This is a genomic window from Microcoleus sp. FACHB-672, from assembly GCF_014695725.1.
Lineage (GTDB): Bacteria > Cyanobacteriota > Cyanobacteriia > Cyanobacteriales > Oscillatoriaceae > FACHB-68.
Genome location: NZ_JACJOU010000007.1, coordinates 173015 through 230685, shown reverse-complemented (window position 1 = coordinate 230685; position 57671 = coordinate 173015). Strand labels below are relative to the sequence as shown.

49 protein-coding genes and 3 pseudogenes (2 of these 52 running past the window's edge) are annotated in these 57671 nt (G+C 47.5%); 28 read left to right on the top strand and 24 right to left on the bottom strand.

Annotated features, from left to right (window positions below):
- Positions 1-456, top strand: the 3' portion of a protein-coding gene (gene larC, locus H6F56_RS04645) for a nickel pincer cofactor biosynthesis protein LarC (protein ID WP_190665674.1). Its footprint begins 1002 nt before the window's first position; the window shows 456 of its 1458 coding nt (coding positions 1003-1458); the start codon falls outside the window, past its left edge; its stop codon occupies positions 454-456.
- 148 nt (positions 457-604) lie between these two features.
- Here larC and H6F56_RS04640 read toward each other — a convergent pair whose 3' ends face one another.
- Both H6F56_RS04640 and H6F56_RS04635 read right to left on the bottom strand, forming a co-directional pair.
- Positions 605-973 carry a hypothetical protein gene (locus H6F56_RS04640; RefSeq protein WP_190665673.1) on the bottom strand — a complete coding sequence of 123 codons (369 nt, stop codon included), beginning with the start codon at positions 971-973 and terminating at the stop codon, positions 605-607.
- 489 nt (positions 974-1462) lie between these two features.
- Positions 1463-2119 carry a hypothetical protein gene (locus tag H6F56_RS04635; protein ID WP_190665672.1) on the bottom strand — a complete coding sequence of 219 codons (657 nt, stop codon included), beginning with the start codon at positions 2117-2119 and terminating at the stop codon, positions 1463-1465.
- Between the two features lie 138 nt (positions 2120-2257).
- On the opposite strand from H6F56_RS04635, the gene H6F56_RS04630 reads away from it, so the two are divergent.
- Positions 2258-2467 carry a hypothetical protein gene (locus tag H6F56_RS04630; RefSeq protein WP_190665671.1) on the top strand — a complete coding sequence of 70 codons (210 nt, stop codon included), beginning with the start codon at positions 2258-2260 and terminating at the stop codon, positions 2465-2467.
- A 91-nt stretch (positions 2468-2558) separates the two neighbouring features.
- Here the strand turns inward: H6F56_RS04630 and H6F56_RS04625 are convergent, their stop codons facing one another.
- From H6F56_RS04625 to cobM, 5 genes are all read right to left on the bottom strand, one after another.
- Complete coding sequence (locus tag H6F56_RS04625) at positions 2559-3617, bottom strand: DUF6658 family protein (RefSeq protein WP_190665670.1); 1059 nt, start codon at positions 3615-3617, stop codon at positions 2559-2561.
- Positions 3618-4140: 523 nt separating this feature from the next.
- On the bottom strand, positions 4141-4494 hold the full coding sequence (locus tag H6F56_RS04620) for a phenylpyruvate tautomerase MIF-related protein (protein ID WP_190665669.1): 354 nt from the start codon (positions 4492-4494) through the stop codon (positions 4141-4143).
- A gap of 120 nt (positions 4495-4614) precedes the next feature.
- Positions 4615-5097 carry a flavin reductase family protein gene (locus H6F56_RS04615; protein ID WP_190665668.1) on the bottom strand — a complete coding sequence of 161 codons (483 nt, stop codon included), beginning with the start codon at positions 5095-5097 and terminating at the stop codon, positions 4615-4617.
- 161 nt (positions 5098-5258) lie between these two features.
- Entirely contained in the window at positions 5259-5642 is a 384-nt protein-coding gene (locus H6F56_RS04610) for a zf-TFIIB domain-containing protein (protein ID WP_190665667.1), read from the bottom strand.
- 33 nt (positions 5643-5675) lie between these two features.
- Positions 5676-6521, bottom strand: coding sequence for a precorrin-4 C(11)-methyltransferase (cobM, locus tag H6F56_RS04605; RefSeq protein ID WP_199312577.1), 846 nt, complete (start codon positions 6519-6521; stop codon positions 5676-5678).
- A gap of 434 nt (positions 6522-6955) precedes the next feature.
- Here cobM and H6F56_RS04600 point away from each other — a divergent pair, with 434 nt between their 5' ends.
- Positions 6956-8038 (top strand): Gfo/Idh/MocA family oxidoreductase, encoded by a 1083-nt coding sequence (locus H6F56_RS04600; protein WP_416360982.1) that lies wholly within the window; start codon positions 6956-6958, stop codon positions 8036-8038.
- A 42-nt stretch (positions 8039-8080) separates the two neighbouring features.
- On the opposite strand, the gene H6F56_RS04595 is transcribed toward H6F56_RS04600, so the two are convergent.
- The gene (locus tag H6F56_RS04595; protein ID WP_190665666.1) at positions 8081-9040 is read right to left on the bottom strand and encodes an SGNH/GDSL hydrolase family protein; all 960 of its coding nucleotides are present in this window, start codon (positions 9038-9040) and stop codon (positions 8081-8083) included.
- Between the two features lie 329 nt (positions 9041-9369).
- On the opposite strand from H6F56_RS04595, the gene btpA reads away from it, so the two are divergent.
- The 7 genes and pseudogenes from btpA (at position 9370) to H6F56_RS04560 (ending at position 17286) form a co-directional block, all read left to right on the top strand.
- On the top strand, positions 9370-10215 hold the full coding sequence (gene btpA, locus H6F56_RS04590; RefSeq protein WP_190665665.1) for a photosystem I biogenesis protein BtpA: 846 nt from the start codon (positions 9370-9372) through the stop codon (positions 10213-10215).
- Positions 10216-10292: 77 nt separating this feature from the next.
- Positions 10293-11249 (top strand): vitamin K epoxide reductase family protein, encoded by a 957-nt coding sequence (locus H6F56_RS04585; RefSeq protein ID WP_190665664.1) that lies wholly within the window; start codon positions 10293-10295, stop codon positions 11247-11249.
- A gap of 82 nt (positions 11250-11331) precedes the next feature.
- Positions 11332-11643, top strand: coding sequence for a DUF3181 family protein (locus tag H6F56_RS04580; protein ID WP_190665663.1), 312 nt, complete (start codon positions 11332-11334; stop codon positions 11641-11643).
- Positions 11644-11920: 277 nt separating this feature from the next.
- Positions 11921-13870 (top strand): tetratricopeptide repeat protein, encoded by a 1950-nt coding sequence (locus H6F56_RS04575; RefSeq protein ID WP_190665662.1) that lies wholly within the window; start codon positions 11921-11923, stop codon positions 13868-13870.
- A 454-nt stretch (positions 13871-14324) separates the two neighbouring features.
- On the top strand, positions 14325-15119 hold the full coding sequence (locus H6F56_RS04570; RefSeq protein ID WP_190665661.1) for a DUF2993 domain-containing protein: 795 nt from the start codon (positions 14325-14327) through the stop codon (positions 15117-15119).
- Positions 15120-15456: 337 nt separating this feature from the next.
- A pseudogene (locus tag H6F56_RS27180) lies at positions 15457-15834 on the top strand (MotA/TolQ/ExbB proton channel family protein).
- A gap of 648 nt (positions 15835-16482) precedes the next feature.
- The gene (locus tag H6F56_RS04560) at positions 16483-17286 is read left to right on the top strand and encodes a pentapeptide repeat-containing protein (RefSeq protein WP_190665660.1); all 804 of its coding nucleotides are present in this window, start codon (positions 16483-16485) and stop codon (positions 17284-17286) included.
- 113 nt (positions 17287-17399) lie between these two features.
- Here the strand turns inward: H6F56_RS04560 and H6F56_RS04555 are convergent, their stop codons facing one another.
- Entirely contained in the window at positions 17400-18677 is a 1278-nt protein-coding gene (locus H6F56_RS04555; RefSeq protein ID WP_190665659.1) for an aspartate aminotransferase family protein, read from the bottom strand.
- Positions 18678-19006: 329 nt separating this feature from the next.
- Here H6F56_RS04555 and H6F56_RS04550 point away from each other — a divergent pair, with 329 nt between their 5' ends.
- Complete coding sequence (locus H6F56_RS04550; RefSeq protein WP_190665658.1) at positions 19007-20077, top strand: potassium channel family protein; 1071 nt, start codon at positions 19007-19009, stop codon at positions 20075-20077.
- A 97-nt stretch (positions 20078-20174) separates the two neighbouring features.
- Here the strand turns inward: H6F56_RS04550 and H6F56_RS04545 are convergent, their stop codons facing one another.
- The 5 genes and pseudogenes from H6F56_RS04545 to H6F56_RS04530 form a co-directional block, all read right to left on the bottom strand.
- Complete coding sequence (locus H6F56_RS04545) at positions 20175-20381, bottom strand: glycogen debranching protein (protein WP_190665657.1); 207 nt, start codon at positions 20379-20381, stop codon at positions 20175-20177.
- A 495-nt stretch (positions 20382-20876) separates the two neighbouring features.
- Positions 20877-22010 carry a redoxin domain-containing protein gene (locus H6F56_RS04540; protein ID WP_190665656.1) on the bottom strand — a complete coding sequence of 378 codons (1134 nt, stop codon included), beginning with the start codon at positions 22008-22010 and terminating at the stop codon, positions 20877-20879.
- Positions 22011-22188: 178 nt separating this feature from the next.
- Entirely contained in the window at positions 22189-22686 is a 498-nt protein-coding gene (locus tag H6F56_RS26105; RefSeq protein ID WP_242031868.1) for a GNAT family N-acetyltransferase, read from the bottom strand.
- Positions 22678-23157 (bottom strand): annotated as a pseudogene (locus tag H6F56_RS26100) (GNAT family N-acetyltransferase); the annotation flags it as partial. The gene H6F56_RS26105 and the pseudogene H6F56_RS26100, both read right to left, overlap by 9 nt.
- Before the next feature lie 77 nt (positions 23158-23234).
- Positions 23235-24224: an RNA polymerase sigma factor, RpoD/SigA family gene (locus H6F56_RS04530; protein ID WP_190665832.1), complete on the bottom strand. Its 990-nt coding sequence runs from the start codon at positions 24222-24224 to the stop codon at positions 23235-23237.
- Between the two features lie 324 nt (positions 24225-24548).
- Here H6F56_RS04530 and priA point away from each other — a divergent pair, with 324 nt between their 5' ends.
- Complete coding sequence (gene priA, locus H6F56_RS04525) at positions 24549-27131, top strand: primosomal protein N' (RefSeq protein ID WP_190665654.1); 2583 nt, start codon at positions 24549-24551, stop codon at positions 27129-27131.
- 85 nt (positions 27132-27216) lie between these two features.
- On the opposite strand, the gene H6F56_RS04520 is transcribed toward priA, so the two are convergent.
- Positions 27217-27399 (bottom strand): hypothetical protein, encoded by a 183-nt coding sequence (locus tag H6F56_RS04520; protein ID WP_190665653.1) that lies wholly within the window; start codon positions 27397-27399, stop codon positions 27217-27219.
- 188 nt (positions 27400-27587) lie between these two features.
- Entirely contained in the window at positions 27588-27845 is a 258-nt protein-coding gene (locus H6F56_RS04515) for a hypothetical protein (protein ID WP_190665652.1), read from the bottom strand.
- Positions 27846-28204: 359 nt separating this feature from the next.
- Between H6F56_RS04515 and H6F56_RS04510 the strand changes: the two genes are divergently transcribed.
- Entirely contained in the window at positions 28205-28765 is a 561-nt protein-coding gene (locus H6F56_RS04510) for a DUF2854 domain-containing protein (protein WP_190665651.1), read from the top strand.
- 213 nt (positions 28766-28978) lie between these two features.
- Here H6F56_RS04510 and H6F56_RS04505 read toward each other — a convergent pair whose 3' ends face one another.
- Positions 28979-29236 (bottom strand): chlororespiratory reduction protein 7, encoded by a 258-nt coding sequence (locus tag H6F56_RS04505; RefSeq protein WP_190665650.1) that lies wholly within the window; start codon positions 29234-29236, stop codon positions 28979-28981.
- Positions 29237-29624: 388 nt separating this feature from the next.
- Between H6F56_RS04505 and H6F56_RS04500 the strand changes: the two genes are divergently transcribed.
- Positions 29625-35501 (top strand): PAS domain S-box protein, encoded by a 5877-nt coding sequence (locus H6F56_RS04500; RefSeq protein ID WP_190665649.1) that lies wholly within the window; start codon positions 29625-29627, stop codon positions 35499-35501.
- A 182-nt stretch (positions 35502-35683) separates the two neighbouring features.
- Positions 35684-36649: a response regulator gene (locus H6F56_RS04495; RefSeq protein WP_190665648.1), complete on the top strand. Its 966-nt coding sequence runs from the start codon at positions 35684-35686 to the stop codon at positions 36647-36649.
- Positions 36650-36677: 28 nt separating this feature from the next.
- Here the strand turns inward: H6F56_RS04495 and H6F56_RS04490 are convergent, their stop codons facing one another.
- From H6F56_RS04490 to H6F56_RS04475, 4 genes are all read right to left on the bottom strand, one after another.
- Complete coding sequence (locus H6F56_RS04490; RefSeq protein ID WP_190665647.1) at positions 36678-39965, bottom strand: EAL domain-containing protein; 3288 nt, start codon at positions 39963-39965, stop codon at positions 36678-36680.
- An 803-nt stretch (positions 39966-40768) separates the two neighbouring features.
- Positions 40769-42355, bottom strand: coding sequence for a type II CAAX endopeptidase family protein (locus tag H6F56_RS04485; protein ID WP_190665646.1), 1587 nt, complete (start codon positions 42353-42355; stop codon positions 40769-40771).
- Between the two features lie 231 nt (positions 42356-42586).
- Positions 42587-43165 (bottom strand): hypothetical protein, encoded by a 579-nt coding sequence (locus H6F56_RS04480; protein WP_190665645.1) that lies wholly within the window; start codon positions 43163-43165, stop codon positions 42587-42589.
- A gap of 168 nt (positions 43166-43333) precedes the next feature.
- Positions 43334-43612, bottom strand: a complete 279-nt coding sequence (locus H6F56_RS04475) for a hypothetical protein (RefSeq protein WP_190665644.1) — start codon at positions 43610-43612, stop codon at positions 43334-43336.
- A 55-nt stretch (positions 43613-43667) separates the two neighbouring features.
- On the opposite strand from H6F56_RS04475, the gene H6F56_RS04470 reads away from it, so the two are divergent.
- From H6F56_RS04470 to H6F56_RS04425, 10 genes are all read left to right on the top strand, one after another.
- Complete coding sequence (locus H6F56_RS04470) at positions 43668-44021, top strand: hypothetical protein (protein ID WP_190665643.1); 354 nt, start codon at positions 43668-43670, stop codon at positions 44019-44021.
- A gap of 262 nt (positions 44022-44283) precedes the next feature.
- Positions 44284-45816 carry a photosystem II chlorophyll-binding protein CP47 gene (psbB, locus tag H6F56_RS04465; RefSeq protein WP_190665642.1) on the top strand — a complete coding sequence of 511 codons (1533 nt, stop codon included), beginning with the start codon at positions 44284-44286 and terminating at the stop codon, positions 45814-45816.
- Positions 45817-45940: 124 nt separating this feature from the next.
- Entirely contained in the window at positions 45941-46048 is a 108-nt protein-coding gene (locus tag H6F56_RS04460) for a photosystem II reaction center protein T (RefSeq protein ID WP_190665641.1), read from the top strand.
- A 132-nt stretch (positions 46049-46180) separates the two neighbouring features.
- Entirely contained in the window at positions 46181-46747 is a 567-nt protein-coding gene (gene nrdR, locus H6F56_RS04455) for a transcriptional regulator NrdR (protein ID WP_190665640.1), read from the top strand.
- Positions 46748-47013: 266 nt separating this feature from the next.
- A complete protein-coding gene (locus tag H6F56_RS04450) occupies positions 47014-48141 on the top strand; it encodes a 30S ribosomal protein S1 (protein WP_190665639.1) in 1128 nt (375 codons plus the stop codon).
- Between the two features lie 119 nt (positions 48142-48260).
- Positions 48261-48998, top strand: coding sequence for an HAD family hydrolase (locus tag H6F56_RS04445; protein WP_190665831.1), 738 nt, complete (start codon positions 48261-48263; stop codon positions 48996-48998).
- Between the two features lie 79 nt (positions 48999-49077).
- On the top strand, positions 49078-50340 hold the full coding sequence (gene metK / locus H6F56_RS04440; protein ID WP_190665638.1) for a methionine adenosyltransferase: 1263 nt from the start codon (positions 49078-49080) through the stop codon (positions 50338-50340).
- Positions 50341-50726: 386 nt separating this feature from the next.
- The gene (locus H6F56_RS04435) at positions 50727-51017 is read left to right on the top strand and encodes a hypothetical protein (protein WP_190665637.1); all 291 of its coding nucleotides are present in this window, start codon (positions 50727-50729) and stop codon (positions 51015-51017) included.
- A 463-nt stretch (positions 51018-51480) separates the two neighbouring features.
- Positions 51481-51918: a DUF4278 domain-containing protein gene (locus tag H6F56_RS04430; protein WP_190665636.1), complete on the top strand. Its 438-nt coding sequence runs from the start codon at positions 51481-51483 to the stop codon at positions 51916-51918.
- Positions 51919-51998: 80 nt separating this feature from the next.
- Positions 51999-52382, top strand: coding sequence for a YkvA family protein (locus H6F56_RS04425; RefSeq protein ID WP_190665635.1), 384 nt, complete (start codon positions 51999-52001; stop codon positions 52380-52382).
- Positions 52383-52404: 22 nt separating this feature from the next.
- On the opposite strand, the gene H6F56_RS04420 is transcribed toward H6F56_RS04425, so the two are convergent.
- Positions 52405-53169, bottom strand: coding sequence for an SIMPL domain-containing protein (locus H6F56_RS04420; RefSeq protein ID WP_190665634.1), 765 nt, complete (start codon positions 53167-53169; stop codon positions 52405-52407).
- A gap of 410 nt (positions 53170-53579) precedes the next feature.
- Between H6F56_RS04420 and H6F56_RS04415 the strand changes: the two are divergent.
- The 3 genes and pseudogenes from H6F56_RS04415 to H6F56_RS04410 all read left to right on the top strand — a co-directional run.
- A pseudogene (locus tag H6F56_RS04415) lies at positions 53580-54824 on the top strand (sensor histidine kinase); the annotation flags it as partial.
- Between the two features lie 162 nt (positions 54825-54986).
- The gene (locus tag H6F56_RS27265) at positions 54987-55337 is read left to right on the top strand and encodes an ATP-binding protein (RefSeq protein ID WP_416360983.1); all 351 of its coding nucleotides are present in this window, start codon (positions 54987-54989) and stop codon (positions 55335-55337) included.
- 254 nt (positions 55338-55591) lie between these two features.
- Positions 55592-57073, top strand: coding sequence for a YcjF family protein (locus H6F56_RS04410; protein ID WP_416360981.1), 1482 nt, complete (start codon positions 55592-55594; stop codon positions 57071-57073).
- Between the two features lie 185 nt (positions 57074-57258).
- On the opposite strand, the gene H6F56_RS04405 is transcribed toward H6F56_RS04410, so the two are convergent.
- Positions 57259-57645 (bottom strand): hypothetical protein, encoded by a 387-nt coding sequence (locus H6F56_RS04405; RefSeq protein ID WP_190665632.1) that lies wholly within the window; start codon positions 57643-57645, stop codon positions 57259-57261.
- 17 nt (positions 57646-57662) lie between these two features.
- Positions 57663-57671 carry the final stretch of a hypothetical protein gene (locus H6F56_RS04400; protein ID WP_190665631.1) on the bottom strand. The gene runs 915 nt beyond the window's last position, so only the last 9 of its 924 coding nucleotides appear in the window; its start codon lies off the right edge, out of view; its stop codon occupies positions 57663-57665.

Sequence of the window (57671 nt, the reverse complement as noted above, 5' to 3'; positions counted from 1 at the left end):
ACAAATGAGAGCCAAATTGTTTCGGTACTGGAAACACAAATAGACGATCTGAGTCCGCAAGCGATTGGTTATGTCTTTGATGCCTTATTTGATGCCGGCGCGTTAGATGTGTTCACCCAATCAATCGGGATGAAAAAATGCCGACCTGGGATTTTGCTGACAGTAATTTGTCTGCCGGCAAATCAGGCTGCTTGTGAGGCGACGATTTTTCGGGAAACAACAACCTTAGGTATTCGCCGGCTGACTCAGGAACGAGCAATTTTGCAGCGAGAAATAGAGCCGGTGCAGACACCTTTAGGAGAGGTGCGCGTCAAGGTTGCCAAGTCTGGGGATACCATTACTAACGTGCAACCTGAATACGAAGATTGCGCTCAATTGGCAAAACAGCACAATCTCAGTTGGCGTGAAGTGCATCGCATCGTTTTACAAACTTGGTATAGCCAAAGTCAGCAGTAAAACGCAAAAGTTATCTAGACAGAAACAACTCCGCCCTTCTTAGCAAGAGCGGAGTTTTTTGTCTCCCTGTCTTTCAGTCAAGCTTCAGTTGTTAGAGAATCTCCCGACAACCATTGCTCAAGAAACTAAATTTTTATCGCTTCCGGATTTACTTTCGGTCGGACTTGGTAGGAGTTCTTGTGCCAGGAGCGCTGGGGTTATCAGGATTCAGCGTTTCTTCAGCATTCTGCTTGATCACTTTGGGGATATTCTTGCCTAAATTCTTAAGGTTTTTCAAGCCGGTGTCACCGATCTTGTCACTATTGATATCTTCAGCCTTGTCTTGAATTCTCTTGATAGTAGCGCTGTCTACTTGCTCAGCCGAAGCATCGGTACGATTGAGTATTTGAACAGCTTGAGCTTGAAGCTCGTTGCCGTTGCCAAAAGCAGAACTCACAAAAATTGTAATGGCTGCCATAACAACCGTAACAACTTGACGCAAGCGAATGCTTTGTAGCAAAGAAATTAATCGATTCATGAGGTTTCTCCTAATAAGGTTTTTTGAATGTAGAGAGAAGGATTTTTGACTCAACTCAACTCTTTTTTTCTTCTTTCATTTAAGCATAATTTTAAAACAATTGCATCTTTAATTAGAAATTTTATAGGAATAAAATTTTGTGTTTTATCTAATTAATTTCTAACTTAACCTACTAAAAAGATAACCGTTTACAACGGATTTTTGTGGGGTTATTTATCTTTAGATTAATATTTAAGAATCTTGAAAGCTACAATTTATTATTTAGCAACTTTTTATTTATAAAACTTTTTTTCAAGTTTTTTGCTTACTGGGTTATGCCGGCCTTCTTTTTTTTATCTGATATTAACTGAAAAGAATCAGCAACTTTAAGTTTTTCCAACCAGGCGAAACAATGTTAAAAAAATCTCAGGCAAGTTTGGATAATCAATAGGCAAACTTGCCTGTTCCGGAAAGAGATTTTTTATGGCGCTCGTTAATTAATCGAGTTAATTAATCGAGATTTTTAGCAGCTTTGTCTACGGCTTGCTTGGTATTAGAAACGTCTTCGCTGACTTTAGATTTAACACCACCAGCAGCCTTGTCTAAAGCTTGCTTGGTATTAGAAACGTCTTCGCTGACTTTAGATTTGACACCGCTAGCAGCCTTGTCAGTGGCTTCCTTGCTTCCATCAAGGGCGTCTTGAGTATTTTCTTTTAAATTCTCGGTACCCTTTTGAGTTCTGTCGGCAAAACTTTCGGCATTACGCTGAACTCTATTAACCGCCTTGTCAGCGCCTTCCTTTACATTGTCGGCTGCCTCTGGTGCATCATTAATCGCACGCTTGATTGCTTCTGCGGGATTGCCGGTTCTGTTCTTGATATTCTGCTGAGCGTTGTCAATTAAACCTTTGGCTTTGGCGTCGGCTGCGGAGGGATCTCTTCTGGGATCAGTGTCGCGGTACTCGTTCATACCACCTTGGTATTCATTGCCCATGACCTCTTTAGGAACTTCTTCCCTGATTTGGTCGGAAGTCTTGCCACTGTCCCCAAAGCCGAAGATTCCCGCGTTAGCGGCAGGCATGGTGAAAAATACCATCAGGCCGGCTAAAAATAGACTAAAAATGTGGCTTAGTCGCAGGTTTTTTACGAATGCAATCACTTTCTTCATAGACATACTCCGTTGTTGAGGTTGATCGAATCAAACCGCTTTAGAATCATCTCTGTCGCGGTATTATTTACTAACTTTGTACTAATTTTGTGGTAAAAGGCTATCTGTCCCTTACACCTCTCAAGCATAATATTGCGAGTGTGTGCGCTGCCTCTATCGGAAGTCACATTCTTGCCGGCGAGTCGATTTAGCTTTGGTGTGACGCTAAAAAGCACTGAAGATGCACACCCCAGTTTTATGCCAAATTTAGCTTGGGGAGCAGCGCATTTGTGCGCGGCGCAGAGTACACCTCTAACACCGGCACGTTCCCCGTCTTATGTCCACATCAAGCATTCACCAAGAAATTGACCGGAAAAAATCAACAGTAGAAGAACCCGTTTTGTAACAAAACGGGTTCCTCAAATTCACCTTCGGTTGCTGAGATCAAGAAACAAGAGAATTACCTTGCCGGTGATTTATATTCCTTTTCCTTGGGCGCTGATTTGGTTGAATTGCTGGAATGAGATGTGCTGGAATTACCCGTAGAAGTATCTGCCGGTGATTTATATTCCTTGGGCGCTGATTTGGTTGGCGTGCTGGAATTACCCGTCAAATTCTCTATCGCACTCATTACGGGCGATTTGGGTTGCATTTCCGCGCCGCTAGAGGATTCTTCAACACCTTCTGTAATGAATTGAGAGGCATCTTTAAACACTGCACCAGCTCTTTCTAAAAGCTTGGCATCTGGATTAGTGCGGTTAAAGACTGGTTGAGACTTTGCCGGAATCTGAGGAGCTTGTAGTAGCGAGCTATCTCCGCCCAATTCTTTGTCAAACTTATCCGTTTCAAGGGGTTCAGAACCTGGATAGAGTAACCTTGAGCTATTTGAGATTGAGTTTTTTGAAGCGTTTGAACTGGATGTATTTTTGGAATTCCCAGTCAGTTTTTCTAAACCACCCATTATCGGTGATTTGGGTTGCATTTCCGCGCCGCTAGAGGATTCTTCAACACCTTCTGTGATGAATTGAGAGGCATCTTTAAACACTGCACCGGCTCTTTCTAAAAGCTTGGCATCTGGATCAGTGCGGTTGAAGACTGGTTGAGACTTTGCCGGAACTTGAGGGGCTTTTAGCAGCGATTGATCTCCGCCCAGTTCTTTATCAAACTTATCGGTTTCAAGGGGTTCAGAGCCAGGGTAAATTAACCTAGAGGCGTTGCTCTCACTGTTGCTGACAGCAATCAGTCGATCCAGTTGAGGCAGATCGGCACGATCCCGATCAGATTTGACTGGAGCATTCACTTTCGGGTCAGTGGACATCTTGAAGTTGCTAGAATTATCTCCAGCACCCTTGTGCGGGTTATTTTGGCCACCCGCTTGAACCGGCGGATTGATTGGACGAGCGCCTGTGGCGTCGCCGGCGTTACAAGCGGTGCTAGTCAACATTAGCACCCCTGCTAAAAATGCGGTTAAAATTTGAACCACCCGCAGTTTTTTAAAAAAATCAGTTAACTTTCTCACAAAATACTTCCCAATTGCTCTCAACAATTGTCAATCATATAGATATGAGCACTATCATTTCCTCTAGCCCAAGTCACATTTTGATTGTTAGTTATTATTAAAGCTGTCTAACCTTAGAGAGATTTAAATAAGCAACCAAGTTCATCAATAAAATTGCGCCACACCCGAAACTTTCTACTATTTTTGATTTTAATTTTGGATTTTAAATTAGAAATTTACCTATATAAATAAAGACTTCCGCTGTTTGTCAAATCGGCAAATTTTTCGCAAAATGCTATAGCATTGTTTTTCTAATAACAACATATAAAGATATAAAGATATAAAGATATTAATGTAATTACATTCGCAAGCGGCTCTAAGCAAAAAGGCTAAGTTTAAAAGATGAGCTTGCTTATTTTCAATTCAGCCTCAACAAAAGAGGGTTTGTTGACACCGGCATCGCACGGGTTGCTTTTAAAAGCAGATGCCGGTGAGCTTTTGACTATGAAGCGTTTCGCCTCGTGCCGGTGAAACTCGCACACTTCTAGCCGAAGGTTGAGCTATTCCAACCCCACATCGAACCCTTGGCATCCGCAAATTCAATGTAGATACGATTGGAAGGCACACCAAGCGTTTGGTTGATCTCTTGGCAAAAATCCTGGCTCATAGACTTGGTTTGAGCTGGGTTCATACTGCCAACACTTTTAATTTCGATATAGCAAACAGGCTCAACAGTGCCGGCAAATGTCATCGCCACATCCGGTTCAAAAGCCGTCATCACATAAGATTCTGGTTTGCCGGTATGCTTAGCCAATTTAGCAGAAAGGCTTTTGAGCAATCCCTGCACCGCAGACTTTTCAGGGGCAGAAATGGAGGTTTGAACTTTGATTAAAGGCATAATATTTTCGCTCTCAAGGGTTTGTGCGGGCGAGTGTCGTAAACTCGCCCGCACAATGCAAAGCTAACAAAAGGTTAATTACAAAGCCGCATCTAGCAGATGGCAGATGAGACTTCGCAATTAGCCACCATATTGCCAGCCGGTGCTTTCGAGCAAGAGGGGTTCACCCTCGCGATGGATGCCGGCACCAACCACTTCACCGACATAAACGGTGTGATCGCCATGTTCCACCGATCCCACAACTCTGCACTCTACATAACCCAAGGAGTCTGAAATGATGGGGCAGCCGGTTTCTTCTCCCGGATAAAATTCCACATCCTCAAACTTATTGCCAACACGGCGTTGTGGCTTAAAGAATTTTTGAGCGAGTTCTTTTTGTCCCGCCTCCAAAAAGCTGAGCGCAAAGACACCACTCGCCTTAATCATGGCGTGAGATTTAGAATCCTGCTTCACACAATTCACAACCAGCGGGGGTTGAAAAGAAGCTTGCATCACCCAACTGGCGGTGAAGCCGTTAACATCTTCGCCATCCTTAACGCCGCACACATAGAGTCCGTGGGGAATCTTGCGTAGAATTGTTTTTTTCGCTTGTTCGTCCAGCAAAGGTCTACACGCCGATACTACACCGATCAGTGTATCAATGTGCTGCCGGCAAACTCAAGTCCACTTCAAGCCTGATGAGAATGATTGGCTTGCCCTCACCTAAGTTACACCGGCAAGTATGTTCCCCTCAAACCGCCGCAACCGAGGCTGCCGACTCCGACTTACCGTCTTTCCTTGCCAAACAGCCCTTTGACTGCATCCATAAAATTTTCTTCCTTGTAATCCTTAAACTCACCTGCATCAAACCAGATGCCATAGCACACCGGGCATTTTTCATACCAAATGTGAGGCTGGTTGAGTTCCACCATCTTCGTCATTTTTGTGCGACATTTTGGGCAATTGATATCGCCAACTTCATTAAACTTACTGCCAGTTTCTGGCTCACCGACATCCACTGTTTCAGAGCCTTCTATTTCTTTTAGTTCCTGGGCTTCAAGAGAATCAAACCAAATTCCTTTGCACTCGACACACCGCTCCACTTCAACATTTGCATAAACAACTTGTTGTAAGTCTCCTTGACATTTGGGGCAGTTTAACTCGTTCATTTTTTTGTCCTTTAAATCACAACTATCTTGATTTCATGCAGATGGCGATAGTTTATCAGTTCCGATGCTAGACGGGCGAAACAGGTGAGCGTGTTCTGGATTGTAAAGACGAGAACGCGCTGTTTCTGCTGTTTCTGCCGTTGCTAATGCCGGACTGATGACATAAAGTGTGGTGCGAATTAAGTCTTCCTGCTGGGTGAGTGTTGCCATTTGGTGCAGGGGAACCTGAAAAATTTTCTCATCGGGCCAACCCAGCCGATAACAAATGGCCACCGGCATCTCGGCTGGGTAATGTTCCATTAATTTCTGCTGGGCGTCTTCGACATGGCGGGCGCTGAGGTATAGACATAAGCTAGCTTTATGGGCTGCTAGTGAGGCCAATTCCTCAGATTCTGGGACGCCGGTGCGACCGGCAATGCGAGTTAAGATAATGGTCTGCACCACTCCCGGCACCGTTAGCTCAACTTTTAGCTTGGCTGCTGCGGCTTGAAAAGCGCTAATTCCAGGGATGACTTCAAAAGGAATGCCGGCTTCTGCTAAGGCTTGCATTTGCTCGTGAACAGCACCGTAAAGGCAAGGATCGCCAGAATGCAGCCGCACGACAGACTGCTGCGCTTGCACGCGTGCAATCATCACCGGCAGAATTTCTTCTAGGGTTTTATTGGCAGTTCGGATAATTTCCGCATCAGAACGGACGCCCTGTAAAATTTGTTTGGGCACCAAAGAATCGGCAAACAAAATAACATCGGCTTCAGCCAATATTTTCTGAGCTTTAACCGTCAGTAAATCGGGATCGCCAGGGCCTGCACCCACAATATAAACTGCCGGTGCCAAGGAAACTTTTGAACCTGTGACTTCGTTAGAATTTTGAATCTTCAAGAGTTTGCGATTGGGAATGAGGATATGGCTGGGTTCAAGGCGAGTGAGACTAAAAACATTTTTCCGGTTACGCCCGTTCAGATTTCTAAGTTTCGAGACCCGCACCAGAAGATAGGTTACTAGATCGTGTTCCGAAAAAAATGCCGGCAACCAGCTAGCACCCTAGCTACCCCACAAAACGATAGCCAGAGTCTCAACAGCTTTAAACAAAGCCCTTTAAATTCAGCAGTTTCAGTGCCGGTGAAGTCCTAGCCTTCAGCGTTTTTTGCTGAGCGCTCAACATTTAACCAGAAGTTAATCACACAAGGCGGGAACTGGAAGTGAACTTTGAAATTCTTCACAAATAGAGACCCTGTGATAGTATCTGGATGGTTTGAGGCGGCTAATGGCTGCCCAAAGGCTAAAGCTTTGTGGTGGAGGAGGAGAATCCAGGAGTGCAAGATCGCATATCAGTGGGATGTTCAAACGCTTATGTACCGCGAAATCAACCCGAACCCATCCGAATTGGGGTGATAGGGGTTGGGAACATGGGACAGCATCACACCCGCGTTCTTAGCTTGTTGAAAGACGTAGAGCTAGTGGGTGTGGCCGACATTAGTGTAGAGCGGGGTCTAGACACTGCCAGTAAATATCGGATTCGCTTTTTTGAAGATTATCGTGACCTCCTCCCCCATGTGGAGGCCGTTTGTATTGCCGTTCCAACAAGACTGCATCACTCGGTAGGCATGACTTGTCTCCATGCCGGTGTCCATGTCTTGATTGAAAAGCCGATTGCTGCCAGCATTACGGAGGCTGAATCTCTGGTCAATGCTGCCGCTGAATCAGGCTGCATTCTACAAGTGGGGCATATTGAACGCTTTAACCCAGCCTTCCAAGAACTTAGCAAGGTACTAAAGACAGAAGAATTGCTGGCTTTAGAAGCCCATCGCATGAGTCCTTATTCTCACCGGGCTAACGATGTGTCTGTGGTCTTGGATCTGATGATTCATGACATTGACCTGCTTTTAGAGCTGGCAGAGGCTCCTGTGGTTAAGCTAACGGCTAGTGGCAGTCGCGCTTCTGGTTCTGGATTTTTAGATTATGTGACCGCGACCCTTGGCTTTGCGAATGGGATTGTGGCCACGCTGACGGCGAGCAAAGTGACTCACCGAAAACTGCGGCGAATTGTGGCTCATTGTAAGAATTCGCTAACGGAGGCGGATTTTCTCAATAATGAAATCTTGATTCACCGGCAAACAACTGCCAACTACATGACGGACTATGGCCAAGTGCTTTACCGGCAGGATGGTCTAATTGAAAAAGTCTATACCAGCAATATTGAGCCGCTTCATGCAGAGCTAGAGCATTTTGTCAACTGCGTCCGGGGGGGAAATCAACCTTCTGTCGGCGGGCAGCAAGCTCTCAAAGCTTTGCGTTTAGCCAGTGTGATTGAGCAAATGGCCCTTGACGGTAACGTGTGGTATTCCTCAGATGCGGAGCGCAGTTCCTTACATCCTTCCACCGTTACGGTTATGTGATGGAATCGGCTAGAAGGGAAGCGTGGCTAGTGGCTAGGGGCATTAATCCTCGGCTTCTTGCAGTTTTTGCTGCAATAGCCGGCTCAGTTCCTTGCTGATGAGTTCACAGACTTTTTGGTTGCCGGTGGGACTAAGGTGAATGTGGTCTCGGTAGAGACTTTCTGGCTGCTGGGCTGCATTGAAAATGGGCTGAAAATCAATGTAGGTTATTTGCTCCTTTTGAGTAAAGTCATTGAGACGCAGACGCGCCTTTTTTTCGTAATCCAACGAACCGGGCTGTCCAATTTCACGCAATAAAGGGGTCATGGCCAGTAAAAATTGGCCATCATTTTGGTTGACAATTTCCTTAATTTGTTGGATTGCTTCCAAATTGCGACCGACTCGATCGCCGGTTTCTGCCTGCACGGCTTGTAATTCAGGGGAAACCGGCGGCGAAGGCAAAACGTAACGGTTCAACACTTCCACCAAAGCGAAAGGAGGTTGCCGGCTCGGATAGTTACGATCTTGGCCCACCGGCAGCGAAGTGGGTGCCGTGGCAAATAAATCATCGGTATTAATCAGCAACACTACTGCCTGAGCCTCAAACGTGCCAAAGCGTTGTAAATAAGCCAATTCATTTCTGGGACCCCAAGAATTGGCAGAAGCATTGAGGACTTCAACTGCTCCCTCTTCCCCTCCTAACTCACGAGCCATCATCGCGGAAATCGTCTCCTCGCGATCCGTCCACCATCCGCCATTTGCTACAGAATCTCCCAGCAGTAGCACCCGCAAGGTAGAAGCCGGTCGAGTTAGCGATGCCGGCGCACTTCGCATGGAATACTGATTAATTTCAATTCGGTTGCCAAACCGGCGAGTGCGCTGGTTCGGGGCTAAAAGATAGCCAATTTTCTCATCTGGAATATAAATGAGGGTTCTGCCAAAACCAAATAGCAGGCGCAGGCTCACCTCTAATAGCGTCAAAAGGCCCACGCCAATGGCCAAAATGAGCAGCGCAATTTTCATTTCATATCTGCTGGGAGAATTAATTAAAAAAAGAAAAATATTCTAAGTGCCGGCTCTAGGAAAATTAATCACGGCGAATTAATTGGGTGACAACCAAATCAGACCAGAAGCTGAATACCTAACAGAGCAAGCTGGAAAATTACCAACTTTGGCGGCGGCAAATTCTGCATCAAACTGGTTATAGGGTGCCCGCTCTCAGTTATAGTACAGTACAGGAGACTTGCTCTAAGCTCTACAGCAGAGATGAACGGCAAGCGTGAATCTCATTGCCTGTATTTAGAAATGTATGTGGTTGACTCAATTTACTGCCGAGTCCGAATCGTAAAATTGTGGACTTAAATCAGATATTCAAAACACCAAATCCAATTATTGGGGTGGTACATTTATTGCCGCTACCGACATCTCCCCGGTGGGGTGGCAGCCTTAGAGCTGTGATTGATCGAGCGGAACAAGAAGCAACGGCCTTGGCATCCGGTGGCGTTAACGCGTTGATCGTGGAAAATTTTTTCGACGCGCCGTTTACCAGTGGCCGAGTCGATCCGGCTGTGGTCAGTGCAATGACACTGATCATTGGGCATTTGATGAATTTGGTGACGCTGCCGGTGGGGATCAATGTCTTACGCAACGATGCCCACAGCGCATTGGCCATTGCCTCCAATGTGGGAGCCAAATTTATCCGCGTCAACGTCCTAACCGGCGTCATGGCCACCGATCAAGGGTTAATCGAAGGACAAGCCCATCAACTCCTGCGCTACCGGCGGGAATTGGGCAGTGATGTCAAAATACTGGCAGATGTACTGGTCAAGCACGCTCGGCCTTTGGGTTCTCCCAATCTCACCACAGCCGTACAAGAGACAATAGAACGGGGTTTAGCCGATGGCGTGATTCTCTCCGGTTGGGCAACCGGCAGTCCTCCCAATTTAGAAGACCTAGAACTGGCCACAGCAGCCGCGAAGGGCACGCCGGTTTTCATTGGTAGTGGGGCCAATTGGGAAAATATCCCCACCCTGATGCAAGCAGCAGACGGCGTCATTGTCTCTAGTTCCCTGAAACGACATGGACGCATCGAACAACCCATCGATCCGATTCGGGTCAGCCAATTTGTGGAAGCCACGCGCCGCAGCGTCTCGGAAAAGCCGGCCCCCAAACCCGTTTCGTCTTTTACCGTTCATTAGCGCCCAGGAGGCGATAAAACACAAACGACAAACGACACACTAAAATCTAAAATCTAAATCTAAACTCTAAAGTTGACATGATTCGCCGACGTTCTACTCCTTGGATTCATCGCTGGTCGCGTGTCCTGATCGCGGCGATAGCAGCTGCCGGTGCTTTAGAAACAGCCTTTCTCACAGTTGTCAAATTGACCGGCAATGTTGGTGCCGTCTGCCCTACAAGCGGCTGTAACCAGGTACTCAACAGTCCTTACGCTCAAGTTTTCGGCATACCTTTGACACTGTTAGGTTTTTTGGCCTACACCGCTATGGCGGTAATGGCGGCGGCTCCTTTGGCAGTTAATCCGGCCAATCAGAAGGAACTACGCTCCAAACTGGAAAACCTAACTTGGCCATTGTTATTTGCCGGTGGCATTGCACTGGTGATTTTCAGCGGCTATTTAATGTATCTGCTGATTTTTGTCATTAAAGAATTCTGTTTCTATTGCCTCGCCTCAGCCTTATTTTCACTCGCAATATTTGTGCTGACCCTAATAGGCCGGGAATGGGAAGATATTGGTCAAATCGTTTTCACCGGCATCATTGTTGGGATGGTGACGCTGATTGGGGCATTGGGAATATATGCGAACGCCAACTCACCTGTGGCAACGGACTCTGCTGTTAATTCCTCAGGTTCCGGACAAGTTGGCCCGCCTGTTACAACCACCTCTGGTGAAGCAGAAATTGCTTTAGCACGTCATCTCACCCAAGTTGGTGCCAAGGAATACGGGGCTTTTTGGTGTCCACACTGCCACGATCAAAAGCAACTGTTTGGCAAAGAAGCATTCGCACTAGCGGACTATGTTGAATGTGACCCCGAGGGCCGCAATTCTCGCGCTCAAATGTGTATAGACGCGAAAGTTCAAGGCTACCCAACTTGGGAAGTTAACGGCAAATTTTATCAAGGCGTACAATCCCTAGAGAAACTAGCCGATCTCTCCGGTTACAACGGCCCGCGTAACTTTAAGAACACCATCGCCACGCCCACAGCGCCTTAAAAGTCACTCAAGCTACAAAACCCTAGAATAGAAGCTGAAACTCTGGTGCAGCTAATATTCTGTTGAGGGAGTAGAAGTTACTATGGCTAACCTAAGTACCACACAAGCAATCGAAGAACTCGCGGCTGAGATTGGCGAGAACGTTTACATGGACATCGCCAAGTGGCACCTCCATTTACGTGAAGCTCATCTTCACACCGTTCTTGCTGAACGTCTTTACCCGCTCCTGAGTGGTAGAACTATCGACGAAGACCAGGTTCTACCGATCCTGCAAAATATTCCTGTGAAATTAGGGGGTGGCAAACGGGAAGTTTCTCTGTTGGATTTGCTGCCAATGCAATCTCAAGTTCAGCTCATGGACATCTTAGAAGAGTATCAGCGCAAGATTAGCTAAGTCTGATGAGAAAATGGCAGGGCTATGCGGTTTGACCTCTGGCCGAGGCTGATTAACCGGCAAGCTAAAACCTTGAGGCTAAAACAAAAGCCGCCTTGAATTTGGAAATCAATCAGACAACCCTTAGGGCAAGTTCAGTGTTATGTCTGCTGCTCATTTTGAGCCACTGAACTTGCTCTCGTCATTTATAAGCTTTTTTGTCCATGGCTTGATGAGAGCGCAACCGGCGACTACTGTGATCGCAAGGGACTTTTGCCCAGACGAGGAGCCAAAATGTATGGCAAAAAAGAAAAAACTGCCAATCACCGGCAAAGGGTTCGGTGCCGGCACTCAACAACTCATGGCCGGCTTAGTCAAAGCCGAAAGCTTGATCCGCAACAAAAATTGGCTCCAAGCGTTGGAAATCCTAGAAGCTTTGGAAAAGCGCTATCCCAACGAGCCAGACGTGCTGATCAGCCAAGTGAATCTCTACCTGGAAATTGGTGACATCCAGCACTATCAGCACACTTGCGAGCGCCTGCTTAAAATTGACCCAAATAACAGCGATGGCACCCTAGGGCTAGCCGGCTCCTATCTGGCCAACTTCCGCCCCATGTTGGCCATCAGAACCTTTCGCCAGTTTGTTGAGCGGTGGCCAAACGACCAGCGCGTTGCCGATGTTAACCAGACCATTGCGGAACTGGAACCCAAAATCACTGAAATGGTTGCAGGAATGGGGTTAACCGGCGAAGATGCTGTCGAACTGGCAACTCTTCATGAACAAGCTCAATGCTGCTTAGAACTGGGGAAATATTTGGAATGCCGGCAGCTTGAAGAACAGATATTAGAACGCCGACCCGATTTCACTTCTGCGCTCAACAACATCAGCCAAGCCTACGTGATGGAAGGCCAAATCGAGCCAGCGATTACCACGAGCCAGCGCGTCCTTGAAATTGATCCCAAAAACTATCACGCCCTCTCCAACCTCAGCCGTTACCTGTGCTTGAGTGGCCGGCTTGACGAAGCTAAGCAGCAAGCTGAGCAACTTAAATCCATTGAATCTGATGCCGCAGATATCTGGGTAAAAAAAGCAGAAGCCTTCAGTTTCCTGGGCGACGATCAAAGCGTTCTTGATGCCTTCGCCGGCGCTGAAAAAGCCGGCAGCCTAGAACCTGTCCCCTCTAGTCCCTTTCTTTATCATCTAGCCGCCGTTGCCCACCTACGGCAGGGAAACCAAGAGCGTGCCCGTAAATACTGGCAGCAAGCACTCAAAATCAATGCTGGATTTGAATTAGCCCAATCGAACCTCAACGATCTCAACCAGCCGGTGAGTCAGCGCCATTCTCCCTGGCCCTTTCCTTTTGCCAACTGGGTCAGCCAGCACGCGATTAACGAACTCCTTGAACAGGTAAGGTCTGGGTTTCGCGAAGACGATGAAGAAGCCGCCACACAGACAACCCAACGCTATCTGCAACAGCATCCAGAGATGGTCAGCTTAGTGCCAATGCTCCTTGATCGGGGCGATCCCCCAGGACGCGAGTTTGCCCTGCGCCTTGCGAAAATGGCCAAGACGCCGGAAATGCTGGAAGCGCTCAAAGATTTTGCCTTGAGTAATCGCGGGCCTGATGAAAGCCGGCATGAAGCGTCAACCGTTGTTTCAAGGGCCGGTCTTCTTTCTGCGGCTGAGCCGGTGCGGATGTGGATGCGAGGCAAATGGCAAGAACTAATACTTTTTGGCTTTGAAATTGATACTGAGCCGGTGGGAACGCATGATCCCCAGGTTATGAAATGGCTGGGTGAGGCAATTAAGGCATTAAAACAGCAAAAGCCTGATGAGGCCGAGCGCCTGCTCCAACAATGCCTGGAAATTGAACCCGACGATCCCTCGCTGTTAAATAATCTGGCGACTGCCTATGAACAGCAGAAGCGCAAAAAAGAAGCGTACGCCCTAACGCACCAAATTTACGAGCGCTATCCAGATTATTTGTTCGCTCGTCTCTCTATTGCTTCACAGCATTTAGTTACGGGAGACATTGAGGCTGCTGAAGAATTACTGAACCCGTTGCTGTCCCGCCGGCGCTTTCATGTCAGCGAATTTGCCGCCTTTTGTATGGTTCAGATGGAACTTTCAGTGGCTAAAGGCTCTCCAGAGGCAGCACGTTCGTGGCTGGGAATGTTTGAGCAGACTTATCCAGATCACCCAGCAATCGCTTCTTGGAAAAAGCGGTTAAGCCCACCAAGCCGATGACTAGGGGCTAGGGATTAGCTTTTTGCTCTCTGTCCTTCGCCCTTTTTCCTTAGCTCTCTAAAATCTACGCCAAACAGTATTCCGAAATTTTAACTGTTACATTAGATATTCTGAACAATTAAAAATCCCTAAAACGTAGATGTATGAAGGGTTTTAGCGTAAATTTACTAAAAGATGATATTTTGATTATTCCAATCAGTAAATTAATTTTGCTAGGAATTATTTAATAAATTTATGCTAGTCGAGCATCTTGCTCAACCCTATAATGTTCATACAGATAAGGTTCTAAATCTAGATGCAGCAATGATCCCAACGGCTAATTCCCGCTACCCTGACATTGAGCTTAGCCGGCCACGCCAGTTCCTAGGGCAATTTGGCGAGTTGAACAAGGGATTTGCTGAAATCTTAATACTTTGTTACAAAAGAGCAAGAACTACTGGAAACGAGAAACCTCATGTTTGGGACTCTCATTGGTCAAACAACCCCCCCTGGCACGGATTGGGGAGAGCGTATGCTCAACACCGTCGCCAGCCAATCCATTCGCCACCTGTTCAGTCAGAGTGAGTCCGTGGAGGTGGTTGTGCGCTGCCATCCCTCCAGCAAACTCTTACAAGGCAGTATTGATAGCTTCAAAATGAGCGGTCGGGGTCTGGTCATTCGCCGGGATTTTCCGGTTGAAGAAATGGTATTTGAAACAGACGCTGTTTCCATTGACTTTAGCTCTATTCTTAGCGGCCAAATTCGCCTCAAACAACCCACCCAAGCCATCGCCGACGTTATTCTCTCCGAAGACGGCATTAACCAGGCTTTTAAAGCTGAGCTAGTGAAAAAGCGGCTGCAAAACCTCGATCTGCCAGAATTAAACGAACTGAGCGGTGACGCACCCGTTTCTTTTTCCGAGGTGCAAGTGCAACTGCTGCCTGAAAACCGCCTTCGCATCTTCGCCAAGGCAGATTTAGGAGATCACGGGATCGTGCCCGTTGCCCTGACAGTAACATTAGGCATTGAGCGCCGGCGTCGGATTCTGTTTCAAAATCCCGAAATCGATCTTGATGCTGTACCGGAATCGCTGCAAGAAACCTCTAAAACCCTAGCAATTGCTTTGGGACAGATTTTGGATAATATGGTCGATCTTGATCGCTTTGATCTCGATGGCGTGACAATGCGGCTCAATCGTCTGGAAACCCAAGGCAAACAGCTAATTTTCAGCGGCTACGCTCAAATCGACCACTTCCCGCAGACTAAATAATTGCATCTAGATTTTAGATAGTCGTTTGCTAGGGTTCAGATTGCTGTTGACCCTTAGCAAACGACTTTTAATTAATCGAGATTAAAAATCTAAAATCTAAAATAAGGTGCAAAATTTGTAAAGTTAGCTCCGTGAGAAATCTGTTCGCTGCCGGCGGGATTGTTATGTTGCCACTGCTGGGATTTTCCCTCCTGGCAGTGGCACTAATTTTGGAACGAGCCTTTTTTTGGCTGCGGGTTCTGAACCGGCAAGAGTCTATCGTGCGGCAACCGCTTGCCCTCTACAAGCAAAATCCCAGGCTGTGTTGCCCCTGCTGGTACAAAATGCGGATTTGCCGATGGCACGGATTTTTCTGACAGCATTGGAACTTGATTGCCCCTCTCCAGAGGATTTCCGGTTGGCGCTGGAGAGCGCATCTCAGGATGAGTTGCCGGTGATGCGCCGGTTTAATACGGTATTTGATACGATTATTGCGATTTCGCCGTTGCTGGGTTTATTGGGAACCGTTTTAGGATGAATTCAATCTTTCAGTGCTTTACGAGTGGGTGATGTTGGGGATAGCAATAGTGTTGGCGTTACTGCCGGTATTAGCCAGGCTTTAATTTCTACGGCTGCTGGATTAATTGTTGCTATCTTTACACTTTTATTCGCTAATCTGTTTCGGAGTTTCTATCAGACGCAGGGGGCTTTGATTCAGAAGTATGGGGAAAGTTAGAGTTACTTTACCGCAGCCAGGATAAAAGCTTGTAAGTGCTTAACCAAAGAATTTTCTATAATTTTTTATACTTAAAAACCTAAATTGCTGTTGCCGGTAGCCAACGTTATGCTCATTAGCATCTAATACCCATTTCAGAAAAGAAGAGGACATAATGGTAACTTGGGGAGAGCAACCCGAATCTCAACACCGATAAAAATTTGAGTTGCCGGCCTGATGTCCTAAAGAGTGGACACTCTAGGAAGGCATGGGATCACTTGATCCCACAGCAACTTTTTATACCAAAACCATCTCAGTAACCCCTTTTTACAGCTCTGTTCATTTGACTTCTTGGCAAGAGAAATCAAAAGCACTGTTTAATGAATTCTTCCCCTCACAACTGAGGAAGCGGCAATCAGGACTTAAGCTCGCTCTCCTATGTCGGCTTGGTGAAAGCAAAATTCCTGATCTAGAGCGGATTTAGCAGTATTAAAGAGTGATTCTATTGATTTTTATTTATAGATTGGGGAACTATAGCTGATGGGTATGACCCCTCACCCCCATGAAGGTCATCAGAAACGATGACTGTACAGTTCTGGATTGAGAAACTCCAAGAGCTGAGGTAATAAGGGAGAAATAAGCCAAAAAATAGCGTATAGGTAAAAAAATATGGCCGGAAATAGTGCACACGTCAAACGGTTGCTGCAAACAAAACAATGTCAGGGGGGCGATCTGAGCGAAGCAAACTTGGCTCAATTGAATTTGAGTAGTGCTGACCTCAGCGGTGCTAAGTTAATGTTTGCCAACCTGCATGGGGCCAATCTTAATAGTACGAACTTGAGCGGTGCCGATCTCTGTTTTGCGAACCTCGTAGCAGCCGATCTGACGAATGCCGATCTTAGAGGCATCGATGGCAAAGGACTAAATTTGTTAGATGCCAAACTCCATAGTGCTAACTTTAGCGGTGCTGACTTGGGGTTTTCCACATTTGTTAACAGCAATTTGCACGAAGCCAATCTCAGTGGTGCTGACTTGGATGGTGCCAATATGATTGGAGCCAAACTCAATAGTGCCAACCTCAGCGGTACTGACTTGGGAGGTGCTAATTTAGGTCATGCTGAGCTGATAGGGGCTAATCTATCGAATGCTAACCTGAGTGACGCTCGGTTAGTGGGTGCTGACTTGAGTGATGCGAACTTAAGTGGGGCGAACTTAAGCAGCGCCAACTTGTTGAATGCGAATTTGAGTGGGGCGAATCTGAGTGGGGCGAACTTGAGTGGGGCGAACCTGGCGAACGCTCAGCTAGAGGGTGCGATAGGACTCTACATGGACACTCAAGCTGGGACTCGCCGGCATGACACTCAGAGGTCAGGCACGCCCCAGTCAAGCCCAGCTTACGTTACTTTTTCCCAGCCTGGGGTATATCGCGCAGATTCGTCAGCTTTGGGGTTGCCACATCCGGGATTGCCTTAGGGCATGGGGCATGGGGAATGGGGCATGGGGCATAGGGCTATACCAATTCTGTGTGGATAGCCCGTTGTTAGGTTAGTGTACTGTGGGCCACGAAGAGGCCGGCGGCGTCAGACTCAGGAATCAGAATTCAGGACTTGAGCGAACACTCGTTCAAGGGTTTGCAGGGCGCTGTCTACTTCCTGGGAACTGAGAATCAGTGGGGGGACAAACCGCAGAACTTTGGGACCGGCCGGCACCAGCAGCAAGCCTTCATCCATCGCCGCTTTCACAACTGCAGGAGACGTTAGCTCGATGTCTGCTTTCAGTTCCATGCCGTTAATTAAACCCCAGCCGCGCACCTCAGTAACCAGGTGAGGATATTTCGCGGCTAGCGCCTGTAAGCCGGCTCGTAATTGCTCACCCCGCGCCTCAGCGTTAGCCAGCAGGTTCTCCCGTTCTATTGTCTGGCAGACAGCGAGCGCAACGGCACAAGCGAAAGGATTGCCCCCAAAGGTACTGGCGTGATCTCCAGCTTGGAAGACATCGCAGAAGGACTTGCACAACATTGCACCAATGGGAATACCCCCGCCTAATCCCTTGGCAGAGGTAAAGATATCTGGCTCAATGCCGAGATTTTCGTAACCCCAAAGCTTGCCGGTACGTCCCATTCCGACTTGCACTTCATCTAAAATCAGCAGGATGCCCTTTTCATCGCAAATTTCCCGAATTCGCTGGAAATAAGCAACTTCTCCCGGTCGCACGCCGCCTTCTCCCTGTAAAGCTTCTAGGAGAATCGCCGCAACCCGCCGTTCGCCGCTATCGAGTTCTGCAATTACCGCCTCTAGTGCCTCAATATCGTTGTAAGGCACATACTGAAAACCGGGCATCAAGGGATCAAAGTTTTTCTGATACTTGGGTTGCCCTGTTGCCGTAATGGTTGCCAGTGTCCGTCCGTGGAAACTGGCATGAGCGGTTAATATCACCGGCTCTTTGATATTTAAAACCGTATGCGCGTACTTTCGGGCCAGTTTAATCGCCCCTTCATTCGCTTCCGCGCCGGAGTTACAGAAAAACGCCCGATCCGCACAGGAATGATCGACTAGCCATTGCGCTAGTTGACCTTGCACGGGAATGTAGTAAAGATTGGAAACATGGTGCAGCGTTTGAATCTGCTGGGTTACGGCTTCCACCATTGCTGGGTGGGCGTGTCCCAAGGTACAAGTGGCAATGCCGGCCACAAAGTCGAGATATTCGCGCCCTTGCGTGTCCCAAACCCGACAACCGGCCCCTCGTTCTAAGGCTAGGGAAAATCGGGCGTATGTGGTCATCACATAGCTGTCAAAGCTCTCTGGGCTAAATGGGCTAGACTCTGTCGCTCCAGATGTCTGCTCAATAAGAGTTTCTACGCTCACAACTGGTTCCTCTAATCCTGAATTTTCAAACAGCTGAGTTGAACTAGACTCGATTGTAGGTCAGCCCAGCTGCTATTTTGCCGGCTTTATAGAATCTGCAATTGTATTAAGCACAACAATCTGTCTGGGCCGCTATCAGGTCGCGACTTTAATAAGCTACAACTATTAAGGGCAAAAGACTTTGTATTTTGGATAGAGTTCTAGCCGATTTTGGAAATGCCAAGAAATCAAGACAAAGACAAGTGGATGAGTTTGAGCGTTTGTTTTTTAGCAGTGTTTGAAAAGTTGTCCTGATGCTGAAACTCTATAACTTAAATAATTAAAAGCTGGTGTACACGACTCTCGAACAAAAATATCGACGCATCCAAAAAGAACTGCTTGGGGGGACAATCGCCTTTGCCGGCGTTCTGCTCATCGGCACGTTATGGTACTGGCTGGTCGAAAAATGGCCTTGGCCAGATGCCGCTTACATGACCGTGATCACCTTAGCAACGGTTGGGTTTGGAGAAATTTACCCCCTCGGAGATCGCGGGCGGCTGTTTACCATCGCGTTGATTTTGATGGGGCTGATCAACATCGGCTATATTGTTAACCGATTTACAGAAGCCTTGATTCAAGGCTACTTTCAAGAAGGCATTCGATTAAGGCAAAAAAAACGCTTGATAGACTCTTTATCTGAGCATTACATCCTCTGCGGGTTCGGTCGCACGGGCCGGCAAATTGCCTATGAATTTAAGGCAGAAGGCATTGATTTTGTAACGATTGATTCGGATTCCGAACAGATTTTAGAAGCTCAACAGCTAGGTTACACAGCCTTTCAAGGCGATGCGACGTTAGATGCGACCCTGCTTAAGGTTGGCGTTGAAAAGGCTGTCTGCTTGGTGGCGGCGCTGCCTTCTGATGCGGAAAATCTTTATACCGTTCTGTCTGCAAAAACACTTAATCCTAAAGTTCGGGCGATCGCGCGCGCCAGTACAGAAGAAGCGGTTCAAAAGCTGCAACGTGGCGGTGCGGATGCGGTTGTCTCGCCCTATATCACCGGCGGCAGGCGCATGGCAGCAGCGGCGCTAAGACCCCAAGTTATGGACTTTGTGGATGGAATTATTGCCGGCGCGGATCGGGCCTTTTATTTAGAAGAGTTTTTGATTGACCCGGAAACTTGTCCTTTTGTGGGCCAATCTTTGAGAGAGGCAAAACTTCGCTCTCAGTCTGGGGCATTAGTTCTGGCCATTCGCCGCGCTGATGGTACGCTTATTGGCGGCCCAACTGCCGATACCCATTTAATAGCAGGAGATTTGCTCATCTGTATGGGGACAGCTGAGCAACTACGCGAACTCAATCAAATTCTTGGCCCGATTCGCTCGAAGGCGCTTCGCCGGCCTAAACAGTCACCGTCATGAGGGCCGCCTTAAGTGTGAGGTAAAATTGGGTGGGAATCTGCCTCAGATATTCTCCCCATCTCCCCCTATTCTCGTGTTCACTGACGCTTATCAAATCTCAGGACAGCTTTAAGGCGTTCACCGGCACCTCATCCCAAGAACTAACCGTCCGCAATCTTGCCATCCATCCGCTTGCTTTTTGGCTTTCAGTTAAATTCTGATCGAATGACTCATGGCATTCCTTGGCTTGAGACTCATTGGCACAGGCAATGCAAGCGAATAGCATACCCGAAGGATCGATTTGTTCGTTTACCCAGATAGTCATGGTAACCCCTTATTCCTCGATCATTTGCTTTCACTGCTAAGCAGTTATACTTATCTTTTAGCAGAAACTCAGAAGTTATAGCAAGGCAAACTTACTATTATTTACAATTACGGCTTAATTGCTGTGTAAATCGTTACATTTCACGCTCTAATTTTATAAAATTTATTTATTTTCTTTTAAAATAATTATTTAAACCTTGAGTTTCAAGGCTGCAAAAGCTTTGATAGGAATAAGTTTAGCCTAAATTCTACCTTGCTAAACATCAAGTAATTTAACAGAAAAATTTTATGAATTATTTTTGTGCCGCTTTCCAACGCGTATTTTATTACGAATAAATTTAAAGAGTGGCTAAAAGCAAATTATTCAGGCAATTCATGGTAAGAAATGCCTTCAATATTATACCTTACTTCTCCTGAGCTATAAAGGCAAACACCGCCTGCCTAGCAGAAGGATGGGGTGAGGTAAAATACATGAGCAAATTCTCTGTAAATGATGTTAATTCAATATAACTAAATTGTTGTAGTCGGTTAAATTTTGCTTTTCATAAGCTTCTCGCTGCTGAGCTTCCTTTTCTCCATAAAAGAAGGAAAGAAGGACAAAACGACTACCGGCTGTAACATCCGTTGCTTCGTGCATGAGTGTGCAAGAGAAAATCACAGCACTTCCCGTTTCAGGCTTATAAAGATGAGGGCCATATTCAGGAAATCTTAAATATCCTCCCTCATACTCATCCGCATTTAAATTTAGCGTCATTGCAAAGCGCCGGTGTGCGGTTCCTCCAGTCGTATTATCGCGGTGAGGTCTGAAAAAACCACCGCGACTCGCATCGTAGCAGGCTATGCGATAATCTTCACGACGCGTCACTTCAAAATTAAACGCTTTCTGAATTTCAGGGAAAATTCGCCGTTTTAAGATTCGATCTAAAATCGTTTGCCGTTCTGGTTTTTTAATAAAATGATCTCGGCGAATTTTATGATTGTAATTAAGGACTGTAATTGTTTTCTCACCTTGTCGGCGCATTGAACCTGAGTCTTCGTTGCCTTCTGCTTCCCAAATATACATTAGCTCACGGCAAAGGTTTCGCTCCAACACATTTGGAATTAACAAAACCGGCGCTTGCATAGTTAGGTGGCGAGGTTCTTCTCGCGGCATTACAGTCTTGATATCTTTCAAAATTTCTTCCATAGCCGACTTCAAATCTATCAGAGGATAAATTTTGACGACTCGCAAATTGATATCTAGGAGAAAGGCAATTCTATCGTAAGTTAAAATTGAGCTATCATTCGCATCGGCTGGATAGCAAACTCCATATTGTTGACTAACTAGGTTGTTAACGTCAAAAAGAAGTGGGTAGGGAATATTGTGTTGTTTCGCAAATTCTTGACGTGCTTGAGGCGGATTTGAGCTGATCCCAAATATTTGCACATCCAACTCTTTGAAAGTTGGCATGACATCTCTAAAAGCACAAGCGATATCCCGGCAGCCGGGAATATCGTCATTTGCATAAAATATCAGAAGGGAAGGTTTTCCCACGCCATCTCTTAAAATTACTAGGCTTTTATCTTGATTTTCTAAAGCATACAGAGGGGCGTGATCTCCAACACTTATAGTTCTTGTTGAGTCTAGCATTTTAGTGAATTAGTAAAGAAAATTTAGGTCAATTATTGTGCGTTTAAACTGTTTTTATCATAACAAAAAATAAGATTCGTAAAATTAAAAGTTTTTAGGATAATTTATTTTTTTTAAAGAAAAATGCCGAAGCTAATTTTTGAAGTTAGCGATAATTTCTCTAAAATATTTTAATACATTATGTCTGGGACGCTAAGTTAGGGAGAGAATCACCGGCAACGCGACAAATTCGCCAGTCTGGCAATACAGAAGCGCCCAAATGCTGATAAAAATTAATCGCCGGCTCGTTCCAAATCGCAACTGTCCATTCCAACCTCCCGCAATTGCGAATAACAGCTTGTTGAGCCAAATAAGTTAATATCGCTTTCCCGATACCTTTCTGCCGATATTCTGGGAAAATGAAGAGGTCTTCGATATAAATTCCCGGTTTTGTTAAAAAAGTGGAATAGTTATAAAAAAATAAAGCAAAGCCAACCACTTGATCTGCGTGTTCTGCAATAATTGCTTCAGCATAGGGCCGCAAACCGAACAGGTGTTCTGAGAGACTACCGGCATTTCCAGTGAATGTGTGCGATTGCTGATCAAACTCAGCTTTTGCTTGAATTAATTGAAATAAGACGGGGACATCTGCCGGCACAGATGAACGCAAAATTGCCGATGAGTTCCCGGCTGCCAGTTGAGTGAGAGATTCGCCACTCACCCGGCAAATCCGGCTATTTTCTCGAATTGAAGCCCCCATGCGCCGGTAAAAAGCAATTGCCGGCTCATTCCAATCTAAAACACTCCAATCCAGCCGGCCACAACCCCGCGTCATTGCTAACTGTGCGAGGTAAGACAGCAGCGCTTTGCCAATACCTTGATTGCGGTATTCTGGGAGAACAAATAAATCTTCTAAATAAATTCCTGGCTTGGTAAGAAAAGTCGAAAAATTGTGGAAAAACAAAGCAAATCCCACACATTGACCGGCATATTCTGCCAGAATGGCTTCAGCATAAGGACGCTCGCCAAACAGGTGAGCTTCCAGAGACTCAGGCGTGCCGGTGACAGCGTGAGATAACTTCTCATACTCCGCCAATGCCTGAATTAGCTGAAAAATGGCCGGCATATCAGCCGGGGTTGCCGGTCGTAACTTGAGCGCTGGGTTCATGACCAATCGTTCGCAGTTGATGGTTTAAGGTTCATGGCAGTATAACAATCAACCAGGAACCATGAACAGCAAAAATTCTATCGCAGCCAACTTTTTAAGCGTTGTGAAACATTCGGCAACCGAAGTTTCCGCATGGCTCTGGCTTGAATTTGACGCACCCGCTCACAGGATAAGTCGAACAGCCGGCTCACTTCATCTAAGGTGCGGGGTTCACCATTCATCAACCCATAACGCAAAGCAATAATCTCTTGTTCCCGCTGCGTCAGCACCTCGCCTAAAACCTCCCACACATCCTGCCGGCGCATTCTTTCACTTAGTTGCGCTTCAGGTGATGGCGTCTGAGCATCTTCAAGCACATCCATCAGTTCTGTAGACTCTTCCTGACCAATTTGGTGGTTAAGAGAGAGTGATTGCATTCGCAACTGTTGCAGTTGTTGCAACTTTTCTGGAGAGATTTCTAAAGCTTTTGTTAGTTCCGCTTCTGTAGGATTGCGATGCAGCTTTCCCTTAAGTTCGCGCATCGCGTATTTAAGTTTATTGAGCTGTTCAACAATATGAATGGGTAAACGAATTGTTCGAGAATTATTAGCGAGGGTTCGGGTAATTCCCTGACGAATCCACCAATAAGCGTAGGTAGAAAACTTATAACCCTTATCTGGATCGAACTTTTCTGCCGCTCGATTTAGTCCTAAAGCGCCTTCTTGAATCAGATCCTGAAACGGCACTCCCCGATTGAGATATCGCTTTGCCAGGGAGACAACTAATCTTAAATTCGAGCGAATCATTTTCTGTTTCGCCATGCGGCAGCGATGGAGGCGGTATTGGAGCTGAGTTTCACTTAACTCTGCCGCTGCTGCTAATTCTGCCGGCGTTGGTGCGCGATCTAATTGATTTGCTAATTTTTCCTGCAGTGCTTCGAGGGCAACTAATTCTTGAACGGCACGCGCTAGCGTCGCCTCTTCCTCCTGCGTTAGCAGTGGGTAACGACCCATTTCCTTAAAAAATGCGCCGATTGAATCATCTGTAGCCGTTTTGTAATAACCGGATGAAGGTTTAGTCGCTGTCATTTCAGCCACTTCGCTTTCCTACTACTAATGGTAATTGAGCTTAGAAGCTTCCTGCCGGCGCTGTTTTTAGCTTAATTGTTTTAAAACTTCTTTCAGTTCACCATCGGCACCGCGCCGCAAAAGCAGTTGAGTCTAGTTAATTAGGATTCCCCTTGTAATGATAACATACGCATCATTTAGGGTTTGTTGGTGCATGGGGAATCGAGCATGGGGCATGGGACTCGGAAGTAGAGACCTGGGGAACGGTAAAGTAAAGAGGGTCTAGCTTAGGGTTTAGTTTTCTGTGCGCCATGCACTGCCCACTTCACACTTCACTTTTGCGCTATGTATAAATGTGATTTTGATGTCATCACCGGCATCGTCGCGGAACCTGGAGAATCTTATCGAGCCGGCACAGCGCAACAGCAGTGGATAGAAGTTTTAGTAGATTGTCCCGGTGCCCAAGGACTTTTTACTTACCGGCTGCCGGCAGGCTTAGAAATCCAACCCGGAGATATCTTAACCGTTCCCTTTGGCTCGCAAAGCCTTGGCGCGATTGCTGTTCGACTCGTTGAGCACCTACCGGCTGATTTAGCCCCCGATAAAGTTCGAGAAGTCGAGGATGTCGTCAGCACCGGCTTCTTCCCTGTCACCTACTGGCAACTCCTCGAACAAGTCGCAAATTACTACTACACTCCCCTCATTCAAGTCATTCGCGCCGCGCTGCCTCCCGGCTTGTTAGGGCGAGCGCAGCGCCGCATTCGCCTCAGCCGAACACAATTACCTAATCCATCGACTGCTGAAGCCTTCCTCTCTCCAGTTGCCCGTCAGATTCTAGAATTACTGCAAGCCTCAAAAACCGGCGATTACACATGGCAGTATATCCAGCGCCAAATCAGAGGGGCGAACCGAGGGCTACGGGAATTATTGAAACGGAGTTGGGTAGAAAGCTACTTAGAACCTCCCACCCAGGCGAAACCCAAGCAACAGCAAGCTGTAACTCTGGTAACAGAAGCTTTTCCCACCGATCTCACCGCAAGGCAACGGGAAGTTTTAGAAGTGCTGAGGCGTCGCGGCGGCGAACTCTGGCTAACTGAATTGCTACAAACGTGCAGTACCAGTTCATCCACTATCAAGAAGCTAGAGGAAAAAGGCTGCGTAGTGATTCAACTGCGCGAAGTGTTGCGAATCCCCGTTGAGCCGGCGCAACCAGCAGACCAACCCAAAGAATTGACAGTTCATCAAAGATGTGCATTAGAAGCAATTGCCGGTCTTAATGGTTTTGCTCAAGTCCTATTGCATGGCGTCACCGGCTCAGGCAAAACAGAAGTTTACCTGCAAGCAATCGCGCCGGTTCTGCAACGCGGTGAATCTGCCCTCGTGCTTGTCCCAGAAATTGGCCTCACGCCCCAGCTCACCGACCGATTCCGGGCGCGATTTGGCCAAAAAGTTTGTGTTTATCACAGCGCCCTCTCGGATGGAGAGAGATACGACACCTGGCGGCAAATGCTCACCGGCAGCCCCCAAGTTGTTATAGGCACTCGTTCTGCCATTTTTGCGCCGTTGCCCCAAGTTGGCTTAATTGTATTAGATGAAGAGTACGATTCCAGCTTTAAACAAGATCAGCCGGCTCCCACCTACCACGCTCGAACCGTTGCCCAATGGCGAGCAGAACTCACCAACTGCCCCTTAATATTAGGTTCTGCCACGCCTGCTTTAGAGACTTGGGTAAAGGTAAGAGGGAAAGAGGGGGCAAATGCCCAATTCCCCATGCCCAATGCCCATACCTTTAGGTTGGCGCAGCCTTGCCCAATTCCCAATTCCCCATGCCCCACCCACTATTTATCTTTACCAGAGCGTGTCCACTCGCGCCCAATGCCGCCGGTAGAAGTGGTGGATATGCGCCTAGAATTGCGTGCCGGCAATCGTTCAATTTTTAGCCGGTCGCTTCAAGACGCTTTGAGCCGGCTTCAAGCAACAGGTGAGCAAGGCATCCTATTCATTCACCGGCGAGGACACAGTACCTTTGTTTCTTGCCGCAGTTGCGGGTATGTCATTGAGTGCCCAAACTGCGACGTGTCTCTGTCTTATCACTACACCCATGAAGGTGCGACAGAAGTGCTGCGCTGTCATTACTGCAACTATGGACAACTGCACCCGGATCGCTGTCCAGAATGCAGTTCACCTTACCTAAAAAACTTTGGCAGTGGCACCCAGCGCGTTGAGGAAGAATTAGGCAAGCAGTTTCCCCAATTGCGGGTGATCCGGTTTGATAGCGATACTACGCGCACGAAGGGCGCGCACCGAAATCTATTAACCCGATTTGCCAACCGGGAAGCCGATCTTTTAGTGGGGACGCAAATGCTCACAAAGGGCTTGGATCTGCCGCAGGTGACGCTGGTGGGGGTTGTGGCGGCTGATGGGTTGCTGAATTTGGCGGATTTTCGGGCAGCGGAAAGGGCTGTTCAAACGCTAATGCAAGTGGCCGGTCGTGCCGGCAGGGGGGATGATCCGGGTCGAGTGATTATTCAAACCTACACGCCCGAAAATCCGGCAATCACAGCGGTGCGCCGGCACGATTATGAGCAATTTATCGAGGCGGAATTGGAACAGCGGGCAGCCCTAAATTTCCCACCCTACGGGCGTTTGATTTTACTGCGATTAAGTGGTGCAGATGAGGCGGAAGTTGAGGCAACGGCTGAGCGTTTGGTATCCGTGTTGCAACCGGCATCCGAAGTTCCTATTTTTGAAATTTTAGGGCCGGCACCGGCACCGATCACGCGTGTGGCGAACCGCTATCGATGGCATATTTTGCTAAAGTTTCCCCTTGATATGCCGTTTGATCTGCCGGCTTTCGAGAGTTTACGCGCCCTTTGTCCAGGGTCGGTTAGTTTAACAATTGATGTTGACCCGTTAAATTTAGGGTAATTTCATCTCAAATGAATTTCTGAGGAAAGCCTAACAAAAAATGAGAGGACAAGTTTTCTCACCTCTCACTTTTTGCTTCTCACTTTTACCCGATTTGAGCGTCAGGGAAAGTGCGCTTGAATTCGTCAATTAAATCATCCATTTCTTCAAGCGCCTGGTTAACATCGATTCGCAGGGTTCCCAGGTCTGGTTTTTCTAGAAGTCGCAGCAGCACTTCCCGCTGGCTCTCAATTTTTGCCATCCGCTCTTGCAATGTTTGTCGATCCATGATAGATTTCCTTGTTATGCTTTTCGCTTAATCGAGCGTTTTTAGAGTCAGAGCGCACCGGCATTGCTTCCCAAACGCCTAGGCTGAGGGAAATTTACCCACAGGCATTTAGAAAACGTGCTCTCGTGTTCTTAACTAGAAGAAATTATTTTAGCAACAGTTGAGTAGTCGTGAATTTCCGTGGGTGCTTAACGCATGAAAGGAGGGCGTTTGCTATCTGCCGGCTTATTCTTGATCATTTCAGCTAGAAAGCGTTTGAGGGCTTTTTCACGATTTTTCATAAAAGCTGCCCAGAACCCCGGTTGAAACTCATCCATCGTTTTTGCGAGTGCCCATACATCCACCGCCAAGATGTTGTACAGCATTTCGTCTTCTCGCTTCAGAGATTTGAGTTCATCGATTAAGGCACTTTTTCCAGAGGCTTCGCCATTTTGGTCTTTAATCATGTCAAATACTCAGTTAAACAGCAATTATAGAAGCCGGCGATAGAGCGAGTTTATCTCAGATCTACCTTGATAATACTGGTTGTCTCTGTGGCTGTCCTTAGGTTTTTCTACAAAATCAAAATCCGTGATATTGCTGAGTCCGTTCCCTTTGTGATATATAAATGCCAGTAAAAACACGTCAAGCCGGCATTATTTCGTGGACTAGGGTGAACCCTCGCAGACACAAAACCTTCGATTTCGTTACAGATACCAATCACAGAGACCGCTGATTTAATGTTCAATCTACTCGCGCATCTTTCATGCCCCCAAAAGGCGACAATAATGGCTGAAGTAATTGTAAATTAAACCATCAGACAGATATGTTACGTCAAACGTCCTTGGGAAGCTTGGGTTTATGGATTGGCGGTCTCCTCACCATTGTTGGTTTCGCTGCCTATTTTTCTGACAATCCCACATTAAATTTAGCCGGCTTTTTTTATGGAATTCCCCTCCTGTTGGGAGGCTTAGCGCTGAAAGCCTCAGAACTCAAGCCAGTTCCTTTCACTGAGACAACTGCGGCAAACGTCGTGACACTGCGGGAGAATCTTGCCACCGAAATTCAAAATCAGATTCGCAAAGACGTGACTCGATATCGTTACGGTCAACAAGCCCATCTTGATGATGCGCTTGCACGTTTAGGACTTAGCGCCACAGATGAGGAACGTCCTCTGCTGCAGGGATTAAAGGAAGCCGAGGTTGCCGGTAGCTACGCTTTAATTTTAGAATTTGACTCGCCGTTCGTTTCCTTAGAAACTTGGCAGCAAAAAAAGGAGAAAATTGAGAAATTTTTTGGCCCTGGCGTGCGAGTGGAATTCACCCAGCCATCCGCCAAATATATTGACCTCGCTTTGATTACCACTCCCAAGGAAAAAGCGATCTAGATCCTCAAAGGTGAGAAGCATTGATTAACATTTGTGAGAAAGCAAGGTGAAAATTTTAAGGTTTCACGCTTGTACTGTCTTCTCGCATCAAGGCAATTCTCCAGCCTAAAGAGCGAAGCATGAGCGGATAAATATTGGCTTGATGCCATAGATTTTAGGCGCTCATGCTGTGCCCCTATAAGGAACTGAAAACGGCTGGGGTTTGCCTTTACTTTACTTTTCTAAACGAACTGCATACCACTGCAAAAATTCTCCAGGGCCAACATCTAACTCACAGCTGGTGTCTAGCAAATACTCGGCTTGCGTGTCCAGAGACGTGAACTTCTGTAGATCCCGTGGCAGTTCGTGCTGACGCTGGGACAAAATTGTTTTAAGCTTTTCTAAAAGTTCCTCAGGTGTAAGGAACTTTTCCGGTTGGTTGGTTTCTAAAACCACAAAATGGTCTTCTTGAAACAGCAAAGGATTTGACATCTTGACCACTTGATTGTGCGTTTATGAAAAGATGAGTTAATTGCCAGTGAACGTACAACTCTAGCACCGGCAGCCGCCACGATTCCGTAACTGATGATGCCGGCACTGGGCGCTCAGCCTTCCTAACCGTTAGATTGTATATTCAATTCAAAATCAGAGCTACAGCACATTACCCCACGAGGGTGCCGGCTGAGGAATTGCTGTCAGCCGGCGAACACCCAGCCTTGCGGTTCCTTAGAAAAACACCCACCTGAGCACTTAGCCCCATCATCCACAGCAGCATCAGCGAGAATCAAAGCGGAAATCCTTAAAAACACCCTTTTTTTTGGCATAACTAAAGAATAGGACTTCTTTTCCGAAGTATGGCTGCGTAACAGGGAACTCGATTGTGGAATTAATAAAAACCTTTTTTTCAAACAACTTTCTTCCTCAAGGTGATTGCTACCTGTGGAATAGCGGGCTGGTGTGGCTGCAGGTGCTTTCAGAGTTGCTGATCGCGCTGTCCTATTACGCAATTCCCCTGCTGCTCGTTTATTTTATCCGTAAGCGACAAGATGCGCCCTTTCGATGGATCTTTTTGCTCATTGGCAGTTTCATCATTGCCGGTGGCACGACCCACCTGATATCAGTGTGGGTGCTTTGGCACCCAGATTACTGGGTTGCAACTTTCATCAACGCGATCACCGCAGCCATATCGTTGCTGACAGCAGCATTGCTTGTGCCATTAATGCCCAACGCTTTGGGCCTTTCCAGCCCGATCCAGCTTGACTTAGTTAACAAAACCCTGCAAAAAGAAGTCGGCGAACGCCGGCAAGCAGAAGAACAAATTCGCACCCTTAACGCTCAATTAGGAGAACGGGTGAGAGAACGCACAGCCGAATTAGAGACAACCAACGAACAGTTAATCAAAGAAATTCAAGAAAAAAAGCGAGCTGAAGCAGCACTCCAAGAAAGTGAATCCACGCTTCGCACGGTTGTCACCAATGCCCCCATTATTCTGTATGCCTTAGATAGTAATGGCGTGATCGCACTTTCAGAAGGGAAAGGATTGGAATCTTTGGGATTTGGCTCTGGGGAACTCGTCGGACATTCTATCTTTGAGATATATCGCAATCAGCCAGAAATTTTAACCAATCTTCAGCGCGTTTTGCAGGGCGAAGAAGGCACTTGGATTTCAGCGGTCCAGACGCCTCAAGGCACGTCTGTACACTATGAAAATCGAGCGACGCCGGTGGGAGATCTCGGTCAGGGATTGATCTGGATCGCCACAGATATCACGGAAAGCAAGCAGGCGGAGGCAGCACTGCGAGAAAGTGAATCAACGCTTCGCAGTTTCTTTGATAGTGCCACCATGATGATGGGCATTGTCGAGTTGCGGGATGATGACATCCTACATATCTCTGATAACGCAGCAACGGCTGAGCTTTTCGGCCTCACCCCGGAAGCAATGCGAAACCGGCTAGCAACCGAAATGGGGGCACCAAAAGAGTATGTGCGCTTGTGGAGTAGCTACTACCGGCAAAGCCAGCACAATCGCTCTCCAGTCCACTTTGAATATACGCACAATACTGGTATCAGCAGCCGGTGGTTATCTGCAACAGTTTGCTCCATCCCCACAGCAGCCGGTGGTCAAGAACGGTTTTCTTATGTTGTTGAGGACGTTACCGAACGCAAGCAGGCAGAGGAAGATCGGGATCGGTTTTTCACCCTTTCCGTGGATATGCTTTGCGTGATTGGGTTTGATGGCTATTTCAAGCAGCTCAACCCTGCTTGGGAAGAAACCTTGGGCCACTCGATAAAAACTTTAAAAAGTCAACCCTACCTGGACTTTGTGCATCCCGACGACCAGGAAGCAACCATTGCCGAAGCGGAGAAAATAGCCCAAGGAGCCGCGACGATTTCCTTTGAAAATCGCTATCGCTGTAAAGATGGCTCTTATAGATGGGTGTTGTGGAACGCCACCCCATTTGTAGAACAGGGGCTGATGTACGCCGTTGCTCACGACATTACCGAGCGCAAACAAGCAGAGGCGGCGCTGCGGGAGAGCGAAAACCAATATCGCTCAGTCGTTGAGAGTGTTAGAGAAGTGATTTTCCAGACAGACGCAGAGGGATCGTGGACATTTCTTAACCCTGCTTGGAGTGAAATTACCGGCTTTTCAATCGAAGAAAGCTTAGGTACGCACTTTTTAAAATACGTTCATCCCGATGACCGGCAAAACAATCGCGAGTTGTTTCAATGGCTGGTGGAAGGGAAAAAAGACGAGTGCCGGTATGAGGTGAGATACCTGACGAACACAGAAAATTGCCTTATTTCTTGCTCTCGATATGGGGAAAATGAAGGGATTAACACGTTTCGCTGGGTAGAAGTATGCGCCCGTGTCAAGCTCGATGCAGCCGGCCAAATCGTCGGCACTGGCGGCACCCTCAACGACATCACAGAGCGCCGGCAGGCAGAAGAATCATTACGTCAGCAATTTTTAAGAGAACACTTAGTCGGAACAATTGCCCAGCGCATCCGCCAATCTTTAGACCTCGAAGAAGTGCTTAATACTGCAGTAGCAGAAGTGCGGCAATTTCTCAAAACCGACCGGACCGTTATTTACCGCTTTCTCCCAGATTGGAGTGGTTTCGTACAGGTAGAGTCCGTTGGTGAGGGTTGGAGCCAAACTTTAGGAGCCAATATCAACGACCCTTGCTTTGGGGAAACTCATGTAAAACTGTACAAGCACAATCGCATTGCGGCGATTGAAGATATTTATACAGCAGAACTTAACCAGCCCCATATAGATCTGCTTTCCCAGTATCAAGTTAGAGCCAACTTAGTTGTGCCGATTTTGCAAGGCGAAAACTTATGGGGGTTACTCATTGCCCATCACTGCAATGAACCGCGCCGGTGGAGATCGAACGAAATTGTCTTGCTCAAGCAACTCAGCGTACAACTCGCGATCGCCATTCAGCAGTCTACCCTCTTCGAGCAAGCAAAAACTGAACTCGCAGAGCGCAAATTAGCAGAAGAAGAACTGCGAGAAAGTGAAGCGGCAATTCGAGCGCTGTATACCGTGACTGCCACCCCAGATATGAACTTTGACGGGAAAGCCCAACATCTGCTGGAAATGGGTTGTAGCCGGTTTAATCTGGAGATTGGCATCTTAGGCCGTATCCGAGAAGAATACTGTGAAGTGATTGCAGCTCGATTGCCAGAAAATACCCCGATGAAAATGCTTAAGGGAGATGCCTTTAACTTAGAGCAAACCTATTTCCGGGAAACCGCACAGGCAACTGAACCGATCTGTTTTGAGTTCGCTTCTGCAACCGAATGGCGCTATCATCCAGCCTACACAGCACGGCAGATAGAAGCTTATGTGGGAGCGAAGGTGATGGTTGCCGGCTACCTTTATGGCATCCTCAGTTTCTGTAGTCCCACACCCCGCCACAACCCGGTTAAAGCAGTCGAAAAAGAACTGCTCAAACTGATGGCACAATGGATTGGCGGTGAAATTGAGCGTGACAGCGCCCAAACTGCCCTACACCGGCAGCTTCAACGTAGTCTCCTGCTGGGAAAAGTTACCCAAGAAATTCGCCAAAGCTTAGACACACACCAAATTTTCCAAACCACCGCTACGCTGCTAGGAAGCGCATTTGGGGTGAATCGCTGTTTAATTCACAGCTATATCGCAACGCCAACGGCTCAAATTCCATTGGTAGCCGAGTATTTAGAACCGGGGTATCAATCATTTTTAGATTTAGAAACCCAAGTGCCGGTGACGGGCAACCCCCACGCTGAGCAAATTATCGCTCAGGATCGGGCAAATGCCTCGCCTGATGTTTTTTCAGATCCTCTGCTGCAAGCCGGTGCCGATCTTTGTCGCCAAATGGGCCTGAAATCCATGCTGGCCATTCGCACCTCTTATAAAGGAGAACCCAACGGAATCATTGGCTTGCACCAATGTGATCGTTTCCGCCGGTGGGGGCAAGATGAAATTGAGCTGCTCGAAGCTGTCGCTGCTCAAGTCGGCATTGCCTTAGCGCAAGCTCAATTGCTGGAGCAAGAAACTCAGCAGCGACAGCAGCTTGCCGAGCATAATTTAGCTTTAGAGCAAGCCAAACAAGCAGCGGATGCCGCCAACCGGGCTAAAAGTGAGTTTTTGGCCATGATGAGCCACGAAATCAGAACCCCCATGAATGCTGTGATCGGCATGACCGGCTTGATGCTCGATACCCAGCTAAGTCTTGAACAGCAAGACTTTGTCGAAACCATCCGTACCAGTGGCGAAGCGTTGCTCAGCATTATTAACGACATTCTCGATTTTTCTAAAATTGAGTCGGGCAAGCTGGATATCGAGGCTCATCCCTTCAATCTCCGTTCCTGTGTAGAGGAATCTCTGGATTTGCTGGCTCCTAGGGCGGCCCAAAAAGGTCTTGAACTCGCCTATCTGATTTTGCCACCGACGCCGGCTGTGTGTATCGGGGATGTGACTCGGCTACGCCAAATCTTGGTGAATCTGCTCAGCAACGCCGTTAAGTTTACTCAGAGAGGCGAAGTGGTAGTTTCGGTGACAGCCTCTGCGATTTCTTCTCCTTTGGCAGATGCCAATGAAGCCAAAGAATTAACCTACGAAATTCAATTTGCGATTACAGACACCGGCATCGGCATTCCTGAAGATCGGATGGAGCGCCTGTTTAAGCCCTTTAGCCAGGTTGATGCTTCCACAACTCGCCAGTATGGCGGCACCGGCTTGGGTTTGGTGATTTCTCAACGCTTGAGTCACATGATGGGTGGCAGAATGTGGGTTGAAAGTCAAATGGGCCAAGGCTCGACTTTCTATTTCACAGTCATCGCCCGCGCCCTAGAAACTGATTTGCCGGCTGACAATCATGATGCTTTAGCCGGCAAGCGATTGCTGATTGTGGATGATAATGCCACCAATCGGCAGATTTTGACGCTGCAAGCGCAAGCTTGGGGAATGTTCTCCTGGGCTGCCGGCTCCGGTGCCGAGGGTTTAGAGTGGCTGGCGCGGGGTGAATCCTTTGACATTGCCTTCCTGGATATGCAAATGCCCTACATGGACGGCATGACTTTGGCAGCACAAATCCGCAAGCTGCCTCACTACCAGAAATTGCCCTTGGTGATGTTTACTTCGATTGGCAAGCCAGAAATCGCAGCCGGCGAAGACTTAGCCAATTCTGAGTTTCCCATCAATTTTGCGGCGTTTCTCAATAAGCCCCTCAAACAATCTCAGCTCTACAATGTCTTGATCCAGATATTGGGCCAGCAGCCGATTTCCGTGCGCCCAGAGCGGCAACTGCCGCCGGCAAACTCCCAACCGGCACCCCGTCTTCCCTTGCGAATTCTGTTAGCCGAGGACAATGTGGTGAACCAAAAGGTTGCCCTACATTTGTTGGAGCGCCTGGGGTATCGGGCAGATATTGCCGGCAACGGGTTGGAAGTCCTCGAAGCGCTGCACCGGCAGCCTTACGACGTGGTGCTGATGGATGTCCATATGCCAGAAATGGATGGTTTGGAAGCCGCACGCCAGATATGCCAACAGTGGGATGATCCAAAACAGCGACCCCAAATTATTGCCATGACGGCCAATGCCATGCAAGGCGATAGGGAAATGTGCCTGCAAGCTGGCATGGATGACTACATCAGCAAGCCGATCCGAGTGCCGGTGTTGGTTGAGGCGCTGGAGAGATGTCAGCCCAAGAATAGTACAGGCGTGCGGCAGAGGAAGCGAGCGCAGGATCGCGGGAGTTTAGCAGAGAGCGAGAGAGTAACAGAGGTAGAGCAAGAGAGAGGAAGAAAGGAAGAGAGCGAGAGATTAACAGAGGGAGAGGGACATACAGGTAGAGGGACAGAGAGGGAGACAAAAAGAGGCGAAGAATTTGCCACGGTTCCATCTTCACCGAGATACCCGGCAATTGACTCTAAGGCTTTAAACGAGTTACGCCAGATGCTGGGAGAAGACAGCGCAGAAATGTTGACAATAGTGATTGATAGCTATTTGACTGATGCAGTCGATCTGTTGCAAGCGCTGCGTCGTGCAGTTGAACAAGGAGATGCCACAGCGCTCAACTTGCCGGCTCACACACTAAAGTCCACAAGTGCAACCCTCGGAGCAATGGTTCTGGCTCAGTTGTGCAAGCAGTTAGAAACAATGGCACGCACCGGCATAATAACAGAGGCGGCGGCAATTGTCTCTCAAGTGGAAATGGAGTATGAAAGAGTAAAGCAAGAGTTGCAAGAAAGTTTAAATTTTTAATTAGGGTTCACACATACGCTTGCTCTGGAGAATATTTTGCGATTTCCTTAACATCTTTACTGCTCTGCCGCTTTTGATTGCGACCCGATTAAGTCAGCTCATGAGTCTTTAAACTTTTTGATTGCTGCCGAAGAAAAAAGCCATTTCTAATTCTTCCCTAGCCCTAGTTCTTCTACGATGCTATGTTCGAGCAATTTGCCCCTGATACAACAATTTCTCTAGAGAATGAACCCCCTCTTGTCCTCGTGGTTGAGGACGATCGAACCACGCGAATGCTACTGCGACGCGCAATGGAAAAAGAAGGCTACCGGGTGGCAGAGGCAACTGACGGGGAGCAAGCTTTAGCCGATTACAATCACCTGCAGCCGGATATTGTCCTGTTGGATGCGGTGATGCCGGTGATGGATGGTTTTACTTGCTGCCGACACCTGCAAGCCTTGCCTGGGGGTGATCGGACACCGCTGCTGATCATTACCAGTCTGGACGATCCTGAGTCGGTGGATCGGGCGTTTGAGGTGGGCGCGAGTGATTACGTCACTAAACCGATTCACTGGGCAGTGTTGCGTCAGCGGGTGCGGCGTCTGATTCAACAATCCCATCTTTATAAACAATTAGAGGCGGCTAATCAAAAGTTGCGCCGGCTTGCCTCTCTTGATGGTTTAACCCAAGTAGCCAACCGGCGTTTGTTTGATGAGCGGTTTGAGAAAGAGTGGCTGCGACTGGCGCGAGAGCAGGCTTCTCTGTCTCTAATCATGTGTGATGTTGATTTTTTTAAAGCCTACAACGATACTTATGGCCATCAAGCCGGTGATGAGTGTTTGCAGCAGGTTGCCCGTGCCATTACGGAGTCGGTGAGGCGTCCTGCCGATTTAGTGGCACGTTATGGAGGAGAAGAGTTTGCGGTGATTTTGCCCAACACTGAAGCTGCCGGTGCGGTGCAGGTGGCTGAATCTATCCGCAAGCGAGTGGAAGCGCTGGCAATTGTTCACGCCACTTCTACAGCTAGCAAGTACATTACCGTAAGTTTAGGCGTTGGCAGCGTAATCCCCGTCCCTAGCTCCTTATCGGCGACGCTGATTTTAGCGGCTGATAAGGCACTTTACCAGGCTAAAGCTTCTGGACGGGATGCGGTGGTTTTGATGCAATAAAACCCCACTCGGTTCAATTCGAGCGTCTTTAGCAAAGGAGTTTTGCCTCACAAATTAATTTATTCAGGGGAAACTCCCCCAGCACATCTTCTGAGCCGGCCAAATTTGTGAGGTTAAACGGCTCCGGTTTCGCAATGCCATAACCCTGAGCGTAATCAATTCCTATTTGGGTGATTTGTTTTAAAACTGTTTCACTTTCTACACATTCAGCAATGGTTTGAATTCCGATCACATTGCAAATTCGATGAATCGATTCTACCATCGCTAAATCTATTGGATTTTCTACTATTTTCTTAATAAAATTGCCATCTATTTTCAGAAAATCAAGTGGTAAATGTCTGAGATAGGCAAAGGAAGACATCCCACTGCCAAAATCATCTAAAGCAAACCGGCAGCCCATTTCCTTAAGCGACTGAATCAGATCCCCGGCTTTCGTCCAGTTCGCAATTGCAACTGTTTCCGTAATTTCAAAACAGATTTTTTGCGGGGGGATTTTATAGAGAAAAAACTGTTCTTTAAGAAAGTCAATGAACTGCTCGTCATGAATACTAGAGCCTGAGAGATTAATGGCATACAAACTCTCTTTTGTGTTGGAAGTTTGTTGGGCTTTTTCCAGTAGGTATTCCTCCTGCCGGCTTGTTCCTGAACCGTGAGTTATGAGCGTTGATAAATGAGCGAAAAGTGTGCGGATAACCCAGCGGTCAATCGTTTGCATCAAATGGTAGCGCTCCGCTGCTGGGATAAATGCCATTGGTGAAAACATCTGCCCCGTCTTATCTTGCAGGCGCACGAATACTTCATAATGTTCTACATTGGCGCTGGGATTGGCAACCGGGATAATTGGCTGATGGTAAAGGCAGAACAGATTGTTCTGCAACGCTTGATTAATTTTTACAACCCACTGAATTTCGCCGCGATGCTGGGCTAATTCGTGGTCATTGGCTTGGTAGATGTGGATACGATTGCGGCCTTGATCTTTGGCGGTGTAGCAGGCTGTATCAGCATCACACAAAACACTCGAGATGCTTTGCGTTTCAGCATTAATCGCAACTAAACCAATACTGACCCCAATGGAAAAGGTTTTATCTTGCCACACAAAGCGCAATGTCTGAATGCTCTGCAAAAGAGACTCAGCAACCTGTAAACCCTGCGCCTCTGAACATTGGTAAAGCAGTACGGCAAATTCATCACCGCCCAGACGCGCTAAAGTATCAGTTTTGCGAATTCTACTTTTAAATTGCTGGCTAACTTGACGCAGCAATTCGTCACCGGCAACGTGACCGCAAGTATCGTTAACAATTTTAAATCGGTCGAGATCCAGATATAACAGGATGTGCGATTGACTGTCGGTTTTAACCTTAAAAATAGTTTGTTCTAATTGATATTCAAATTCGCGCCGGTTGACCAAACCCGTAAGTGCATCGTGATTCGCCTGCCAGGATAATTGGCGTGCCATATCCCGCGTTAGGGTACTGTCTCGGAAAACGAGAACTGCACCGATAATGCAACCATCACTGGCATGAATGGGGGCAGCAGAATGATCGATCGCGCACTCGTGGCCATTACGGGCAATTAAGACACTGTGGTTCATAATCTCGACCACTTTGTCTTCACGCAAGGCAATCTCGGCGGTATTATCCACCGGCAAGCGTGTGATTTCGTTAACAATCTGAAAGACATGGGTTAAGGGTAAGCCTTTTGCGTCAGCGCTTAACCAACCCGTCAGATGTTCAGCCACTGGGTTGAGTGACTCTATTCGGCCCGCTGCGTCAGTGGTAATGACGCCATCGCCGATTGATTGCAACGTGACTTGCGCCAGTTCTTTTTCTTCAAAGAGTGCTTGTTCCATGCGTTTGCGTTCAGTGACGTTGCGCTGCACAGACACCCAGTGGGTTAAGTTGTCCTGTTGATCGGTGACGGGGACACTGTTGAGTTCGACCCAATATTCAGAACCGTCTTTGCGATAGTTAATTAATTCCACGCGCACCGGCTGCCGGTGTGACAAGGCGGTGCGGATTTTGGCGATTTGCTCAGGATCGCTATTTGGCCCGCGCAAAATATTCGGCGTTTTGCCAATAATTTCTTCGGGTTGGTATCCCGTTAGCTGCGTGAACGCTTCGTTGGCATAAACAATTTTGGGGTCTGAGGCATCATCGCACCCCGCATCCATAATAATGATGGCGTCGTTGGCGTTGACGACGACCGATTCCAGCAAGCGCAAGCGCTGCTCAGCTCGCTCGCGGGTGGCCATCTCATTTTCTAATCGAGCGATCGTTTCGTTGAGTTCAGCGAGTGCCTCTTTGAGTTCGCCGGTTCGCTGTTCAACCGCGACTTGCAAGCCATCAATGACGCCAGACATTTCCATTGGATCGAGCATCCGCAGGACATTTGTTTGGGTGACGATCCCCAGCAGTTCTCCGTGGCTGCCGGCGACAACCAAGCGCCGCACATAGCGCTGATGCATCTCTTGATGGGCTACCCACAAGGAATCTTGGGGTTGCAGACAAAATAGGGGCGAACTCATCACATCTTGAGCCGGCAACTGTGACAAATCTAGCTCTAATGCCTGAAACTGCACGATATCTCGCTCTGTAACAATTCCTAAGGGTAGGGGGAATCGAGAATTGCCGCTGTTTTGCATTTCCCGTTCCTCGGTAATGACGACACAGCTGACACGATGTTTGCTCATCAGTTGGGCGAGACTCAGGACGGATGCACTCACCGGCGCTTGAATCACCTCAGCGTTCATCACTTCGTCCACTCGCCGCATTTTTAGAAGGTTAGCCGGTTGCAGCATGGCTTGCCTGATACTTTCCGGCGTTACGACCCCAATTAACTGACCCAGCTTGTCTGTAACGGGCAAGTGGCGAATTCGGTACTGACGCAGCAATAGTAGCAATGTGAAGATATCTTGAGCCTCAGATTCCTTGAGGGTGATCGCCGGTTGAGTCATAACCTCAGCGATAGGAATCTGGGTTAAGGGAGAACACTCGGAAGAGTTCAATTTTCCAGAAGCGATTAGCTGCACAAGATCCCGTTCAGTAAAGATCCCTTGCAAAACCTCGCCTGCCGGTGTTCCCGCTTGTCTGGGTTCTCTGATCAGGACACAACTGGCCCTCGCTTCTCCCACTAAACCCGCTTGCATGGTGTCAACGTCGAGGGATGGATTGAGGCTTTCAAGCGGGCAGCTGCTGCGGAGTTGTCCCATCAGTGCTATCACCTCTATGAGGGGCGTTTGAGGGGCAACAATTAGAGGGTTTCGGTCAATGACTTCGTTTAGTTGCGGCAGATAGATAGGATGGTTGTTTCGCTGCATATTGAATTCAGATTGCGTAAAGCGTTGCACAGGGCCGGCAATGCGTTTCCCCTGCCAACAATTTATAAATCACGGAGCGTCTTTGTAAAAGCTTTGTGAAAGGTCTCTGCAGCAGGTGCCCTGCTTTGAAAAGCTTTTATTTAACTGCTGTTTATTTTTTCAGGATATGAAATAGAGCCGCCTCACGGAAGTAGCCCACGCTTTAATTGAAAGATAGCCTGAAATTACTGTAAAATATAAATCAATATTTTAAATTTAACAAAAAATAAAGTGGGATTATTTATTAAAACTCTCATCCTGCTTTATGCTCCCGTTGCCTCACCGGCTGGCTTCTCATTGTTCAGTTAAAATCCAGCTTTCCTGCTCAGGATTCATTTTGATTTTGCCACTCCTTGTCCCTCTGTCTTCCTCAATTTTGCTTTTTTCTGCTCCTACCCCTGTGTCTGGTTCATTTTTCAGGTAGAAAGCAAGTTCGCTGATGACTCCTGCTCGTTCCCTCGAGACATAGCGAGAATTCTATTATTTTTCCTCTTTAACCAACAGCAAATTTACTTAGAGAACTTTTGAGTTAAGTCCTAAAAAAAACGCGCAATATCCCGGATTTGAGGAGAAATTGGGGTGAATCTGTAGCTGCTTGAAAATAAACTAAGGCAAGTTAGACTATTTTTCGGTTCCTCGGCTACAAATCAGTTGAGCAGCACCGATAGATTAGCAGATTTTTTTTGGGATATGTAGCGTTTGCAACAGAAACAGAAGACACTTTTACCTTATTTTTCAACTGGGATATTAGATGAAAACGGCGCTTATTTAGAACCGCTACCCAAAATAAACAAGCTTAGTAAGGTGCCGGTGTTCCACAGACTATGAAGCAGCATCGGAGCCAATAAATTGCGCGAGCGAGTGTAAATAAATCCCAAGACTGCGCCTAGCGTTGCCAGAGGCAGCACTTCAGATACATTCAAGTGAGCGATTGCAAATAACAAGCTGCTGGCTGCGATCGCGCCCCACACCGGCACGTACCGCGTTAGAGAGGGCAGCAGAAACCCCCGGAACATGAGTTCCTCAAACACCGGCGCACCAATGGATGCCGTTAAGAAAAATATTGCTAAGGCTACGTTGTCCTTTCCTTCCAAAGCAATGGGAAGAATCGGATTACTACCCCCTTGTCCTTGCCATAGTCGTTGGTTAATCAGGGACACCACAACCACCAGCGGCAAAGCCACCAAGTAACCACCGAGTCCCCACAAAAACCAGTTTCCGCGCCAATCAAAGCGAAACCAACTTTCTGGCAGCGGCAAATAAGGCTTGACAGATAAATAAATTACCAAAAGCCCTCCCGATGCCAGCAGCACGTAACTGGCGAGAATGTAGAAAGCTTTAGAGCGTACATCGAGAGTTGCAGGGTTGATGTCTAGTGCCGAATTCAATAGCCCTAAGCTCAGTGGCACCACAATTTGTCCCACAAAGAAAAAACCGACGATTAGAACCTGCCAAATCGTCTCAGCATCCCAAGGCGTTTCCCAAGAAAGCTCCCCATGCTGAGCCAGCAGGGATTCTTTTCCCTTCACCACCCGCTGTGCTAGCAAAAAGATCAGTAAGCCAACTCCTACAAAGAAGCCTATCGTCGGAATTCCCCCAATAATTGCTAATTTTATTGCTGCTTGCTGGGCAACTTCTTGTTCCTCTGCTTGCAGCGTTGCCAGCACATTCGAGCTTTCCTGCAATTCGTAAAGGCGGGATAATGCTTGATAGCGAAACCACCCATCGAGATTCTGTTGGATCTGCGGCTCAGCGTCGGGTAAGATGCGGGAGTTCCACAGTTCGCGCAACACGCCGGCTGTTGTAACGAATGGTTGAGCAATAGGGCGGTTGCTGGATCGCTCGATTATTCCTGTCCAAGTTGTGAGTGCGGCTTCTGTTTGAGCTTTGTGCGCTTGCAAAACACCGATCCGCAAATCAAGTTCATCAATTAATTTATCTAGCCGATCAATCGATGCCTGCAACTGCTGCGGAGATTGCACAGCGGTTTTAACCGGCGGATTCTCTGGTGCCGGCGGCTTTGGTGCCGGTGGGATTGCCGCTGTTTGGGCGAGTTCGAGTTGCTGTTGGGTGGTTTCCAGAGATTTCTGCGCTGACTGGCGTGTTTCCTGATACTGTTTGAGCGCTGTTTCAAAGGCATCATCACCGATTAGCGTCTTGCGGGCATTTTCTACGCCGGCTGCTTGATCGCTATCCCCTCGCCACTCTGCGGCATGGAGTATGAGATTGGTTTGGTACAGTTCCAGCCGGCTTTGAATCTGGGGTTGGTTCCAGCTTTGTACGAGAGAAGCGCTGACTAGGAAGAGCGCCAGTATTGTCAGAGCACCTAAAAGCAACCGCTTGATTGTCATCCATCCCTCCGTAATCGGTACTTGCCTGATTCACCCGTATCTAATCATACAAGGGCAGTAAAGTACCGCTCGCTCCCACCGTAACCAAAGGTTGTTCCTTTCCGGCTACAGGTAGTCGGATTGGGGCAATGGGGAATGTTTCTGCTGGTGAGGGTCAAATTAGCTGTTGTTAATCGGGGCTGCCCGTATTCCAAATAAGATGCCGGTGTCACAATAAATATTTTTGAGTGGCTATTTTGGCCAAGAAAAGGTATCTAAAATGATGTCAACACCTGTTTGCCGATCACCTTCTGCCACTCCATCTCCATTGTCATCGATTAAATAAGCACTAAAAAAATAGCATTGAACTTCTACTTTTTTATTAGCTTCTTCTTGAGAAATCAATAAGTTTAAAGTCCCCGCTTCCATTCCACATTTAGTTTCATATTTTTTAATTTTATCTGGAGAGCGCTCCCGTAACTTTTCTAAAATATCCAAGCATTCGCCTTCGCTACAAGACCACGAACTCCCAAAAGTCGCTTCTTCCCCAGGAATCGGCAAAACGGCTAAGAAATCTCCAGACCTAGAACCATCTGGCTGCTTTTCTCCCCAACAGGCAACCATCACTTTTCTCGCTTCGCCCTCATTGGCAAATACTTGCAAGCCAAGGGTGTTGTTGTCTTGACAGTTTGCTTCGTATTGGCTGATTTGTTCTGGCCACTGTTTGCGTAATTGCTCTAGAAGATCCTCGCAGCTTTGCTTCCCACAATTTCCTAGAATAACCGACTCTGCACTAACAGGAAATGAGAAACCGAAGCTACTAGCTGCCAAAGTTGCTGCTGTTAGTAAACCCGTAAAATTAAAGTATTTAATATTTATAAATATTTCTGAAATAGATATTCTTAAATTAGAAGTTTAGCAGGTTTTAAATAGAGTGCAAACAGTTTCGTACTCGCTCAATTACAGTTAAACGCGCTAAATTCGTCAACAAGTTGTCATCTACCTGTCGTCAATCAGGTAAAGATCGTTGAGATCATCGCCTTGAAACTTAGGGAGTGGACTGGGGCGAATGGCCCAACGTATCACAATAAAGAGGGCAATGCCGCAAAGAATGTCAAGGCGAAGGTTTAGAAGTTTTGGGACTTGGAAGGCTGCTGCCGGCACCTCTACTCTGATCTGTCGTTGCCGGTGAAAGAGGAAGCCGGTACCACCCTTCACATCCTGTGAGGGCTTTACCTTAAAATGACTAACCACACCCAAAGAACAGGTATCTTGCACAACGGTGTCCCTTAAAAGGGCATAATTCCAAAAAACACGGTGGCAACGAAAATCTGTGAAATACTTTTTTCTATCAGATGGATGGACGATAGGTCGAGTCTGGGGAGCCGAGGGTCTGTGGAACGAAATGGCTTGGCGGCGTCAACCCAAAATTGAGCAAATGGATCTTTGTCTGATGGAGCCAGAGGAAAGAATGTGGCTCTATCGCGTGGAAGATGCGGTTTTGATGGTGGAAGTGAAACCGATTGCTCCAGAACCGGGCGAACCGATAGCCAAGAACATCGGACAAGTCGTATTAAAACGCTTGATCAGCGGCGATCAAGTCGTTGAGCGACTTTGTGCTGCCGGTGCGACGTGCCAATTAGGAGGGGCGATTGTAGAACCCACCGGCACCAATGAGCAAATATAACAGTGTTAACCATACTCAGTAGGCTGGCGGTGCCGGCACTATCCCTGTCAAATTGCTTGCAATAGGGTCACTCAATGGTTACACTTCTTTAAATACTACTCATATTTCGAGAACGCACTGTCATGCCTGCCCATGCGGTCTGGCAAACAAGTTTCTTGTTCAGCCGGCTAGCCTCAAGCAGATTTAAGACTTTAGCACTTAAACACAAGACTGAAAGATAGCGTTCAAGTAGACATCTCTCATGGAGGAGGAAGCGTAGTCAATGGGACTACCCTGGTATCGAGTACACACAGTCGTTCTGAACGACCCAGGCCGCCTGATTTCTGTCCACCTCATGCATACTGCCCTGGTGGCCGGGTGGGCTGGTTCTATGGCTTTGTATGAACTGGCAATCTTTGACCCCAGTGATCCAGTCCTGAACCCGATGTGGCGTCAGGGTATGTACGTCATGCCCTTCATGGCTCGTCTGGGCGTAACCGACTCTTGGCGGGGTTGGAGCGTAACTGGCGCAACAGCAGTTGATCCGGGTGTCTGGAGCGTTGAAGGCGTCGCTGCCGCTCACATCATCCTGTCTGGTTTGCTGTTCCTAGCTGCCTGCTGGCACTGGGTTTATTGGGATCTAGAACTGTTTAGAGACCCACGCACCGGCGAACCGGCACTGGATCTGCCAAAAATGTTTGGCATCCACCTGTTCTTATCTGGTCTTCTTTGCTTTGGGTTCGGTGCCTTCCACCTGACGGGCTTATTTGGCCCTGGTATGTGGGTGTCTGACCCTTATGGGTTAACTGGCAGCGTGCAAGCCGTGGCCCCGTCGTGGGGACCTGAAGGCTTTAACCCCTTCAATCCGGGGGGCATTGTTGCTCACCACATTGCGGCTGGCATTGTTGGGATTATTGCCGGTTTGTTCCACTTGAGCGTTCGCCCACCAGAGCGGCTTTACCGCGCCTTGCGGATGGGGAACATCGAAACTGTGCTTTCTAGCAGTATTGCCGCCGTATTTTTCGCAGCCTTTGTGGTGGCCGGCACAATGTGGTATGGCAACGCCGCCACCCCCATTGAACTGTTTGGCCCTACCCGCTATCAGTGGGATAGCGGTTACTTCCACCAAGAAATTGACCGACGCGTTCAATCCAGCTTAGCTAGCGGCAACAGCATAGAAACAGCCTACTCAGAAATTCCTGAGAAACTGGCATTCTATGACTATGTCGGCAACAACCCGGCTAAAGGTGGTCTGTTCCGTGTTGGAGCGATGAATAGTGGAGATGGTCTGGCAACCACTTGGTTAGGCCATCCAGTATTCAAAGATAGCGAAGGTCGGGAACTAACCGTTCGCCGCATCCCCAACTTCTTTGAAACCTTCCCGGTCATTTTGACCGATAAAGATGGCATCCTTCGCGCTGATATTCCGTTCCGCCGCGCTGAATCTAAGTACAGCTTTGAGCAAGCCGGTGTGACTGTCAGCTTCTACGGTGGCTCACTTGACGGTCAAAGCTTTGATGACCCCGCCACGGTGAAGAAGTATGCTCGTAAGGCTCAGCTAGGCGAACCCTTCGATTTTGATCGCGAAAGCGTTGACGCTGATGGTGTGTTCCGGACTAGCCCTCGTGGTTGGTTCACCTACGGGCACGCTTGTTTTGCCCTGCTGTTCTTCTTCGGTCACCTCTGGCACGGATCTCGGACACTGTTCCGCGATGTGTTTGCCGGTATTGACCCAGACCTTGATGAAGAACAAGTGGAATTCGGTCTCTTCCAAAAACTAGGAGACAGATCAACCCGCAGAAAGGAAGTAGTCTAAAAACGTTTCCGATTTTGAGTTTTCAGTTTTGGTTCACCCACTACTGAAAACTCAAAATTCTGGAATTAACAGACCCATTCCCTTGCTAAAATGTTAGTTAACGAAAGGAGCAGGAACTTCTAATATGGAAAGCGTTGCTTACATTTTGATTCTTACTTTGACGATTGGGTTGCTCTTTTTTGCGATTGCGTTTCGCGAACCACCCCGGATCGATACCACTGACAAGAAGTAAGCCTGAAAGTTTTTTGAACTCACCTGAGCCGTTAAAAGCTGTTGTTAGAGCATGATTATCTAGCTAACAGCTTTTGTTGCCGGCTCAGGTTTTGCCATTTACGCCCAGTGCCGACTGCCGAGAAAGCTAATCATGCGGTGTCCCTTCTGCCAACATACAGACAGTCGCGTTTTAGAGTCGCGTTCAGCCGAATCTGGCCAAAGTGTGCGGCGACGCCGGGAATGCTTGGATTGCAAGCATCGCTTCACAACTTACGAACGCATAGAATTTGTACCGATTACAGTCATTAAACGCGATGGCAAACGCGAGTCGTTTGATCGTTCTAAATTACTGAGAGGTATCGTTCGAGCTTGCGAAAAAACCGGCATTGCTGCCATGCGGCTCGAAGAACTCGTCGATGAACTCGAAGCTGAATTGCAGCAGCAAACAGCCAGAGAAGTTAGCAGTGGCGAAATTGGCGAACTGGTGTTGCGCCAACTCCAATCTATTAGCGAAGTTGCCTATATTCGATTTGCCTCAGTTTATCGCCAGTTCCAAGGCATTCGAGATTTTGTTGACACCTTAAATCATCTCCAGAACCAACAAATTTCAGATGGGGAACCAGAAAAAATAGATAAACCCCTGACGGGTGTGTGTCCGCAATCAGGAGATTCTAGCGGTTGGGAAACCTCAACTTCTGGCTTCACTCCCCTCAACTAAGAGGCTTGAGTCCTGTGTCCCCAATTTGAACATTTATTCTAAAATTTAGAATTGATCTGCCTCATTTCGCGACAGAGAAGGCAGGAAAGCTGTTCAGGAGCATATAGTCAAGTTATAATATCAAGTCTAAGCTTCAAGCATCGCAATTGGCTCTGCCAAAAAAGAGGCTGGAGCGATGTAGATGTAAACTGCACCGTCCAAAGGTGTATGTACATCCACAGGAGGCAAATTAAACTACGGAGATTAAGTCCTAGGAAACCAATCGCATGGTCAATCAGAAAACACCCGTCAAAGATGTTGGCTTTACCCACGAAGATTTTGCAGCCCTACTCGACAAATACGACTATCACTTTAGCCCCGGTGATGTGGTAGCAGGTACAGTATTCAGTCTAGAACCAAGGGGCGCTCTGATTGACATCGGTGCAAAAACAGCGGCTTACATCCCTATCCAAGAAATGTCAATCAACCGGGTTGACGCTCCGGAAGAAGTCCTGCAGTCTAACGAAACCCGTGAATTCTTCATCCTCACCGATGAAAATGAGGATGGACAGCTAACTCTGTCAATCCGGCGGATTGAGTATATGCGGGCGTGGGAGCGAGTGCGCCAGTTGCAAGCAGAAGATGCCACAGTTCGTTCTAGCGTCTTTGCGACGAACCGAGGCGGTGCGCTGGTACGCATTGAAGGATTGCGTGGATTTATTCCCGGTTCTCACATTAGCACCCGCAAGCCTAAGGAAGATTTGGTTGGAGAAGAACTCCCCCTCAAATTCTTGGAAGTAGACGAAGACCGCAACCGGCTAGTTCTGAGCCACCGCCGAGCACTGGTTGAGCGCAAGATGAACCGGCTTGAAGTTGGCGAAGTCGTCATCGGTAATGTTCGCGGAATTAAACCTTACGGTGCCTTTATCGATATTGGAGGCGTCAGCGGGTTATTGCACATTTCGGAAATCTCTCACGATCACATCGATACGCCGCACAGCGTCTTCAATGTCAATGATGAAGTGAAGGTGATGATCATTGACTTGGATGCAGAACGAGGCCGCATTTCCCTTTCTACCAAACAACTGGAACCCGAACCGGGTGACATGGTGAAAAATCCCGATATGGTTTATGAGAAAGCTGAGGAGATGGCTGCCAAGTTCCGCGAACAGATGCGGAATAGACAGCAAGCCCAACAGCAATCTCAACAGCAGTCGGCTTCACCAGGCAGCGACACCTCTGAATCTGAAGAGGATCTGCCAGAGGTAGCGGCAGAAGAAGCCCCAGAGGTAGAGGCACAGGCAGCCCCAGAGGTAGAGGCAGCCCCAGAAGTAGAAGCAGCCCCAGAGGCAGAGGCAGCCCCAGAAGTAGAGGCAGCCCCAGAGGAGGAATTAATCACCGCTGAAGAGGTGTAGATTCTTGAGCCTGAAGAACCGTGCAGCAGGCTTGATAACAAGCCGCGCTGCGCGATTGAGGGAATAATCCCTCTTTTTTTATATGGGGGTCATGTTTGTGATCGATGGGAGTTGAGCGTTTGACGACAATTCAGTGTGGGAATGTCACATTCAAAAATATCCAGGCTGTTATTTTTGATAAAGACGGGACGCTAGAAGATTCAGAAGATTTTTTAAGAAATTTGGGCCAGAAACGAGCGCGGATGCTAGATGCTCAAATTCCCGGAATTGGAGAACCCTTGTTGATGGCGTTCGGCATTAATGGAGCTCGTCTCGATCCCACTGGCTTACTAGCCGTTGGCAGCCGGCGGGAAAATGAAATTGCCTCCGCCGCTTATATCGCTGAGACAGGACGAGGGTGGTTAGAATCTCTTGAAATTACGCGTCGCTCATTTGAAGAAGCCGACCAAATGTTCAAAACATTTGCCCCGTCGCCTTTATTTGCCGGCTCTCTAGAGGTGCTAAAGTTCCTTTCAGATGCCGGTTTGAAACTGGCGATTCTCTCAGCAGCCAGCACACAAAGGGTGCAGAAGTTTGTCAAAGATCATCAACTAGAACCCTACATTCAAGTGAAAATGGGTGTTGATGAAGGGCCAAGCAAACCAGACCCGTCTCTCTTTTTAAATGTCTGCCGAACCTTAGGCGTTGAACCGGCGTCAACTTTGATGGTTGGCGATTCCCTGGCGGATATCGAAATGGCCAAACGGGCCGGGGCCGCCGGCAGCATCGGCATCTGCTGGAAGACACCAAAAGCTAGCCATTTAGAAGCCGCTAATGTTACGATCGCGCAACTTGATGAAATAAAAATCATCTCCTGAACCTCGCTCGCGCTGAGTGAAGTTTTATCAGTTTAAACACACGTTGTCTGCCTAGCCACTATTTAAGGGGGACTGATCCTTGACACGTCGCTACCTATTTACCTCCGAATCCGTTACCGAAGGGCATCCTGATAAAATCTGTGACCAAATCTCAGATACTATTTTAGACGCCCTGCTCACTCAAGACCCCTCTAGCCGTGTTGCCGCAGAAGTTGTGGTCAACACCGGCTTAGTGCTGATCACCGGCGAAGTCACCACGAAAGCTCAGGTGAACTTCGTGGCTCTAGCCCGGAAAAAAATTGCCGACATCGGCTATACAGATGCCGACAACGGCTTTTCTGCAAATAGCTGTGCAGTGCTCGTTGCCCTCGACGAACAATCTCCTGACATCGCCCAAGGCGTCAACACCGCTCAAGAAACCCGCGAGGAATCCAGCGATGATGCTTTAGACGCAGTGGGTGCCGGTGATCAAGGGATCATGTTTGGCTTTGCCTGCAACGAAACCCCGGAACTGATGCCTTTGCCCATCTGTCTCGCCCACCGGATTTCCCGTCGGCTGGCAGCAGTTCGCAAAACCGGCGATCTGCCTTACCTGCGTCCCGATGGCAAAACGCAAGTCACGGTTGTTTACGAAGATGGACGCCCCGTAGGCATCGACACGATTCTGATTTCCACACAGCACACGGCTTCAATTGGGGAAATTACGGATACGGCAGAGGTTCAGGCCAAGATCAAGGAAGATTTGTGGACAGCAGTGGTCGAGCCGGTGTTTGCAGACATTGACGTGAAGCCAGATGCAGAAACTCGCTTCCTAGTCAACCCCACCGGCAAATTTGTGATCGGCGGGCCTCAAGGAGATTCAGGTCTCACAGGTCGCAAAATTATTGTAGATACTTATGGTGGCTATTCCCGGCACGGCGGCGGCGCTTTTTCCGGCAAAGACCCCACAAAAGTAGACCGCAGCGCCGCTTATGCCGCTCGCTATGTGGCTAAAAATATCGTTGCCGCCGGCTTGGCAGAAAAGTGTGAAGTTCAACTCAGTTATGCAATCGGCGTAGCACGCCCCGTAAGTATGATGATTGAAACCTTTGGCACCGGCAACGTTGATGAAGACCAGCTGCTGGAAGCTGTGAAAGAGCATTTTGAGCTGCGTCCGGCTGGAATTATCAAAACCTTTAATTTGCAACGTCTGCCGGCTGAACGCGGCGGTCGTTTTTACCAAGAAGTTGCTGCTTACGGTCATTTGGGACGCACTGATATCGACCTACCTTGGGAACAAACCGATAAAGCGCAGTTGCTCAAAGACGCGCTGAATCAACCGCTTTCCGCTTCTGTGGGCTAGTTATTTACCCCACATTTAAATAAATTTTCCAATACCCGTTTATTTAAACAAACGGGCTTTTTTATTTGTTAACTTAGAAGCGGTTGGATAGGTATTCCTTTAGTAATAGAGAGCAATCCCTGTTAAATCTACGCGGTAAACCTAGTATTGATTCGCCTGGGTTAACTGATAAGATACGAGGCAGTTAGATTGCCGGCCCGTACCCTAATCAGCAAGCAGCGCAGTTGTCAAGAACGGTTTTGAGCCGGCTTCCACGTTTATGGAAACTCTCTATCCAGCATTATTGTAGCTACAGCTAAATGAACGCGTAACCTTTCATGCTTAAAAGCTTTTGAAGAACTGCTTGTGTTAATCAATCAGGGTCTGATCGTAGAGGAGCCACAGCGATGAATCCGAAGCAGAGAGAAAAGTGGGCGAGAATCAGAAGATTGGGAAAGTTTCGCTATATGATTATCTACGGAATTTTCTTCTGGGGGCTTCCCGTCGCTATTTTGTATGTGTTCATCACCACTTTTCTCGATAATAATTTTTCCATTCAACAGGTTCTCCAATCTGCACTTTTGAGAAGACTGTTTTTTGCCAAGGTTTTTATTTCACTTACTTTATTTCCAACCTGTGGCTTCGCATTGAGTTGGTGGCTGTGGGATTACAACGAGAAAAAATATTCAGACGAATAAATCCAATGCTTATTTATATTGTGCCGGCATTAAACAGGAATTTTTCTCCTGCAAAAAGCGCACGTTTATCTTACTTGTTTCGAGCAATTGGTCAGATGATATTAAATAAGTATAAATACTCACTTTACAAAAAACCTGACTCAGCCCAAAAACCGATTTTCTCAAACAAAATAGCTCAATGCGCTCGCTTCAGTTTTGACAACTAGCAGATTAACCTCTGTCAAGACATCTTAACGTTTAGTATCAATTTGTGTGGTAAAATAATAACCCTTGGGAATGTAAAAATACAGTTAAATCTTTGTGGGGCATTTTGGTGTGAGCATCTATAGAATTGGCAACTGAGCGTCTCTTATCAGGGCGAATACTGCCCTATCACCGCACGTTTTAAAATCAGCCTTTTTTAAAATAAGCCGTTTAAGCCCCTTTCCCATATCCTTGAAACCCTAGCGCAGAGGTGATAATTATGCCTTGGTCTTTCATGTTTACACTGGGAATTGCTCTGGCAGTTACCTATATCTTGACAAACTCTGCTGACGAAATTGCCTATCTCGCCGCATCAATTTTAGTTGTGAGCTTACTGGTGAGTTTGGTAATTGCACCGTGGCAGATTCAGTTGTTACTGCTCGTACTTACCTTAGTTAGCAGTAATCGGCTTTTGCAGCCAAGCCGGCAGCTGATCATTGAATCTGAATCCGATGACAAAATAAAACTCTGTTATCGCGGAGTAGACTACGAACCAACCGCTCCTCTAGAGGAAGCAAAAGAAGGTGAAACTATTGTAAAATACCGGGGTCAAATTTGTAAAACCGGCACCGAACAAACGGCTCTAATGGTTCAAGAAAATCAAGCTTTAGAGGTAAAATATCGAGGTGCTAGCATTCCAGAGCAAAAATCTAATTAAGGGATTGCTAAACAAATTCTTCAGCATCCCGGCAGAATCTTTCTTTGATAAAATGCCGGGATTCGCCTAAAACGCCTCCCATGCACTCCCTCAAACAACTGGCAAGAAAACTCAAAAAAGAAACCTGGGCAATTTATTTGGTGAGTAAAGATTCCAGAACGCCTTGGTATGCTCGGTTCCTAGCTGCTGGTGTCTTTGCTTATGCCTTCAGTCCCATTGATTTAATTCCAGATAGAATTCCCGTCATCGGATTTCTGGACGATTTGATTATCCTGCCGGCGGGAATTTGGCTGGTGCTGAAAATGATTCCACCAGAGGTTTTAGCTGAATGCCGCGAGAAAGCAGCAACCAAAATGGCACAGGAAAAACCCACAAATTGGATAGCTGCCGACATCATTGTACTGATTTGGGTGTTACTGGGAGTTTTAACTGTTGTTTGGTTAGGCAGCATTCTGAACCGTTAAATTTAACAGACTTGCCGGCTGTTTAATAACGAATTTGCAGCGTTACGAAAGATTGTACTTGCTGCTCTCCACCCACCACTTGAGTGACAGAGTTTTTCGTATCTTGGGCTAACGGAACACCAACCGGCATTGGCATCGGTGGCATCGGTGTATTTGCAGCATTAATTTGAATCCCGACAATTTCCTGCGACTTAAAGCTTAGGGTTGTGAAAACGGCATCCGCTTGTTTTTTAGCATGTTCCGTTGCTTCACCCAGCGCTAGCTTTTGGGCGGCTGCAATCGCTTCATCTGTCGCAGTAAAGTCAATGCTGTCAATTCGCGTTGCCCCAGCTTTAATCGCATCATCTAACAGCGTTCCCACCTTATCTGTCGCAATTTCAAAACTGACAATGTTGCTGCCGGCATATCCATTCAAGCGTTGCTCATTGTTTTGAAAGCTATAAGTTGGGCTGAGATTAATGCCGGCGGTTTTCAGTTTTTCCACCTTCCGCTCTTTCAACAGTTTTACCACCGCCTCCGAGCGCTTCGCTACCTCCGGTTGCACTGCTGTTGCGGTTTTACCCTGAACTTCAACCCCTAAATTGACTTTCGCGATTGTTGCGGGGATACTCACCTCTCCCTTCCCTGATACACTGAGGGTTCTCGGTAGGGGTGCGAAATGTCCAGTTTGCATTTGAGCCGGCACAGATTGGCAGGCAGTTAAGCTGAGCAAACCTAACACGAGCGACAAACTTTTCAAACGATTCCAAGCAGTGGATTGAGCGCCAGACTGTAGAGATAAATTCATAAAAGAGAGTTTCCTGAGAAAGAAAAAGGTAAAAGCACACTTAACGGCTTGTTTCTACTTTGCCACCGTTTCAGTCGGCACCTTTCATTGGTTACACTTTTGGAAACTCAATATTTCCAAACCGCTCAAAGCGGAACGTGTTTAACCCTAAAGCCCTGATTGTTGCAAAAAACTGAAAAAAGTGCCGGACTTAATACTTATTCATTAATCCAACATTCACACGTTTAACTTGATAGGATTGAGCTTCTACAGTAAACTGGCACAAAAGCGTCATAAGCCTGCGCCTTTTCAAAGCGATCAATTACTCGCCCAGTTCGGTTTCATAAGCTAGGATTGTTGGTGTCTGCTGCGATCAGGGAAATTTTACCGCACAGTTGTTTGAGCCATGTAACAGTTAACAGAGGAAACGGATGCGATTGTTTTTTGCTGGAGGTAAGGAATTTCTGCAGATGCAACCTCAACAGTCAACCCCTTCTGACGGAAATACAGAGAGTCAACAAGTTGTAACTGCCCAACCCCCCCTAGAAAGCCTGCCCCTAAAATTCCTCCAACACTGGGAAACCAAAGCCCGCTCTTGGCGCATCCACCAAAAAATTGGTTACGGGTATTTCCTAGCACTTGGCATTGGTTTGTGTGGCTCACTTGGTGGGCTGCTGATTGCGGATTATTTCCAGGGACAAGGCGTAGAGGAGCTTGCCGATGCCCATGTGCAAGCACAACTGCTGGGAAATTTTAAAGATGCGGCAATCTTGGCGCAGTTGCATGGCTCGCGGCTAGCTGCGATTGTGGAGGATGCAGATCGGCTGCAATTAGAAAAAATCCGCCTCTTTGAAAGTGTTGCCAAAGCGCAGAAGTTGCAGCTTGAAATTGAAAGCTTTATCCAAAGTCATCCCCACCGGTTAGCCGCAGATCCCCCCACGATGCTGACTTTGATACAGGCTTACACAACGAGCTTAAAAGCTTACGCACAACAAATAGACTCAAGCTTGCAGCAAATCAACCCATCGCAATTGCCGTCAGAGGAAGTAGACTTAGCGCGGCAGCAACTGCGTCTGCTTGTCACCGGCACGGAAGCCACGCAACTGGATCGTCTTTCAGAACCTCTGACAGAACTCTTGAATATTTCTCAAGATCAAGAGCGGTTGGGGGAAATGGCGATGGAGGAGGCACAAGGACTTGAGAAACTAATTATTGTCGTGAGTATGTTGCTGTCAGTGGCGATTGCCGGGGTTTTGGCGTTGCGTACCAGTCGAGCGATCGCTGAGCCGGTTGTCACCCTCACTCAACTTGCTGAGCAGGTGGGGAGAGAGTCTAACTTTGAGTTGCGAGTGCCGGTGACAACCCAAGATGAAATTGGCTCATTAGCGATTTCTTTAAATCATCTCATCGAGCGAGTGTCCGAGCGCACCCAACAACTGCAACAGGCGAAAGAAGCAGCTGAAGCCGCTAGCAAAGCGAAAAGCCAGTTTTTAGCAAATATGAGCCATGAATTACGCACGCCGTTGAATGCGATCATCGGTTACAGCGAACTGCTTCAAGAGGATGTTCAAGATTTAGAGATCGGTGATCTGGATTTTATTGACGATTTGCGTTCAATTAATGGTGCCGGCAAGCATTTACTAACATTAATTAATGATATTCTCGACTTCTCCAAAATTGAAGCGGGAAAAATGCAGCTTTATCCAGAGAGGTTTGAACTTTTGCCACTGATTGCTAACGTCATTGCTACAGTCAAGCCGATCGTGGAAAAAAATGGCAATGTTTTAGAGGTGAATAGTGATCACCAACTGGGGATGATGTACGCCGATCAAACCAAGGTGCGGCAAGTGCTTTTTAACTTACTAAGCAATGCTGCTAAATTTACAACAAATGGCCGGGTAACGCTGACAGTCACTCGTGAGGTTGAAAGCATTCCTGATTGGATTCACTTCTGCGTAGAAGACACAGGGATTGGGATGTCTTTAGAAGAACAGCAGCGATTATTTGAAGCTTTTATACAAGGGGACGCCTCGACAACGCGCAAGTATGGGGGCACGGGATTGGGCTTAGCAATTAGCCGGCATTTCTGTGAGATGATGGGCGGGGAAATCGCAATGGAAAGTGAGCTGGGTAAGGGTTCTGTGTTTACGGTGCGCCTGCCGGTGGCAATGAGTGATTACGAAAGTTAGTGGGTGTCAAAAGATTTTGCGACTTGCATCGGGTGCCAGTCGAACCTATTGGGCTAGCGGTAGCATCGCCGCGTAGTAAAATTAATATTTCGGACTGTTGAGAATTTATTCGGTGAAGGAATCCTCGCTGTTTATATTGAAACTGCCTTTCTAGCTGATACACTTGAAGCGATATTTCAAGCCCCTAGAGTTGAAATTTTACTCGGCTCTCTGATAGATAGAATTAGTTTAAACTCTCTGCTATTTTGGTGTGCATGACTGAGCAACATAATCCCGATTCATCGCCGACAGATTCTGAGCAAAGAAGTGAACCGACGGAGGGTGTGAAAACTGAGCCGATGAACAATCCCTGGAAAACCCGCATTGCCGGTGTCTGGAACAACGCAACAGATCGCATAATGCGACATTCCGATTCATCGTCGGCAGATTCTGAGCAAAGAAGTGAACCGACGGAGGGTGTGAAAACTGAGCCGGTGAACAATCCCTGGAAAACCCGCGTTGCCGGTGTCTGGAACAACGCAACAGATCGCGTAATGCGACTTTTACCCGTAGATGAAGCCGCACAGACGGCGACGAAATGGTTTAGTGTCAGTGATGAGCGGGTGGCAGAGATTTTGGCGGCGGTTCGTGCCGAACTACCCACAACGGAAGCGCTTTTGATTGGTAAGCCTCAATCAGGCAAAAGCTCAATTGTGCGGGGACTGACGGGCGTATCTGCTGAGATTGTGGGGCAGGGATTTCGCCCTCACACGCAGAACACGCAACGCTATGCTTATCCGTCTAATGACCTGCCATTATTGATTTTTACCGATACCGTGGGGCTGGGAGATGTCAATCAGGACACTCAAGTGCTGGTTCAAGAACTGGTTGGCGATCTGCAACAGAAGAGTCGCCGCGCCAGCGTTTTGATTTTGACGGTTAAAATTAATGATTTTGCAACGGATACTTTGCGGCAAATTGCGACTGGGTTGCGCCGGCAGTATCCCGATATTCCGTGTTTGTTGGTGGTGACTTGCTTGCATGAACTTTACCCTGCCGGCACAGCGGATCATCCCGCTTACCCACCCGACTATGCGGAAGTTAACCGAGCGTTTGCGGCAATAAAGCAAGCGTTTACCGGACTGTACAACGGCGCTGTGCTCATTGACTTCACGCTGGAAGAGGACGGTTACACGCCCGTGTTTTATGGCTTAGAGGCGCTGCGGGATTCTCTAGCAGAGTTGCTACCAGAAGCAGAAGCGAGTGCGATTTATCAGTTATTGGATCAGGAAGCCGGTGAGCAAATTGGCAACCTTTATCGGGATACTGCACGCCGCTACATTTTGCCATTTTCGATCATGGCAGCTGCGGTGGAGGCGGTGCCGTTGCCATTTGCGAGTATGCCGGTGTTGACTGCCTTGCAAGTGTCTATGGTGGGGCTGCTGGGGAAATTGTACGGGCAGACACTAACCCCATCGCAGGCAGGAGGTGTTGTTAGTACGATTGCCGGCGGCTTTCTAGCGCAGGCAATTGGGCGGGAAGTGGTCAAATTTTTACCGGGGTTTGGTAGTGTGATTGCGGCTTCTTGGGCTGCTGCCTACACCTTCTCGCTGGGTGAGGGTGCTTGCGTTTACTTTGGCGATTTAATGGGAGGGAAGAAGCCCGATCCTAAGAAAATTCAGTCTGTCATGCGAGAGTCGTTTAAGTCAGCACAAGAACGGTTTAAGGGAATCAAACAGTCAGAAAATGCTGGGTAGGAGTGCCGGCATTTAAATTACCGTTTGTCATCTCATTCCAATAGCCAGCTAAACAATTCTCCTACTGTAAGTTGTAACTCAATCACGAAAGCCGGCATTGGCAACTGAAGTTCTAGGTCATCACTGGACTACATTTAGTATCAACGACCTCCGTAATAGCCATTTTTCCTTAAAATATTTGCGCTCTAGTAAGCCTCAAATCTTCTACTATCATAATAAAAGGTTAGAAAAGTATTATCATCAATCAGTAATCCTAATACGATGTCTAGGGGTTCGAGAAAGTAAGGGCTACCAGACTCCTTTTCATCGCTGAATATAGGCTTGTCTAGGACTGCGACAACAATAGCCGGTTGAGTTTTGTAAGGTAGTTTTCTATTCTTGAGATTTTCTTTCCATTTCACAAGTTGTCCAACTTGAAAAGACTCCTTTTTGAGGAGGTTAGTACAAGCCATCTTGACTTTAGCAATGTACTCCTCTCCATAGCTTTCCTTTTCTTCATCAATCAATTCACTGTCTTGAAAAGACTTGAGGATTGCGGCTAATTCTTCTCTGATATCTTGTTGCTTGCTCATATAAGTTATTTAATTTACTACACAAA

Bases quoted from the DNA above. Each gene is read 5' to 3' on its own strand.
- H6F56_RS04640 (WP_190665673.1), bottom strand. From the start codon at position 973: ATGAATCGATTAATTTCTTTGCTACAAAGCATTCGCTTGCGTCAAGTT.
- H6F56_RS04635 (WP_190665672.1), bottom strand. From the start codon at position 2,119: ATGAAGAAAGTGATTGCATTCGTAAAAAACCTGCGACTAAGCCACATT.
- H6F56_RS04620 (WP_190665669.1), bottom strand. From the start codon at position 4,494: ATGCCTTTAATCAAAGTTCAAACCTCCATTTCTGCCCCTGAAAAGTCT.
- H6F56_RS04610 (WP_190665667.1), bottom strand. From the start codon at position 5,642: ATGAACGAGTTAAACTGCCCCAAATGTCAAGGAGACTTACAACAAGTT.
- H6F56_RS04595 (WP_190665666.1), bottom strand. From the start codon at position 9,040: ATGAAAATTGCGCTGCTCATTTTGGCCATTGGCGTGGGCCTTTTGACG.
- H6F56_RS04585 (WP_190665664.1), top strand. From the start codon at position 10,293: ATGATTCGCCGACGTTCTACTCCTTGGATTCATCGCTGGTCGCGTGTC.
- H6F56_RS04580 (WP_190665663.1), top strand. From the start codon at position 11,332: ATGGCTAACCTAAGTACCACACAAGCAATCGAAGAACTCGCGGCTGAG.
- H6F56_RS04575 (WP_190665662.1), top strand. From the start codon at position 11,921: ATGGCAAAAAAGAAAAAACTGCCAATCACCGGCAAAGGGTTCGGTGCC.
- H6F56_RS04570 (WP_190665661.1), top strand. From the start codon at position 14,325: ATGTTTGGGACTCTCATTGGTCAAACAACCCCCCCTGGCACGGATTGG.
- H6F56_RS04560 (WP_190665660.1), top strand. From the start codon at position 16,483: ATGGCCGGAAATAGTGCACACGTCAAACGGTTGCTGCAAACAAAACAA.
- H6F56_RS04545 (WP_190665657.1), bottom strand. From the start codon at position 20,381: ATGACTATCTGGGTAAACGAACAAATCGATCCTTCGGGTATGCTATTC.
- H6F56_RS04540 (WP_190665656.1), bottom strand. From the start codon at position 22,010: ATGCTAGACTCAACAAGAACTATAAGTGTTGGAGATCACGCCCCTCTG.
- H6F56_RS04530 (WP_190665832.1), bottom strand. From the start codon at position 24,224: ATGACAGCGACTAAACCTTCATCCGGTTATTACAAAACGGCTACAGAT.
- priA (WP_190665654.1), top strand. From the start codon at position 24,549: ATGTATAAATGTGATTTTGATGTCATCACCGGCATCGTCGCGGAACCT.
- H6F56_RS04520 (WP_190665653.1), bottom strand. From the start codon at position 27,399: ATGGATCGACAAACATTGCAAGAGCGGATGGCAAAAATTGAGAGCCAG.
- H6F56_RS04515 (WP_190665652.1), bottom strand. From the start codon at position 27,845: ATGATTAAAGACCAAAATGGCGAAGCCTCTGGAAAAAGTGCCTTAATC.
- H6F56_RS04510 (WP_190665651.1), top strand. From the start codon at position 28,205: ATGTTACGTCAAACGTCCTTGGGAAGCTTGGGTTTATGGATTGGCGGT.
- H6F56_RS04505 (WP_190665650.1), bottom strand. From the start codon at position 29,236: ATGTCAAATCCTTTGCTGTTTCAAGAAGACCATTTTGTGGTTTTAGAA.
- H6F56_RS04495 (WP_190665648.1), top strand. From the start codon at position 35,684: ATGTTCGAGCAATTTGCCCCTGATACAACAATTTCTCTAGAGAATGAA.
- H6F56_RS04490 (WP_190665647.1), bottom strand. From the start codon at position 39,965: ATGCAGCGAAACAACCATCCTATCTATCTGCCGCAACTAAACGAAGTC.
- H6F56_RS04485 (WP_190665646.1), bottom strand. From the start codon at position 42,355: ATGACAATCAAGCGGTTGCTTTTAGGTGCTCTGACAATACTGGCGCTC.
- psbB (WP_190665642.1), top strand. From the start codon at position 44,284: ATGGGACTACCCTGGTATCGAGTACACACAGTCGTTCTGAACGACCCA.
- H6F56_RS04460 (WP_190665641.1), top strand. From the start codon at position 45,941: ATGGAAAGCGTTGCTTACATTTTGATTCTTACTTTGACGATTGGGTTG.
- nrdR (WP_190665640.1), top strand. From the start codon at position 46,181: ATGCGGTGTCCCTTCTGCCAACATACAGACAGTCGCGTTTTAGAGTCG.
- H6F56_RS04450 (WP_190665639.1), top strand. From the start codon at position 47,014: ATGGTCAATCAGAAAACACCCGTCAAAGATGTTGGCTTTACCCACGAA.
- H6F56_RS04435 (WP_190665637.1), top strand. From the start codon at position 50,727: ATGAATCCGAAGCAGAGAGAAAAGTGGGCGAGAATCAGAAGATTGGGA.
- H6F56_RS04430 (WP_190665636.1), top strand. From the start codon at position 51,481: ATGCCTTGGTCTTTCATGTTTACACTGGGAATTGCTCTGGCAGTTACC.
- H6F56_RS04425 (WP_190665635.1), top strand. From the start codon at position 51,999: ATGCACTCCCTCAAACAACTGGCAAGAAAACTCAAAAAAGAAACCTGG.
- H6F56_RS04420 (WP_190665634.1), bottom strand. From the start codon at position 53,169: ATGAATTTATCTCTACAGTCTGGCGCTCAATCCACTGCTTGGAATCGT.
- H6F56_RS04410 (WP_416360981.1), top strand. From the start codon at position 55,592: ATGACTGAGCAACATAATCCCGATTCATCGCCGACAGATTCTGAGCAA.
- H6F56_RS04405 (WP_190665632.1), bottom strand. From the start codon at position 57,645: ATGAGCAAGCAACAAGATATCAGAGAAGAATTAGCCGCAATCCTCAAG.